This window comes from Pseudomonas sp. MSSRFD41, from assembly GCF_014230245.1.
GTDB lineage: Bacteria > Pseudomonadota > Gammaproteobacteria > Pseudomonadales > Pseudomonadaceae > Aquipseudomonas > Aquipseudomonas piscis.
In genome coordinates this window covers 1-54862 of the sequence record NZ_JACKZK010000033.1, presented here as the reverse complement: position 1 = coordinate 54862, position 54862 = coordinate 1, and the positions used below count along the sequence as shown (strand labels likewise).

Here is a 54862-nt window from a genome sequence, read left to right as displayed (position 1 = left end):
TTGAGGGCCAGCAGGTTGGTCTGCTCGGCGATGGCGCGAATCACCTCCACCACCTTGCTGATGTCCTGGGCCCTGCTGGACAAGGCCTTGACCTGCTCGCCGGTGCTGGCAACGTTGCCGGCCAGGCCTTCGATGGCCTTGAGGGTCTGGGCCACGTTCTCGATGCCGGAACGGGTGAACTCCAGCGACTCGCGGGAAGACTGCGCGGCGGCCTCGGCGTTGCGCGCCACTTCATCCACCGCAGCGCTCATCTGCGTCACGGCGGTGGCGGCCAGGCTGACTTCGTCGTTCTGCCGCACCAGCCCACGGCTGGCGTCTTCGGTCACCGCGGTCATTTCTTCCGAGGCCGAAGCCAGCTGGGTCGAGGAGTCGGCGATATGGGCAATGGTTTCCCGCAGATTGGCCTGCATTTTCGCCAATGCAACCAGCAGCCGGCCGGCTTCGTCGCGGCCACTGACGCCGATGTCCCGGGACAGGTCGCTGCCGGCGATGCGTTCGGCCACCGCCAGGGCATCGCTGATCGGTGCGGTGATGCTGCGGGTCAGCACCGCCGCCAGGGCGACGGTCAGCAGCACGGTGACCGCCAGCAGGCCGACCACCAGGCTGACGCCGCCGCTGTAGATCGAGGTCGCCCGTACCCCGGCGCCCTTGGCCCCCTCCTCATTGAAGTCCGAGAGCTTGTCCATCTTGTCCTGCAGGGAATTGGTCATGGGGCTGATGCGGGTGTTGATCAGGGTGATGGCCGCCGCGTTGTCGCCGCTGCGCAACAGCGGCTCCAGCTCGTCCAGCAGCTTGAAGTAGGCCTGCGCATCCCCAGCCACCGCCTGGTACAACTCCCGCTCCGCCGGGCCGGTGATCAGCGGCTCGTACTGGCTCAGGGTGTCCTGCAGGGTGCTGCGATAACCACTCAACGCAGCGATGCGGGTCTGGCGCTGCTGCTCGTCGGTGGTCACGGTAATGCGCAGGCTTTCCAGGCGCAGGCGCAGGGTGCCGGCCTTCATCTTGCCGATTTCCCGGATGCTCGCCATCCAGTTGTTTTCCACATCCTGCTCGGACTCGCGCAGCTTGCCCATCTGCAACACCGCGACCACTCCCAGGGCAAAGACCACCAGGATAATGAGCGAGAAAAACACGGCAAACCTGGGAGCGAGGTTCATTGTCCTGACGTTCATTGGTTATCTCTCTTTATAGATAGAAGGCTGGCGGTTCGTGGTTGCACGCTGTCGGCGCCAGGGATCGGGACAGGGCACCGATGCCAGGTTGGGCCAAACAGCGATGGCTACAGGCGATTGCACTTTGTCATCACGATAGTTCCAGCCTTGTCACAAAACCATTTTGCTGGCGTGAAATTTTCGTGGTTTGAGGCGTGGAGCGTTCCAGGCACGGCAGCAGCCGCTCCGCCGGTTTTGGCCTTTGATCTTGATCCACCCGCCCCTTTAAACACGATGGCCGAACGCAGGTATTGAGCCGGGAGCGGCCGCCCACGGACCAACCGGAGAGAGAGCATGCCTCGCTATGCGAGGCACCGAGTGAGGGGGCAGAGCGTTTTGCGTACTTTTGTCTGGGCCGGCATTCCGGATTCTCAAACGTCAGCCGCTGTCAGAACGGAACCGCCAGTGGCCACACCCGCAGCAACGGACAGGCACACAGGACCGCATCAAGTCAGGTGAAAAGCATGGACAGGTTGGGCTGGGACAGGCTGGATCTCGACCCCACGCCCTACCCGGGCAAAACCGAAAGGGCCAACGTGGCCTTGCCGGGGCATGAGATCCAGCGCATCGACCGTTTTGGGAGCACGACATCAAGGGCCGCTCGAGCCCCCTGGCCGATGCCGCGCAGGAAAAAACCGGGCGCTGAACCATCACAGCACCCCCGGCGCCTCAGCCCAGGCGCATGCTCAACTCGATATCATCGGCGAACGGCACGGACAGGTAGCCGTTCTCTGGCGCCCGGACATGGGCCAGGTACTCGGGGCAGTAGTCGGTGTTGTCCGCCAGCACCAGCGCGCCAGGCTTCAGGTGCGGTTCCACCAGGCCCAGGACCTCGCCATACAGCGCCTTGGCGCCATCGAGCAGGAGCAGGTCGACGCTGTCTGGAAGGTCGCGGGCCAAGGTCACCAGCGCGTCGCCCTGGCGAATCTGCACCAGGTCGCCGACGCCAGCCTCGAGCATGTGCTCGCGGGCCATGGCGACCTTCGAGGCTTCGAATTCGCTGCCGATCAATAGGCCGCCGCCGTTGTCGCGCAGGGCAGCCGCCAGGTGCAGGGTGGACAGGCCGAACGAGGTGCCGAATTCGACGATGTGCCTGGCCTTGGCATTGCGCGCCAGCAGGTACAGCAACTTGCCGGTATCCCGCGAGACCGGCAGCCACAGGTCCTTGAGCAGCCCGTAGAGCTTCAGGTAGTCGGTCTTGCTGTGCATCAGCCGTTCGCGTTCTTCCCGGGGCACGTCATCGAGGGCCGGGCTGGTGGCGGCATCGGCCAGGGTGTAGAGGCGTTCGATCAAGCCCGCCAAGGGCTCGCTGGTGAGGGTCGTCATGCTGGTCTTCCATCGGATGGGGCTAAGATGTTGAGTCACGACCATGATGGGAGCGATTCGGCCCATCCGCTATTCGCATTTCCAGGCACGTCCGAACTGTCCATGAACAAGCGCCAGAACCCCCGTATTTCCTCACGCAAACAGCCGCAACAGGCGCGCTCCACCGAGCTGGTAGCAGCGATTCTGCAGGCCGCCATTCAGGTTTTGACCCAACAGGGCGCCAAGCGCTTCACCACCGCGCGGGTCGCGGAAAAGGCCGGGGTGAGCATTGGTTCGCTGTACCAGTATTTTCCCAACAAGGCGGCGATCCTGTTCCGCCTGCAAAGCGATGAGTGGCTGCAAACCCGGCAGATGCTGAGCCGGATCCTCGACGACCCGGCACAACCGCCCCTGGCGCGCCTGCGCAGCCTGGTGCATGCCTTCATCCGCTCGGAGTGCGAGGAGGCGCCGTTGCGCAGTGCCTTGAACGAGGCCGCGCCGCTGTATCGCGACGCCCCCGAAGCGGGCGCCGCCCGTGCGGCGGGACGGCAGATTTTCACCGGCTTCATGCTCCAGCTGCTGCCCGATGCCAGCGAGGCGACCCGCGCCGCGGCCTGCGAGCTGATCCTCTGCACCCTCAGTTCGGTGGGCAAGGATTTCTCCAGCAAGCCCCACACGAAGAACGCCATGACCGAGCACGCCGACGGCCTGGCGGACATGTTCAGCGCCTACGTCCTGGCGCTCGCCCACCCCCGGCCGGCGTCCGCGCGCACTCTTGTCCACAGCTGAGGCTTTCAGGCTGCTTGCCTGCCACCGCCTCGGGCCCTCGACCTAGAGCCTTGGACATAAACATTCAAACATTGCCCGGCCAAGCTTCGTTGTGCCGACCTTTGCATCATTTTTATAGTGCGATCTGGCGGCTAAGCCTGCCCTTGCAATTGCTTCTTTAAGGAATGAAGTCCGGCCCTATAGAAGGATAAGCAGCCATGTACGCATACCCTGTGATCATGAACCTGGAAAACGGCCAGCCGCGGATCAGTTGCATTGACGTACCCGGCATGGCCTGTGTCGGCGAGACGCCGGAGCAAGCCATGGCCGATGCGGTGGTCGCCCTGGAGATGGCGCTGTCGTTGTATGTGCTGCAGCGGATGGCCATTCCGCTGCCCTCGCCCTGCCCTGCGGGGCAAAAGCTGGTGCGCCTGCCGGCGCTGAGCGTGGCCAAGGTGGCGCTGTGGAATGCCATGCTCAGGCAGCGGGTGAGCAAGGCGGAGCTGGCCAGGCGCCTGGGGGTGAACCGACCCCAGGTGGACCGGCTGGTGAACCTGCTGCACCGATCGAAGATCGAGAAGGTGGAGCAGGCGTTGCGCGTGCTGGGATGGCGGATCGAGCTAACGGTGGTAAAAAACGCCGTGTAGCCGCGGTCGAGCTGGCGAGGCTGCGCACGGCCCGCAAAACCTGACTCCGCTCAGTCCCTGGCGCACCGCGCCAACCGATCTTGCGGCCGCTACGCGCCCGGACGCAGCCTGCGGCAGCGGCTACACACCGCCAACCAGCCCGTCTCGTGTAGCCGCTGCCGCAGGCTGCGCACGGCCCGGCACGGGCCGCCAAATCGATAGCCACGGTGCTACTGCACCGGCAGGAAATTCATCAGCAACAGGCTTTGCGCATAGTTGAGCCCCACCCGCCGGTAACGCTCGTCGAGGATCTGCGTCAGCAGGTCCAGGCGCGCGACGATCTTGCCGAACTCCACGGCGAAACTCAGGTTGCTGCCCTCCTCCGAGATCTCGTTGGAGAACAGCAGCAATACCCCGCTGGCATCCTGGCGCTGGCCCAGCATCCAGGTGGCTTTCTCGATATTGCGCGCGGCGTTGCTGATGAATTGCGGGTCCAGGGTGTCGGTCATGTAGAACTCGGTGCGCCCACCGTGGGCGGTCACCAGCATGCTGCCGATGGCGTAGATGAAGGCACCGACCCGATCGCCCTGGAACTCCGGGCTCAGGGAATAGCTCAAGGCCGCCAGGTCCCGGCGATCGCCCAGGGCCGGCAACGGCTGGCGCTGTTCGATGGCATTGCGGATCGCCCGCTGCGCCGCGGTGCCATCGGCATACCCGGACTTGCGCCACTGGCTGGGGTTGCGCAGGTAGAGCTTGCCCATCAGCAGGTACAGGCTCTGCAGGTTGTCGCGCATGCCGATGGTGGCCATGCGATCGACGCTGGTCTGGAAGAACTCGTCGGCCTTGCCATTGCGAAACTGGTTGGCGATATCACGCCCCTGCTGCTGGGTGCAGCCAGTGGCGCCGAGCATCAGCAGGCCTGCCAATAACCAGGTGGGAAACGGGGTTTGCATCATGCAAGAAGAGGGAGCGTAGGCCATCGGCACCGGGTCGACATTCACGGGCTGCAGCGGGGATCGGCGCAGCCAGGCCTGCCCATAGAACGCAAAACGGTAAAAAAGTGCGATGGCCGTGGCCGGCCATCGCCAAATCGCCCGCGATCGAGCGCTAGAGCCGACTCGGTGAAACGATGATCTTGACGTTGTGCTCCTTGTTGTTGACCAGTTCCTCGAAGCCCTGGCCGACGATGTCCTCCAGCTGGATGCGCCCGGTCACTAGCGGCGTGATATCCAGGCGGCCATCGGCGATGAAGGCGATCACGTCGGCGAACTCGCCGTTGTAGGCCAGGGCTCCGAGCACCTGCTTCTCGGTGGCCACCAGTTCGAAGAAGTTGAACTCGCTGGGCTCTTCGAAGATCCCCACCAGCACGCACTTGCCGGCCTTGCGCACCAGGTCGATGGCCAGCTTGGCGGTGTGCTTGTTGCCGATGCACTCGAAGCTGACATCGGCCCCCAGGCCACCGGTCAGGCGCTTGACCTCGGCCAGGGCATCGCACGCCTTGGGATCGAGCACCAGGCTGGCGCCCACCTCCAGGGCCTTGGCCTTGCGCGCCCCGGACATTTCCAGGGCGATCACCTGGGCCGCTCCGGCAGCCTTGGCGCACATGATGGTGCACAGGCCGATGGTCCCGGCGCCGACCACCACCACATTCTGCCCCAGCAGGCTGCCGGCCTTTTTCACCGCATGCATGCCCACCGCCAGCGGCTCGATCAGCGCCCCGGCCTCGGCGGGAAAGTTGGCCGGCAAGGCGTACAGCAGGTTGGCCGGCACGTTGACCAGTTCGGCGAAGGCGCCGTTGTTCATCAGCCCGGTGAAGGCCAGGTTCTCGCAGATGTTGTACAGCCCGTGGGTGCAGTAATAACAGGTGCCGCAGTGCTGGCAGGCGTCCGCCGCCACGGGCTGGCCAACACTGAAGCCCTGGACCCCTTCGCCCAGGGCGACGATCTGGCCGCAGAACTCGTGGCCGAGGATGCACTGGCCCTTGATCCCGGTCAGCGGGTGCGGCGCGTCCACCGGAATGAACACCGGGCCTGCCACGTATTCGTGCAGGTCGGAACCGCAGATGCCGCACCAGTCGACGCGGATCTGCACCCAGCCGGCAGGCGGCGCCTCGGGCAGGGGCACGTCTTCGACGCGGATGTCGTGGCGGCCGTGCCAGACCGCGGCGCGCATGCTGGCAACAGGCTTGAGGGAAACGCTCATCGTGGCTTCTCCTGATTGTCGTAGAGCTGCGACGGCCCCCTGGCCGGCGCAGCGAACCTCAGTGCTGCTGGATGAAGTCGAGGATCAGGCGGTTGACCTGCTCCGCGCTTTCCATCTGCACCATGTGCCCCTGTCCCGGCAGCACCTCGATCTGCGCCTTGAGGCCGGCGCTGTGGCTCACCGGAATGATCCGGTCGTCGCTGCCCCAGATCACCAGCACCGGCCGCCCACCGTCCTGCACCACGGGGCGCAGGTCGGCCTGCTGGCGACCGTCGGCAAACAGCGTGCCCGCAAGCTGCCCGAGGGCCGTGTCCACGCCTTCCAGGCGCTTGAACTTGAGCATGTCGTCGAGCATCTGCCGATTCACCAGTTCCGCGTTGGAGAACAGCTGCACCAGCTGCGGCTTGAGGGCGTTGCGATTGCCGGCCTCGATAAAACCGCGCAGGTAATCGCCGTTGATGTCGGCCCCCAGCCCGGCGCTGCCGATCAGGCTCAGGGAACGCACCCGCTGCGGCGCCAGGCGCGCGGCGTTCAAGGCCACCGCGCCGCCCATGGAATGCCCCACCAGGTGCGCCTGGGCAACGTCCAGGTGATCCAGCAGCGCCAGCAGCACTTCGCTCAACTCGTCCAGGTCGCCACGCTGCAAGGCCTTGGCCGACTCGCCGTGGCCCGGCAGGTCCAGGGCGATCACCCGGCGCCCGGCGGCCAGGGCTTCGTGGTTGAACAGCCAGTTGTTGAGGTCGCCGCCGAAACCGTGCACCAGCACCAGCGGCGTGCCGCCTTCACCGCGCTCGAAGTAACGAATCAGCCGGCCGCCGACTTCGGCCTTCTGCGGCGCCGGGCCGCTCTCTTCGGCGGCGCTGTCGCCGGGCACGAAGCTGGCCTGGAAGCGCTCGATCGCCGCGTCGATCTCGGCGTCGCTGGCCTCGCCCTCCACCACGATGCCCAGCAGCGCGCCCACCGCCAGGGTCTGGTCCTGGCGCGCCACCTGCCGGCGCAGCACGCCGGAAAACGGCGCCTCGACACTGCTGGAGATCTTGTCGGTCTCCACATCCAGCACTTCGTCGCCCTTGCTGATGCGCTGGCCTTCTTCCTTGAGCCAGGCATCGACCCGGCCCTCGGTCATCGACAGGCCCCACTTGGGCATGGTCAGGGTATGGATCTGGCTCATCGGCGGCTCCACTCGATCACAGTGAGCACGGCGTTTTCGATCTTCGCCGCGTCGGGGATGTACAGGTCTTCCAGGGCGTCGGAGAACGGCACCGGGGTATGGGGCGCGGTGACCATCTCGATCGGCGCCTTGAGAGAGGCGAAGGCTTTTTGCGCCACCAGCGCCGAGATGTCGGTGGCCATGGAGCAACGTGGGTTGGCTTCGTCGATGACCACCAGGCGCCCGGTCTTCTCCACGCTTTCCAGGATGCTGTCCTCATCCAGCGGGCTGGTGGTGCGCAGGTCGATGACCTCGCAATCGATGCCTCGCCCGGCCAGGTTGCGGGCCGCGTCCAGCGCGGTGTTCACCGTGCGCCCGTAGGACACCAGGGTCACGTCCTTGCCGTCGCGCAGGAAGTTGGCCTCGCCGAAGGGAATCGCGTAGGACTCCTCCGGCACCTCGCCTTGTAGGCTGTAGAGCAGCTTGTGCTCGCAGAAGATCACCGGGTCGTTGTCGCGGATGGCCTGGATCAGCAAGCCCTTGGCGTCGTAGGGCGACGAGGGGCAGACCACCTTCAACCCGGGGATATGGGTCCATAGCGAGGTGAGCATCTGCGAATGCTGGGCCGCGGCGCGCAGGCCGGCGCCGACCATGGTGCGGATCACCAGCGGGGTCTGGGCCTTGCCGCCGAACATGTAGCGGAACTTGGCCGCCTGGTTGAGGATCTGGTCCAGGCAGCAGCCGGCGAAGTCGACGAACATCAACTCGCACACCGGACGCACGCCCCGGGTGGCCGCGCCCACGGCGGCGCCGACGTAGCCGATTTCCGACAATGGGGTATCCAGCACCCGCCCGGGGAATTGATGGTAGAGGCCCTTGGTCACCCCGAGCACGCCGCCCCAGGCGTCGTTGTCGCCGGGTGCGCCGGCACCGCCCGCCACGTCTTCGCCCATGATGAACACGCTGGGGTCGCGGCGCATTTCCTGGGCCAGGGCTTCGTTGATGGCCTGCTGGTAACTGATCTTTCTCGCCATGATGGTGGTCTCTTGTTGTTCTTGGAGAGGGTTTTAGAACCTGTTCACGATCTAGCGAGCGACGCTCAGGCAAGGCAAAAATGGCTGAGAAAGCGCAATTCAGGGCCCTAAATGAGCATTTCGAAGCCAGTTTTAACGCCGCATGAGCTAAGCGCAGCAGATCGTGGGCAGGTTCTTAGGGGTAGGCGACGTACACGTCGCTAAGCAGGTCCGCCGGGCTCGGCTTGGGATCGCTCTTGGCCTTGCGCACCGCGTCCTCGATCAGCGCTTGCACCTCGACATCGATGCCGTCCAGCTGGCTGGCCTGCACCAGGCCCGAGCGGGTGGTGCGCTGGCGAAACTGCATCAGGCAATCGTTGTGCTCGCGGTAATGCTTGACCTCGTCCGGGGCGCGGTAGGTCTGGGCATCGCCCTCGAAGTGGCCGTAGTAACGAGTCAGCTTGACCTCGATCAGCGACGGCCCCTCCCCGGCCCGGGCGCGCTCCACGGCGGCGCCGGCGGCTTCATGCACGGCGAAGAAATCGAAGCCGTCCACCGTCACCCCGGGCATGCCGAAACCCGCGGCACGGTCGGCGATGTGGTCGCAAGCCACCGACCAGTTCGAAGCGGTGGCCTCGGCATAGCCGTTGTTCTCGGCGATGAACAGGCACGGCAGGTTCCACACCGAGGCCATGTTCATGGCTTCGAACACCGCGCCCTCGTTGGAGCCGCCGTCGCCGAAGAACACCACCGACACGCCGTCGCTGCCTTGCAGCCGGGCCGCCAGGGCCGCGCCCACCACCAGCGGCGCCCCGGCACCGACGATGCCGTTGGCGCCGAGCATGCCTTTCTCGAAATCGGCGATGTGCATGGAGCCGCCCTTGCCCTGGCAGACCCCGGTCTTCTTGCCGTAGATCTCGGCCATCATCCCGTAGACATCCACGCCCTTGGCGATGCAATGGCCGTGGCCGCGGTGGTTGGAGGCGATGCAATCGTCATCGCGCAGGTGGGCCATGACCCCGGCGGCCGAGGCCTCCTCGCCGGCGTAGAGGTGGACGAAACCGGGGATCTCGCCCGTGGCGAACTCCACGTGCAGGCGCTCTTCGAAAGCGCGGATGGTGCGCATCACCCGATAGGCGTGCAGCAGTTGGTCAGCGTTCAGGGGTGTCGACATTTTTATTCTCCAGGGGTGTCTTCAGGCTGAAGGTTCATGGGGTGTTGCCGGTGGCTGCGGTCGATGGCCAGCAGGCGCTGGCGCGCCGCGTGTTCCAGGACCGCGTTGACGTCGATGCTCAGCGGGCCGCCGGCATCCAGGGTGACCGTGGGCCGATCGCCGGGGTTGAACTCGATCTCGCGCTCGCCATCCAGGGCCAGGGTGCCGGCGCCCAGGCACAGGGGCTGGGGCTCACCGGGTGGCAGGTAGCCGGCCTCCAGCACCCCGCAGCCTTGCAACAGCCCCGGGGCCAGGGGCACCAGCAGCGCCTCGGGCGAACCTGGTGCCAGGCGCATCCAGGCGCCGTGGGGCTGTTGCCGGGTCACCGGCAGCCACAGCCCGCAGAGCGCGGAAATACCGATGGACTGCGGCTCGGCGAAGGTCACGAAGACCTCGGCCAGGTCGCTGGCGCGGCTGATGGCCCGGGCCCCGATGAAGGCCAGGGGCGACACCGCCACGTCCACCAGGGCCATTTCGCAAAGCCCCCGGGAAGGCTCGCGCACCAGCAGCCGCTTGTTGCGCCGCAGGGCGATCTCGCCACTCACCCGGCCGCTGGCGTAGAGCCCGCCGGCCAGGCCGGCGCTGGTGGCTTCGCGCAGTTCCGGAAAGGCGTTGTTGGTGCCGGTGGACAGGGTCAGCAGCGGGATCTCGCCGACCTCGGCCGCCACCGCCTTGTGGGTGCCGTCGCCACCGAGCACGGCGATCAGCGCCACCTCGCGCCCGGCCATCCAGCGCGCCGCCTGGCGGGTGTCCTCGACGCTCTGGCGCAGGGTCAGGTCGAGGAACTCCAGCTCCGGCCAGTGCTGCTCGCGGGCCTGGCGGCTGCGGCTGTTCTTCTGCACCGCGGCGGCCATGCCGGTCATGTCGGTGGGCATCAGCACCCGCTCGATACCCGTGGCGCCGAAGGCCGCCAGCAGGCGCTGGATCACCCAGACCTTGTCGGTACTGGAGAACAGCCCGGCATTGGCGGTCAGGCGGCGCACATCGCGGCCCGAGGCGGGGTTGGCGATGATGCCGACGGTCAGGGGGCGGCGGCTCATGGGCTCACCGCGGGCGGAGCACAGGCAGGAGAAAGCATCGGGCACCTCGTTCTTATTCTTCGATGGGCCAGTCGGCGCTGGTTGCCAAGAGCCAGAGCAAGGCCGGTGCCAATTGTCGAAAGACCTGTGAAAACGCCTGTCGCAGAGCGGTTGCCGTGCTGTCGCCCGGGTGCCGGGAAAGCCCGTGCATGAGACGTTGCATGTCAGGTTGCACGGGGCAGCGGCGAGACCTTGAGACGTTGCGTCTCAACCCCGCCGCCGGGCCAGCCGGTGCTTGTCCGCGGGCGCGGTTCGGCGCTTAATGCGTCCACAACGCTAAGAAGCTGCAACCGGAGGCCTGTCATGCTTTCCGCTCATTCCCGCGCCCACGTCGACTGCGTCAGCCGGGTCTTGAAGAACGCCGCGCACCTGCCCCAGGCGCCGGTGCCGAACCTGATCCTCGATTCCTGGCGTCGCTCCATGGAGCAGCACCATCTGGACCCCGCCTCGCTGCAGGGGCCGCGCATCCTCTCCGAAGACCTGCTCAAGCAGTGCCGCGAGCGCTCGGAGCTGTTCCTGCGCATCGCCAGCGAAGAAGTGGCGCGCCTGCATGGCCAGGTGCGCGATGCCGACTACTGCGTGCTGCTCACCGACGCCCAGGGCCGCACCATCGACTACCGGGTCGAGTCCGCCATTCGCAACGATTGCCGCAAGGCCGGCCTGTACCTGGGCACCTGCTGGTCGGAGGGCGAGGAAGGCACCTGCGGCGTGGCCGCGGTGCTCACCAGCGGCGCGGCGGTGACGGTGCACAAGCGCGATCACTTTCGCGCCGCCTTCATCGGCCTGACCTGCTCCGCCGCCCCGGTCTTCGACCCCCAGGGCGGGTTGCTGGGGGTGCTGGACGTCTCGGCGGTGCGCTCGCCGGACGATCGCCGTTCCCAGCACCTGATCCGCCAGCTGGTGGTACAGAGCGCGCGGGCGATCGAGCAGGCGTTCTTCATGAGCAGCGCCCAGGGCTACTGGGTCCTGCGGGCCCACGCCAGCCCGGGTTATGTCGACAGCCAGCCGGACTTCCTACTGGCCTGGGACGACGACGGTTGCCTGCAAGCGCTGAACCCCGCCGCCCGGGCCTACTTGCTGCGCCGCCACGGCCAGGTGCCCCGGCACATCGCCCAGGTGTTCGACACCCAGCTGCTGCAGCGCGCCAGGGACCAGGCGCTGTGGCCCCTGGATGGCGAGCTGCACGGTCGCCTGCAAGCGCCGCGCAGGCCGGCCAGCCGGCCACGGCTGCAACGGGCCGGGCAGGCGCTGGACCCCAGGGTGGAGCAGAGCCTGCGCCTGGCGGTGCGGGTCAAGGATCGTCACTTGCCGGTACTGGTCCAGGGCGAAACCGGCAGCGGCAAGGAAGTCTTCGCTCGCCAGTTGCACCAGGCCAGCCAGCGCCGCGAGCGGCCGTTCGTGGCGGTGAACTGCGCGGCGATTCCGGAAAACCTGATCGAAAGCGAACTGTTCGGTTATGTCGCCGGGGCCTTCACCGGAGCCTCCAGCAAGGGCATGCAGGGCCTGCTGCAACAAGCTGACGGCGGCACCCTGTTCCTGGACGAGATCGGCGACATGCCCCTGGCCTTGCAGACCCGCCTGCTGCGGGTGCTGGCCGAGGGCGAAGTGGCGCCGCTGGGCGCCGCGCGGCGCCAGGCGGTGGACATCCAGGTGATCTGCGCCACCCACCGCGACCTGGAGACGCTGGTGGCCGACGGCAGCTTTCGCGAGGACCTGTATTTCCGCCTGGGCGGCGCGCGCTTCCAGCTACCGCCGTTGCGCGAGCGCAGCGACCGCCTGGCGCTGATCACCAAGATCGTCGAGGAAGAGTCCCAGCGTTGCGGCACGCCCCTGCAACTGGGCGACGCGGCCCTGGAGTGCCTGCTGGGCTATCGCTGGCCGGGCAACGTGCGCCAGCTGCGCCATGTGCTGCGTTATGCCTGTGCGGTGTGCGAAGGGCCGGTGATCCAACTGCAGGACCTGCCGGAGCAGTTGCACCGCGCCAGTACCCAGGCAATCGCTACCCAGGCCCCGGACCCGGCGAGCAGCCCGGAACGCCAGGCGCTGCTGGATGCCCTGGTGCGCCATCGCTGGAAGCCCGTGGCCGCCGCCCAGGCCCTGGGCATCTCCCGCGCGACCTTGTACCGCCGGGTCCGGCAGCATGGCATCCAGATGCCTGGGCGCAGTTGCTCCTGAGTATCGGCCCGGAGTATTGGGCACATGGCGGCAAGCGCTCTAGCACGGCGCTTTCACCCCGAAAACGGGCTGTTTCGTCCATTGGTCGCGGATGCTTTTACCCCGGAAATTACCTATGCTGGCGGCTCACAAGGAAGTCCGCTTCCCCCCGACAGGCAAGCCAAAGACCCCACTCATTCCTATGCATGATTCTCGACTCTCCCCATCCCCCACGACAGCAAGCGGCAAATCCGGCAGTCCGGCGCGACGGGGACGCCCGCTCGGCAACCACGAGGAGAAGCGCGCAGAGCTGCTCAAAGCGGTGGTCGCCGTGGTGGCGCAAGAGGGCTATATCGGCACCTCCATGCGCCGCGTCGCCCAACATGCCAACTGCACCACTGGCGCGGTGACCTACTACTTCGCCAACAAGGAAGAGATGCTCGCCGCCGCCGCGCAGGACCTGTTCGACCAGTTCGATGCCGTGCTCGAAGGCGAAGCCGCCAAGCCCCGGGTGGACATCAAGACGATCATTTCCAGCTGGCTGAGCTGGGGCAAGGGCGGCGATACCAACGCCCTGCTCGCCGCCCTCTTCCATCTGCTGACCCACGCCCGCCACGAGCAGGCCCTGGCCGATATCTTCCAGCAACGCTATTGCCGCTTCCGCCAGTCCTTCGCCGCGATGTTGGCCAAGGGCCAGGCCCAGGGCGATATCCGCGACGATATCGACGCCGAGCTGCTGGCCGACCAGATCTGTGCCATGGGCGATGGCTGGAAGATGGTCCAGCCGGTGGAACCGGATCGCTTCGCCCCGCAGCGCCAGGAAGCGCTGCTCGACGCCGTGGTGGTGCTGGTGGCGCCCTATAGGCCCCGTCCCCGGTAAAGAACCGGCCAGGCGGCGCCGCTGGCTAGCCCGGCCCCACGGGCGAGAAACGCGCGCGATAGCGGCCGGGGCTCTCGCCGATCCATTTCTTGAAGGCCCGGTGGAAAGCGCTGGGCTCCTGGAACCCGGTGAGCTCGGCGATCTCGCCGATACTGGCGGACGAGCGGCGCAGCAGGTCCACGGCGACGTTGCGGCGGACCTCGTCCTTGATCTCCTGGTAGGAGCCCCCCTCGCGCTCCAGGCGCCGGCGCAGGGTGCTGGGGCTCATTTGCAGTTCACTGGCGAAGGCTTCCAGGGTCGGCCACTGGCTGTAGTGGCTGCCACGCAGGCGCTGGTGCACCTGGGTGGTGAGGCCATGCTGGTTGCGAAAGCGGATCACCAGCCATTGCGGGGCGCTGCGCAGGAACACCTTCAGCGAAGCCAGGTCCTGGACCACCGGCAGGCGCAACAGGCGGCTGGCGAACTCGATCTCGGTGCGCCCGGCGTTCCAGCTCAGGTTGCCGCCCCACAGCAGCGCGTCGTCGTCGAGGCTGAGGCGAGCGTGGCGAAACTCCGCGCGATCGATGGGAATCCGCCGTCCACCCAACCAGCACAGCAAGCTGATGACCAGCACCAGCAGGGTTTCCTCGGCGTAATGCGCGCGCAGCGGATCGGCGCCCTGGCTCTGGAGGCTGATCACCGCACGCTTGCCGCGCACGCTGAGGCTGGCGCGCAGGTCGCGCAGGAACAGGCCGAAGTTGTTCAGGCACTGGCGCAGGGCCTTTTCCAGGTTCGGTTCCTGGATCAGTCCACGGCAGATCAGGGCAAAGGCCCCGGGCGGCAAGCCGTGGGAATCGAGCTGGAAGAACTCGTCGTGCAATTCACGGATCTGCATCAGCCACAGGGCCGCGAACGCGCTGCCAGGCACCCGCGCCCGGGGCTGCTCGAGCAGCGCGGGGTCGATCCCGACCTCGGTCAGCAGCGCCGCCAGGCGTGCCGGCCGCGATTGCAGGGCGTGGGTCATGACCCGCAGGTAATAAGCGGCGACCGAATCGGTTTCGCGCATCTGGCAGCTGTCCTCCGGCATGGCCGTTGTGGCAAAAAACGCCAGCACGGTTGACCGCTTTCGGCATAGTCCGGCCCCCGTGCGGGGCCCTAGACTCGTGCTCGACAATGGGCCGTGCAAGGCATGGCCGCCATGCTCCGCGAAGGCAACGAACAAAGGAAGAGTCGAAGATGAATCTTGCGAACATCGGTGTGATCGGCGCCGGCACCATGGGCAACGGTATCGCCCAGGTCTGCGCCCAGGCGGGCTTTGCCGTGACCCTGCTGGACATCGCCCAGCCCGCCCTGGAAAAGGCCCTGGCCACTATCGGCAAGAACCTCGACCGGCAGGTGGCCAAGGGCGGGCTGAGCGAGGAGCAGAAGCTCGCGACCCTGGAACGCATCCGCATCAGCACCGACTACGCCACGCTCAAGGATGTCCAGCTGGTGATCGAGGCCGCCACCGAGAACCTCGAGCTCAAGCTCAAGGTGCTGCAGCAGATCGCCGCCCAGGTCGGCCCCGAGTGCGTGATCGCCTCCAACACTTCGTCGCTGTCCATCACCCAGCTGGCGGCCAGCGTCAGCGCCCCGCAGCGCTTCATCGGCCTGCACTTCTTCAACCCGGTGCCGGTCATGGGCCTGATCGAGGTGATTCGCGGGCTGCAGACCAGCGATGCGACCCATGCCCTGGCCCTGGACATGGCCCAGCGCCTGGGCAAGACCGCGATCACCGCCGGCAACCGCCCGGGCTTCGTGGTCAACCGCATCCTGGTGCCGATGATCAATGAGGCGATCCTGGTGTTCCAGGAAGGCCTGGCCAGCGCCGAGGACATCGACGCCGGCATGCGCCTGGGCTGCAACCAGCCGATCGGCCCGCTGGCCCTGGCCGACCTGATCGGCCTGGACACCCTGCTGGCGATCCTCGAAGCCTTCTACGAGGGCTTCAACGACAGCAAGTACCGCCCCGCCCCGCTGCTCAAGGAAATGGTTGCCGCCGGCTACCTGGGCCGCAAGACCGGACGCGGCTTCCATGCCTATGGCTGAACGCTGCTCGCGCTTCGCGCAAAGCCGCGACAAGGCCCTGGAGCTGTTCGCCAGCAAGGGCTTCGGCCAGGTCGGCATGCGCGAGCTGGCCAGCCACCTGGGGCTGACGCCGGGTTCGCTGTACCACCACTACCCGAGCAAGCAGCACCTGTTGCTGGACCTGATCGAGGAGTTCTTCGACGAGCTGCACGGCACCCTCAAGCGCCTGCAGCGGCGCAAGCTCCAGGGCGACTGCCTGGCGGCGCTGATCCGCGCCCACCTGAAATTGCACCGGGAACTGCCCCGGCACTTTCGCCTGGTGGAGCGCGACAGCGGCTGCCTGAACCCCGACCAGCAGTTGCGCGTCGAGCAATTGCGCACAGGCTACGAACAGCAGTTGCTGCAACTGCTGGGCACGCCGGTCGGGCAAGGGGAAGCCGCGCGCCGGGCCACCGCCCATGCGGTGGCCAACCTGCTCAATACCGCCCCCAGCTGGTTCCAGGAACAGCCCCTGGACGAGCGCGAGCGCGAAGTCTTGCTGGAGAGCCTGCTCAGCGGCGCCATCGAACGCCTGCTGGGCACAGGCCCGAGCCACAGCGCCGTGGCCTGAGGCCTGGCCTCAGCGCAATTGCAGCGGGTCCACCAGGCCGGCGGCGATGGCCATGCCCACCAACGCCGGCAGATGCTCGGCCTGCATGCGCTTCATCACCCGCGAGCGGTACAGGTCGATGGTCTTGATGCTGACCCCCAGCTGCTCGGCGATCTCGCGATTGGTGTAGCCCCGCACCAGCGGCAGCAGCACATCCTTTTCCCGTGGCGTCAGGCTCTCCAGGCGCTCCAGCACCCGGGCCTGCCCGGCGCCCTGGCGCTGGCGGCTGCCGGCGCGGTTCAGCGCCTGCTGCACGCTATCGAGCAGCAGTTGCTCGTTGTAGGGTTTCTCGATGAAGTCCACCGCCCCGGCCTTGAACGCGCGGACCACGATGGGCACGTCGGCATGGCCACTGACGAAGATCAGCGGCAGGTCGATTTCCCGCTGGCGCAGCTCTTCCTGGACGTTCAGCCCGCCCATGCCGGGCATGCGCACATCCAGCAGCACACAGGCGTTGCGGCTCGGGTCGCAATGCTCGAGGAACTCGCGGCCACTGGTGAAGGGCACGGCCGCCAGGCCCACCGACTCCAGCAACCAGACCGTGGAGCCGAGCATGGCCGGGTCATCGTCGACCACGTACACCAGCTGCTGCGTCGCACTCGTCATGGCCTTGCTCCTGTATTCGGGGAAATGGATGGGTCGGCCTCGAGCGGGGCCGTGGCCGGCAGCCAGCAGTCCATGCGCAGGCCCCGGGCCTGGGGCCGGGCCTGCAAGTCGCCACCGAAACCCTCGACGATGCTGCGGCTCATGGACAGCCCCAGGCCCAGGCCATTGGCCTTGCTGGTGTAGAACGGGGTGAACAACTGCGCCAGCTGCTGGGTAGAAACCCCGGGGCCCTGGTCGCTGACACTGATGCAGACCCCACCCTCGGCGCCGGCCACGGCCTGGAGCAGGATCTGCGAGGCCTGTTGCGCATGGACCTCGCGATTGGCCTCGATGGCGTTGCGCAAGAGGTTGAGCAGCACCTGCTCCAGCAGCACCCGGTCGGCGTAGACCGGCGGCAGATTATCCGCCAGGCGCAGCTCGATCACCACCTGGCACGCCTGGGCTTCCCAGGCGCACAGGCGCACGGTTTCCCGGGCCACCTCGGCGCTGTCCAGGGCCTGGAGCCGCCGCCCGCCCTTGCGCAGGAACGCCCGCAGGCGCTTGATCACCTCGGCGGCGTGGGTCGCCTGCTCGGCGATGCGCTCCAGGCCCTGGGCCACCTTCCGCGCGGCCTGGGGCTGGGTGTCCAGCGCCTGCAAGTAGCGCTGGCTGGCATTGGCGTAGTTGACCACCGCCGCCAGCGGCTGGTTGATCTCGTGGGCGATGCCCGAGGCCAGCTCACCCAGGGTCACCAAACGCGCGGTATGGGCCAGCTCGTCCTGGTGATGACGTTGCTGGGCTTCGCGCAATTCGCGCTCGCTCTGGTCATGGGCCACCAGGGAATAGAAGCGCTCGCCGCTGGCCGCCCGGTGCGCCAGGAGCATCAGCGACACCGCCACCGAGTCACCGCCCGAGGGCGGCTGCAAGCGAGTCTCGATGCTCCAGCGCCCGGTGCGCTCGGCGCATTCCCAGCCCTCTCGCTGCAGGCTTTGCAGCACCGCCGGACTGAGGATCGCCGCCAGTTCGGGCATCGCCTGCCCGGGCTCCAGGCCCAGGGCGCGCCGGGCGGCCGGGTTGAGGTAGGTGACGCTGCCACCCGGCTGGACGAACAGCACCGGATCGGGGTTGGCCTCCACCACCTCGGCCAGGCGCCGCTTGTTCTCCTCGGCCTGGACCCGGGCGGTGATGTCCCGGGAGACCGCCACCACCTCCACCACCGCTCCGGTGTAGGTCTCGCGGATCGCCCGGCAAGCGGTCTCGAACCACAGGTAGTGGCCGTCACGATGGCGGATGCGATAGGTCATGGTGTGGTAGCCGTCCTGCTCCAGGGCATCCCCGGTACGCTGCATCAGCCCGGCCAGCCCGCGGCTGTGCAACAGGCTGCGGGCGGGCATGCCGCGCAGCTCCTCGGGCCAGTAGCCGAGCAGGGTCCAGGACGCAGGCGAAGCGTCGAGGAAGCAGCCATCGGGGGTGTGCCGGGAAATCAGGTCGGTGGTGTTCTCGGTGATCAGCCGGTACAGGCGCCGGGCCCTGGCCGACTCGCGCTCGGCCTGCACCTGGGCGGTGGCCTCGCGGCACCGGGCCAGGACCCGCTGGCGATACGGGTCGGGGATGAAGGTCCAGAGCAGGATCCGCTCGCCGCACGGGGCCTCGACGTCCTCGATCGGCCGTTGCTGGTCGAGGCAGGCCCGCACCAGGGCCGGGTGGTTGACCGGCAGCCAGGCCGCCAAGCCATCCCCTGCCGCGCCCTCCAGCCACTGGCGCAGCGCCGGGTTCAGGTCCAGCGCCCGGGCGTCGGCATCCAGCAGCGCACTGGGCTGCGGGTCATGGCCCAGCCAGGGCGAATCCGGCAGGTGGCCTTCGCGCTGCTGGCGCAGCCAATGGCTCAAGTGAGCGGAGCGTTGCATCATCGTTGGACCTTCAGGGATCATCGGTGATAAATATAGTATTAATACCATACAACTCAGGTATTACTTCCATATCAATCCGCAAACAGTATATAAAAGCCTCCGGATAAGTCACCGAGGCGCCAGCGAGCGCCTCGGTCAATAGAGCTAACAATCAGCCACCGGGTGCCCGAACCATGTCCATCTACGAGCAAGGCCTTGCGCCGTCTGCCGTCAACCACATCGCCCTTTCGCCCCTGAGCTTCATCGAGCGTACCGCCGCGGTCTATCCGGACTATCCGGCGGTGATCCATGGTTCGATCCGTCGCACCTGGGCCCAGACCTACAGTCGCTGCCGGCGCCTGGCCTCGGCCCTGGCCGGGCGCGGGATCGGCAAGAACGACACGGTGGCGGTGATGCTGCCCAACATTCCGGCGATGCTGGAGGCGCATTTCGGCGTGCCGATGATCGGTGCCGTGCTCAACGCCCTCAACGTGCGCCTGGACGCCGAGGCCATCGCCTTCATGCTGGCCCACGGCGAGGCCAAGGTGCTGATCGCCGATCGCGAGTTCCATGCAGTGATCCAGGCCGCCGTGGCCCTGCTCGACCAGCCGCCGCTGGTGATCGACCTCGACGACCCGGAGTACGGCGAGGGCCAGCCGGTCAGCGACCTGGACTACGAGGCGTTCCTCGCCGAGGGCGACCCGGAGTTCGCCTGGCAGTGGCCGGATGACGAGTGGCAGGCCATCGCCCTGAACTACACCTCCGGCACCACCGGCAATCCCAAGGGCGTGGTCTATCACCACCGCGGCGCCTACCTCAACGCCCTGGGCAACCAGATGACCTGGGCCATGGGCAACCACCCGGTGTACCTGTGGACCCTGCCGATGTTCCACTGCAACGGCTGGTGCTACCCCTGGACCGTCACCGCCCTGGCCGGGGTCCACGTGTTCCTGCGCCGGGTCGACCCGCAGAAGATCCTCAACCTGATCCGCGAGCACCAGGTCAGCCACCTGTGCGGCGCGCCCATCGTGCTCAATGCCCTGGTGAACATGCCGGAGTCGGCCAAGGCGGCCATCGACCACCCGGTCAAGGCCATGGTGGCCGGGGCCGCGCCACCGGCCAAGGTGATCGGCGCCGTGGAAGAGATGGGCATCCAGGTCACCCACGTCTACGGCCTGACCGAGGTCTACGGCCCGGTGACCCTGTGCGCCTGGCACGCCGCCTGGGACCCGTTGCCCCTGGAAGAGCGGGCGCAGATCAAGGCGCGCCAGGGCGTGCGCTACCCGACCCTGGAAGGGGTGATGGTGGCCGACCCGAAGACCCTGGAACCCACGCCCCGGGACGGCCAGACCATCGGCGAGATCTTCATGCGCGGCAACACGGTGATGAAGGGCTACCTGAAGAACCCCACCGCCACCGCCGAAGCCTTCGAAGGCGGCTGGTTCCACACCGGCGACCTGGGCGTGACCCACCCGGACGGCTACGTGGAGATCCGCGACCGGCTCAAGGACATCATCATTTCCGGAGGCGAGAACATCTCCACCATCGAACTCGAAGGCGTGCTCTATCGCCATCCGGCGGTACTGGAAGCGGCGGTGGTGGCCCGGCCGGACGAAAAATGGGGCGAGACACCCTGCGCCTTCATCACCCTCAAGGCCGACCACCAGGACGTGCGCGAAGCCCAGATCATCGCCTTCTGCCGCGAGCACCTGGCGGGGTTCAAGGTGCCGCGCACCGTGGTCTTCAGCCAGTTGCCCAAGACCTCCACCGGCAAGATCCAGAAGTTCGTCCTGCGCGACATGGCGAAAAACCTCTAGCCTGAATACACCCTCCCCGCGCATGCTGGCCCCGGCATGTTCGCGGGGCCAGCCCCTTGCGAATCACGCGGCCACGGCCGTGCAACCTCCACCCTTGCACGAGGTTTCCTGCAATGCCCGAATTCAACGCTCCCCTGCGCGACATGCGCTTCGTCCTGCATGAAGTGTTCAACGCCCCCAGGCTCTGGGCCCGGCTGCCGGCCCTGGCGGACACCGTGGACGGCGACATCGCCGATGCGATCCTCGAGGAAGCGGCCAAGGTCACGGCCACCCTGGTGGCCCCGCTCAATCGCAGCGGCGACGAAGAAGGCGCCACCTGGGACGCCGGCCAGGTGCGCACCCCCACAGGCTTCAAGGAGGCCTACGCGACCTACATCCAGGGCGGCTGGGTCGGCCTGGGCGGCAACCCGGCCTACGGCGGCATGGGCATGCCGAAGATGCTCGCGGTGCAGTTCGAGGAGATGCTCTACGGCGCCAACTCCAGCTTCGCCCTGTACTCGACCCTGAGCTCCGGCGCCTGCCTGGCCATCGACGCCCACGCCAGCGAGGAACTCAAGGCGCGCTACCTGCCGGCGATGTACGAAGGCCGCTGGGCCGGTTCCATGTGCCTGACCGAGGCCCACGCCGGCACTGACCTGGGGATCATCCGCACCCGCGCCGAACCCCAGGCCGACGGCAGCTACCGCATCAGCGGCAGCAAGATGTTCATCACCGGCGGCGAGCAGGACCTGACCGAGAACATCATCCACCTGGTGCTGGCCAAGCTACCGGATGCCCCAGCCGGGCCCAAGGGCATCTCGCTGTTCCTGGTGCCCAAGATCCATGTCGACGCCAACGGCAAGCTGGGCCAGGCCAACGCCGTGAGCTGCGGTTCCATCGAGCACAAGATGGGGATCAAGGGCTCGGCCACCTGCGTGCTGAACTTCGACGGCGCCAGCGGCTACCTGGTGGGCGAGGCCAACAAGGGCCTGGCGGCGATGTTCACCATGATGAACTACGAGCGCCTGTCCATCGGCATCCAGGGCATCGGCTGCGCCGAGAACTCCTACCAGAACGCCCGTACCTATGCCCGCGAGCGCCTGCAGAGCCGGGCCCCGTCGGGGCCGGTGGCCAAGGACAAGGTCGCCGACCCGATCATCAACCACCCGGACGTGCGGCGCATGCTGCTGTCGATGAAGGCCATGACCGAGGGTGGCCGGGCCTTCGCCAGCTACGTCGGCCAGCAGCTGGACTTGGCCAAGTTCGCCGACCAGCCCCACGAGCGGCACAACGCCGAAGCCCTGGTGGCGCTGCTGACCCCGGTGGCCAAGGCGTTCTTCACCGACAACGGCCTGGACAGCTGCGTACTGGGCCAGCAGGTATTCGGTGGCCACGGCTACATCCGCGAATGGGGCCAGGAGCAACTGGTGCGCGACGTGCGCATTGCGCAGATCTACGAAGGCACCAACGGTATCCAGGCCCTGGACCTCCTGGGGCGCAAGGTGGTGGCCAACGGCGGCGTGGCCCTGCGCCTGTTCACCAGCGAGATCCGCGACTACGCCTACCTGCCCGGCGCGGCCTATTCGGCGCAGTTGCTCGATGCCGTGCAGCGCCTGGAGGAGCTCAGCGACTGGTTGTGCCAACAGGCCGTGCAGAACCCCAACGCCGTGGGCAGCGCCTGCGTCGAGTACCTGCAGTTGTTCGGCTATGTGGCCTACGCCTACCTGTGGGCGCGCATGGCCCAGGTGGCCGGGCACAAGCGCGCCGAGGACGAACGCTTCTACGGCGCCAAGCTGGGCACCGCGGACTTCTATTTCAGCCGCCTGCTGCCGCGCATCCTTGGCCTGGAGCAGAGCATCCGTGCCGGTAGCTCGCCGCTGTTCAGCCTCGCCGACGAGCAGTTCTGAAGCACCGGGCCGGGCGTGCGGCGCCCTGCCCGGTCCCTTGCACAAGCAGGTGCAAAACCCCGGGCGCCCCGGCATACTCGGCGCCCCTGCCCACCACCCAAGGATGAACCGTGTCGGCACCTGCCCTGCTCATCGCCGGCTCAGCCATCGTGCTGCTGCTCGGTACCCTGCACCTGATCTACACCTTCGCCACCGACAAGTTCCAGCCCCGCGACCCGGCCCTGGCCGAACGCATGCGCGCGGTCGCCCCGGTGATCAGCGCCCAGACCAGCCTGTGGCGCGCCTGGATCGGTTTCAACGCCAGCCATAGCCTGGGCGCCATGCTCTTCGGCCTGGTCTATGGCTACCTGGCCTGGCTGCATCCCGAGCTGCTGCAACAGGCCCCGGGGCTTTTGTACCTGGGCCTGGCCTTCCTCGCCGGGCTGTGGGTCCTGGCGGTGCGCTACTGGTTTCGCATCCCGCTGCTGGGCATCAGCCTGGCCTTGCTGCTGTTTGCCGTCGGCAGTGCACTGGCACTCGCCTGAACTTGCACCGCAACCACCCTTCACCTTCATCGAGTTTGCCCATGCCCCGCCTGTTCGCCTTCTGGTCCTGGCTCTACCACCCCCTGTGCTGGGTCGCCGTCGCGGCGCCGCTGGCGCTGATGGTGTTTTGCGACGTGCAATTGATTGTCCCGCGGGATGTCGGCGGCACCCTGTTCGGCGGCTCGATGGGCTTCATCCTGTACCTCGGCATCTGGCTGGCGTGTGCCCTGGGCCTGGGCCTGGCCTTGCTGACCCGGGTGCCCGGGGCTCGCCTGGCCTGGATCGGCGCGGGCGTGGCGCCTTTACTGCTGGGCGCCTGGTGGCGGATCAACTACCCGGACGATGCCGACGGCAACCTGATGTTCAGCCCCATGGCCCGGGAGCTGGACTACGCCATGGCCATGGGCTGCGCCTTCATCTACAGCGGCGTGCAACTGTTGCGTCGGCGACGCCTGGCACCACGCCCTGCGGCCACCAGCGCCGATGTGCTGTTCCTGCGCACCGTCTGGGCACTGATCCTCGCGGCACTGTTCATCCTTCCTCCCTTGAACGCCATGCGCCAGCGGGCCCTGCCCTATTGCGCCTTCAACAAGGCGGGCGAGCAGTTGAGCGTATGCCTGGGCGGTGGTCCGGAGGAGCGGGTGATCGTCGACTGACGCCTGTCAGCGGCCCGGTCGAAACCGCTGTGCGGCGCAGCGTCCCTGCGTCGTCGCCCGGTCCGATTGAGTATTCAATTTGGCCCCAGGCCGGTGATCGGGCAGTCCCGCCCTATTCGAAGCCGGCCTCGGGCCCCTGCGCCTGCAGCTCGTCGAACACCCCGGGGCCCGAGCGAGCCTAGCCGCGCGGTTCGCGAAAGGCGCTGGCGATGACTCGCAGGGACTCACGGGTGCGGGTGTCCGACAACTTGGAATGCACCACCAGCTTCGACGATGGCAGGCCGGGCAGGTCGAAACGCTGCGAGACCTCCACCAGTTCCGCCGGAGCCAGGCGGCAAGGCAAGACGCCCACCGCCAGCCCGGCGCAGATCGCCGCGATGACGGTGGACACCCCGCCACCGACGAACACCTCGATCCAAGGGATGGCGGCACGATCGAGCGACAGCGCAGCAAGATCCCGCACGCCGCATTGCGGACTCAGGTTGGCGATGCGCAAGGGCTCGTCCCGGTTGAATTCGAAGTCTGCGGCGGCGAACCAGCCGAAGGTTTCGACGCACAACAAAGTGCCGTCACGGCGGTCCTCGCAGTCGCGGATGATCACCGCATCCAGGGCCCCGGCATCGTAGTCAGCGAGCAACGGCCCGACGCTGTCGAGCCGTACCTCGATGGACAAGCCCGGGTCCATGGATTTCAACCGAGCCAGCAGCGTGGTGATCTCCGGCCCCACGACATGGCAGGCCATGCCGAGCTTCAGGTGCTTGCGCTGGGTCGCGAGGTTGGCCAGCGCCCGCTCGTGAGCCGCGAGAAAGTCCCGGGCCGACTCGATGAACAACTCGCCCTTGGTGGACAGCCGGACGTGGCGCGGGGTGCGCTCGATCAGGCGATGCCCGAGCTTGTCCTCCAGGCGCTTGAGCTTGACGCTGAGCGCCCCCTGGGTAGTGCCCAGGAATTGCGCGGCACGAGTGAAACTCTGCGAGTCAGCGATGACCACGAAAGCCCGGACCGAGTCCACGTCCAGGGTGAAGTTGGCGACCATGGAACCATCCCAGATTGTTGTCATAGATATGGCGAGCCATTCTATTTCGTTGCGCTTAGGATCACTAGCGCTTGCTCAGCGCTGCCCAGGCGTCCTGGGGGTTCCTTCACCCGCGCTGAGTCGATAGGAGTGAAACGCACAATGATCGCAATCGCATCATCCAGAAACCGCATCGCCCTGCTGGCGGTCTGCTTGTCCGCCACGATGCTCGGTTTGGAAATCACCAGCATCCCCGCCATCCTGCCCACGCTTGAACACACATTGGCCGCCGACTTCCGGCAACTGCAATGGATCATGAACGCCTACACCATCGCGATGTGCGCCATGCTCATCGCCATGGGCGCCTTGGCCGACCGCTATGGCCGCAAGCGCCTGTTCCTGCTCAACGTCGTGGCCTTCGGCGTGGCATCGCTGATCTGCGGCCTGGCCAGCAATGCCCCGCTGCTGATTGCCGCGCGCTTCGGCCAGGGCGTCAGTGCCGCCGGAATGCTGGCCTGCCAGGTGGCGATCCTCTCCCAACAGTTTCGCCAAGGCCCCGAACGGGGCGTGGCGTTCTCCTGCTGGGGCGTGGTCTTCGGCTTGGGCCTGGGCATCGGCCCGGTCGTTGGCGGGGCGATCCTGGCGATTTCGAGCTGGCAGTGGGTGTTCCTGATCCATGGGGTCCTGGCGGTGCTGACCGTCGTCCTGGCCCAACGCGGGGTGCAAGAGTCGGCCGACCCCCAGGCCACCGGTATCGACCTCGGCGGCATGATCACCTTGCCACTGGCGGTGTTCGGTTTCGTCTACCTGATCACCCAGGATCAGGAGCTCGGCCTCGGGAGTGCCGGTGCAATGGGCGTGCTGGCAGCCAGCCTCGCCTGCCTGCTGCTGTTCGTCGTGATCGAGCGCCGGGTCGAACGGCCCATCTTCGATTTCAAGGCCTTTGGTATCCGCAACTTCTCCGGGGCGCTGCTGGGGGCCTGCGCCATGAACTTCAGCTTCTGGCCCTTCATCGTCTACTTTCCCCTCTACCTGCAATCGGCCCTGGGTTATGACGGTGTGCAGTCCGGGCTGATCGTCCTCACCTACACCCTGCCGATCTGCCTCGTGCCGCCCTTGGCGGAGAAGATGCTGGCCAAGCGCGGCCCTGGCTGGGTGATCCCCCTGGGGATGTTCGCCATCGCCCTGGGATTTGGGCTGCTGGGCCTTGTCGCCACCACGTCCTACGCCGGCTGGACCAGCCTGCTGCCCGGCTGCCTGCTGGCAGGCGCGGGAGTCGGCCTGACCACCACCTGCGTCACCAACACCGCCACCGGGGCCCTCCCAGCGGAGCGCGCAGGCATGGCCTCTGGCATGGAGTTCAGTGCGCGGATGATTTCGCTGTCCATCAACATCGCCGTAATGGGATCGATCCTGGGCCTGGGAGTCTCCTGGTCGCTGGAGCAAAGCCTGGCCCCTCTCGGGATCCAGGCGGGTCGTGCCCTGGTGGACGCCATCTGCGCAGGCAATCTGACGGCCGGTGAAACACTGGGGGTTCCCACCGACGTGGCGCGTAGCGCACTGATGCAGGGCATCGGCTGGGTCCTGGGCTACGGCGCCAGCGCCACCCTGGCCCTGGCATTGCTGGCGCGGGTGGTCTTTGGCAAGTATCGCCGGGCCAGCCTCTTGCCAGTGGCCGGGCTCGACTAGCGGGGGTCACCGATCACCGTCGGCGCTCCCCGACGAAAAGCCCCGGACGAACCGTCATGCCGATCAGTTAAACGAGGTGATCTGCTGCAGGAGCAGCCGGGCAACGCTCGATTGCTCGCGATGGACGTTGGTAGCGCATGTTTACGGGGTAAACGCAGCGCCCTGAAGTCCATCGCGGGCAAGCCTCGCTCCTACAAATTCCGCAACTGATCGGCATCACTTCTCGTTGCCAGTCAGCTACCGTGCGGTGGGCCTGGGCCGGTCCTTGCGCACCGGCAAGGCAGCGGCGAAGGCCAAAGCCTCTTCGCGGGTGCCGAAGGTGGCAAGCCGGTCGCCCGGGGTGCAGACCTTCCAGGGTCCGTTATTGACGCTCAGTACCTGATAGCCATTGATCTGCATCTTGTTCAGCAGTGGCGTACTCATACACACCTCCCTCTCGTCAGTCAGCCTGGGGCTGGCCGGTCCACCTTACACCCGCCCAACGCCGTGGCGACCGCCACATGTCGGCGCGACGGCTCACTTCTTCAGGTTGGCCAGGGGATCGTAGGCCCGGGAGCGCTTGCGCTCGTGCTCGGGGCGTGGCCGGTCCAGCGGTGCCCTGGCCGGGCCCACGGGGTCGACCTGGGGGTCCTCGAGATCCGGCGAATCCGGGTCGAAACCCAGGTCATGGCGGTCGGTGGCGTGCTCGGACGAACGGGGTCCGGTGGGTGGCTTGGTGCTCATGGGACTCCTCCTGCTCGGGGCGCCTGGGCGGCGGTTAAAGACATAGATCGTCATCAGCCGCGAGGGTGCCGTCGACCGGACCAATGGCGTGGCGGCATTGCAACACACCAGCCGGCACCGCAGGATGACGCCCTGGCCCCCCAACCGCTTCAGGACATGTTCATGACGATTCGTGCTGTGGTTTTCGACTTCGGTGGCGTGCTGTTCGACTGGAGTCCCCATCATCTGTACCGGCAACTGATCCCCGACGACCAGCGTCGCCAGTGGTTCCTCGACACCATCTGCACCCAGGCCTGGAACACCCGGCAAGACGCCGGCCGCAGCCTGGCCGAGGGCACTCGCAGCCTGCTGGCCGAACACCCCGAACAGGCATCGCTGATCCAAGCCTATTACGGGCGCTGGACGGAAATGCTGCGCGGCCAGCTGGACGACGGCGTGGCCCTGCTGGAGGAGCTGCACCAGGCGCGGATGCCGCTGTTCGGTTTGACCAACTGGTCCCACGAGACCTTCCCCCATGCCTGGGACAACTACCCCTTCCTGCGGCGCTTCGATGACATCGTGGTCTCCGGCCAGGAGCACCAGCTCAAGCCCGAGCCGCCGATCTACCACACCACGCTGCAACGCATCCGCGCCCACCTGCCGGACATCGCCCCCGGTGAACTGGCGTTCATCGACGACCACCAACCGAACATCGTCGCGGCCCGGGCACTGGGCTGGAATGCCATCCACCACCTCAGCGCGCAGCAGACCCGAGCACAACTGCAGGCGCTGGGCGTGACGCTGTAGCGGCTGGGTGAGGCTGCGCACCGGGGCCTGATGCACCGTGTCGTGATATATCGAGGCTGCTGCATGCCCGGGCGCGGCCTGCAGCAGCGGTTTCAGGGATCTCTTCCGGCCTGCTGGCTACCCTGATCGACTCAGCGCAATGTGCCGGCACTTCCAGCCAGTTTATCGATACCTGAAATGCGGGAGGCCAGCGAAACACCGTCCAGAAAGCGTGAAACCAATTCTGCTGTCGTCGAGACCTCTAGCTTTAGGTAGGCATTCTTGCGATGGCTCTTGACGGTTTCAGCACTGATTTTGAGCTTTTCCGAGATGTCCCTTGAGCTGAAGCCCTTGATGATCAGCCCCACGACCTGGGCCTCTCGTGGCGATAGCAGCTGTTGCAGATCGCTCATTCCCGCACGATGCAATCCTTCGCGTGAGGCGCCCGCACGTCGGGCCAGCCAAGTCTTGAGGTAGCGCTTGAACAGCGACTCCAGCAACGGGTAGAGACTGTTGAGCCTGGCCACTTCCGTCAGGCTGAACGAGGCCCGTTGCTGACGGTACAAGCCCACTTGCAAAGTCTGTCCGTGCCCTAGGTCAATGGTGATATCCAGTTCCTTGAGTGAATCTGGAAACCCCTTGGTGATGTAACCGATCTCCTCATCGCTCTTGAAGCGGATGTGGTCGCACTCGCGCTCCGGCCGGAGTAGGAAATCTGACTGGCTCAGGTCCTTGAGGAAGTGGATACCGTTTGCGATGCCCTTCAGGTGGTGCTGAAAGAATGGGTGATAACGGAAGGTTCGACCGGAAAACCTGTGCAGCGACAGCTCTTTCACGCCTGCTGGAAAGTTGCTGCACAGATAAGTCGGGGCGGCTGCCTGGTCGTAGAGGAACAAAGCGAACAAATCAAAGGAGACGGTGCGTTCCAGGTAACTGAGCAGCAACGCCGGGAAGCCCTCGTGGTCCAGTGCGTCTACCAACTGACTTATTTGCGCAATCGAAATCGCAGCAGGCATTCGGGACCTCCAGCGGGCAATGGCATACAGGCCCGAAGAGCATGCCAAATCGCCATGAGGGCAGCAACGACGAACCCGCCAAGTTCCAAGGCTATTCGTCGCCTGCTGTACCGCTGGCTGCGACAGTACGCTGTTGCTGTTCGCCAAGCCCTTGAATGCCCAGGTGTATTCGCTGGCCCGGGCGCAAATACACCGGTTCGGGCTTTTGTCCCATGCCGACACCAGGGGGCGTGCCAGTGGAAATGATATCGCCGGATTGCAGGCTCATGAATCGGCTGACATAGCTGATCAGGTAGGGCACGGAAAAGATCATGGTTCGCGTATTACCGTCCTGGTAGCGTCGCCCATCGACTTCCAGCCAGAGGTCGAGTTCGTGGGGATCGGCAACCTCATCTGCAGTGACCAACCAGGGACCGATGGGGCCAAAGGTGTCGCAACCTTTGCCCTTGTCCCAGGTGCCGCCACGCTCGATCTGGAACTCCCGCTCGGATACATCGTTGATAACACAGTAACCAGCCACATGCTCCAGAGCGGCTTGCTCGCTGATGTAGCGACCGGGCTTGCCGATGACCACTCCCAACTCCACCTCCCAATCGGTTTTTTGCGACCCGAGGGGAATCTGCACCTCATCGTTGGGCCCGACGATGGCGCTGGTCCACTTGCCGAAGATAACCGGCTCCGCGGGAATGGTGGCTCCCGTCTCCCTAGCATGATCGGCATAGTTCAAACCGATGCAGATGAACTTGCCCACGGCGCCGACACAGGGCCCCAGGCGCACGGTGTCAGCCACCAGCGGCAGGGATTCGGGTTCCAATGCTCGCAAGCGGGCAAGACCTTCGGGAGTCAATGTCTGCCCAGCTACATCAGGGACAACCGCACCGAGGTCGCGAATGCGCCCCTGGGCATCGAGAATTCCCGGCTGCTCGAAGCCCTTCTCACCAAAACGAACCAGTTTCATAACCTGTACTCCTTACTGTTCAGTTGCTCCAACCACCATCGATGATCTGGGTCGTACCGGTGACGAAGGCGCTGGCATCGCTGGCCAGATACAGCGCCAGCTGGGCGATCTCCGCAGCACTGCCGAGCCGGCCCAGGGGCTGCCTGGCGACAAACTCGTCATACACCTGCTCCGTGGACCGTCCTGACTGCTCGGCCTGCATCCGGATCCGCTCGCGCAGCGAAGGTGAGTCGACCGTTCCGGGGCAGATGGCATTGCAACGGATGCCCTGCTTGACGTAATCAGCGGCAATGGAGCGGGTCAGGCCGATCACTGCCGCCTTGCTGGCGCTATAAGCGAATCGCCCACTGACCCCCTTGATGCTCGAGGCCACCGACGACATGTTGATCAGGTTGCCGTAGCCCGCCTCGACCATCGAAGGCAGGAACGCCCGAATCAAGCGGAACATTGAGGTGACGTTGAGGGCAAAAGCCTGCTCCCAGTCCTGCTCGCTGCACTGCAGTACCGTTCCACCATGGACGATCCCGGCACAGTTGAAGAGCACGTCGACATGCCCCACCTCGGCCACCAGGCGCTGGATTTGCAAACGCGAGGTCAAGTCGCATTGCACTGCACAAACGCCATCGAAAGCCGATAACGCAACGGCGTCGATGTCGACCGCAATCACCTCAGCACCTGCCTGCTCGAAGGCCAGCGCCGTGGCCCGTCCGATGCCCTGCCCCGCAGCGGTTACCAGGGCTCGTTTACCTGTCAGATCCATATTCATCTTCCTCACCTTGTCCGCCGGACGTGCAGCACGCCGGCACCAGCGCCGGCTACGTTGCAGCAACTTAGGGCGAGTCCCCGGGGTTCCACCATCCCCCCGCGGGGGGATTACGAGCATCCCCGGAGCGTTGCTAGCTTGGCATCACCCAACCAATCGCCAGCTTCTGGAGAACAACAATGAACAAGATCCGGATCGTGCCCTTGACTGCCCTGGTTATCACCTTTTGCTCTCTGACCTGCCACGCCGCCAGCCTCCAGGTGGCGGTCAACCAAGCCAACCCGCCCTATGAGTTCGAAGACAGCAGCGGCGTGCTGACCGGGTTTGAAGTGGAAGTGGTCGAGGCCTTGGCCCAACGCTTGAACAAGAACGTCGAGTTTTCCTCGATGCCGTTCAATATGCTCTTCGCCTCCGTGCAGTCCGGTCGGGTGGATATTGCCATCGGCGGCATCACCATCACTGCCAAGCGCCTGGAAAACGTCACCTTCACCCAACCCTTCATCGACTCCAACCAGTGCGTGACAACACTTGCCAAGGGCACTATCCGGGACGTCAGCCAACTCGCAGGAAAGGATGTGGGTGTAATTACCGGCACTGTCGGGGAAATCTGGGCGAGCAAGGCCCAGAAGGAGCAGGGTTTTAATGAGATCCGCCGCTACGACGGCAATATCGATCCGATGATGGACCTGGCCTCGGGGCGTACCAGCGCCACCGTCAACGACTGCCCTATCACCGCTTGGTACATCAAGGACAAACCGCAGTTCACGATCATTCACCAGGTCGCCACCGGCGACAAGAACGCCCTGATGCTACCCAGGAACAGCCCGTTGCTGAGCCAGTTGAATCAGGAAATCAGCCGCATGAAGACCGATGGCAGCCTGGCAGGCATCTATCGCAAATGGTTCAACACCCAAGCCCAAGCGCACTCCAGCACGGCCAAGATCGAACCCATTCCGGGCCACTGACGAACCCCATTGCACGCCTGCCAAAGCCAAGTCGTCGTCTGGCGGCCAGGACAATGCGGACACGGAACCGGGCAAGGAGAACCCCCATGGGCTTGATCGAAACCTTCTTCAATTCACACATACTGGCCAGCTCCATCGAGTCGCTGTTGAGCGGCTTCAAGTTGACCATCCTGCTGGGCTTCACCAGCCTGCTGCTGGCCTCGCTGCTGGGCCTGATACTGGTGGTGATGCGCCTGTATGCGGTGCGGCCAATCCGATATGTGGCCATCATCCTGATCGACCTGCTACGGGCAATACCGTTGCTGGTCCTGCTGGTGATCATCTACTACGCCTTGCCGTTCATCGGTCTGCGCCTTTCACCCTTCTGGGCCGCGACCACGGCTTTGTCGCTAGTGGCCTGCGCCTACATCGCCGAGACCTTGCGCGCCGGTATAGAGGCCGTGCCAGCTGGACAGGTCGAAGCCGCCAAGGCTCTGGGCTTTTCCTGGTGGCGAATGATGGCCGACATCGTCCTGCCCCAGGCCATCAAGGTCACCATTCCTCCGGGCACGGGCATCGCCATCAGCCTGGTCAAGGACACCGCCCTGGCTTCCGTCGTAGCCATGCCCGACCTACTCAAGCAAGCGACCCAGGCCCAGGCCTACTTTGCCAACCCCTCGCCCCTGATCGGCGCCGCACTCTTGTACCTGCTGCTACTGCTGCCGCTGGTACGGATAGTCAGCGTCATCGAGGCGAAACAGAAACACAACGGAGAACGCTGATGGACACTCGCACCCCAACACCAGCCGAGCCACCGTTGATTTGCATCCGACACTTGCAAAAGCACTATGGGCAGTTCAAGGCCCTGGACGACATCAATCTGGAGGTCCGGCGTGGCGAAGTGATCGCCCTGATCGGACCTTCCGGCTCCGGCAAATCCACCTTGGTACGCTGCATCAACCTGCTTGAGGAATATGACGCAGGAACTATCGAGGTAGACGGCATCAGGGTTGCTAGCGCCGGTAACCTGGCCCGGGTACGTGCCGAAGTCGGCATGGTGTTCCAACAGTTCAACCTGTTCCCGCACATGAGCGCATTGCGCAATGTGGCCCTGGCCCCGGTGCGGGTTCGCGGATTGTCATGGGCCGATGCCACGGCTCGCGCCGAAGCGTTGCTCGAACGGGTGGGGCTCAAGGAGCACCAGCACAAGCGACCCAGCCAGCTCTCTGGCGGACAACAACAGCGCGTAGCCATCGCGCGCGCCCTGGCCATGAAACCGAACCTGCTGTTGTTCGACGAACCGACCTCGGCCCTGGACCCGGAAATGGTCGAGGAAGTCCTGGAAGTCATCCAGGACATCGCCAAGACCGGAGTCACCCTGTTGATCGTCACCCACGAGATGTCCTTCGCCCACCAGGTAGCAGACCGCGTGGTCTTCATGGAGCACGGGCGCATCGTCGAGGTGGCGCCGCCCCAGACCTTCTTCCACTGCCCGACATCAGATCGGGCTCGGGTCTTCATCGGCACCTCACCACGTCCTGCACGACGCCAACCCGCCTGAACCCTGAAGAGGAGCTCCATCATGTCCTTTGATACCCGGAATCGTTCGCCCCATGCTCGGCAACTGCTTCCCCGCCATACCGTCCAGGCGCTGACGGCATCGCCCATCAGAGAGCTGGCAAACGCGGCCATGGGCCGCGAGGACGTACTGCCGTTCTGGTTCGGCGAGTCCGACCAACCCACCGCACGTTTTATCCGGCATGCCGCCATGGAGTCGATCAGCCACGGGGAAACCCGCTACACCCAGAACCTTGGGCGGCCTTACCTGCGCCATGGCATAGCCGAGTACCTGAGCCAGTTACACGACACGCCGATCGGGATGGACCGCGTGGCGGTGACGCCCTCCGGGGTCTCCGGGGTCATGCTGGCGGCACAGTTGCTGCTGGAGCCGGGCGACCATGTGGTCGCGATTACTCCGCTATGGCCCAACCTGACCGAGATCCCGGCGATTCTTGGCGCAAGGGTCAGTCGCTTTGCACTATCGGTGATCGATGGCAAGTGGAGCCTGGATGTGGAGCGGTTGCTACAAACGCTGTCGAGCGATACCCGGATGCTTCTGCTCAACTCACCGAACAATCCAACAGGCTGGACCATCCGCGAGGACGAGATCGCGTCGATCCTGCACCACTGCCGCCAGCATGGGATCTGGATCCTCTGTGACGATGTCTATGAGCGCCTGCTCTACGATCTCTCGAACACATCGGCACCGTCTTTTCTCAGGCATTACGTTGCGGGAGACCGCATCCTCTCGATCAATAGCTTCTCCAAGGCTTGGTCGATGACCGGCTGGCGCATCGGCTGGCTGGTAGCCCCCCCGGAGCTGATGGACGATCTGGCCAAATTGATCGAATTCAATAGTTCCTGCGTGTTGGAGCCGATCCAAAGAGCCGCTATGACCGCCCTGCTCGACGGAGAGAACGAAGTGGCGGTGTTGCGTCAGCGGCTGGCTCGCACCCGAACGTTGCTGGTGGACCAGCTCAAGTCCATCGACGCGATAGAGTTGCCCGATGCCGGCGGTGCCATGTATGTGTTCTTTCGCATCGAGGGACATCCGGACTCCATGGTTCTGGCCCGTCAGTTGGTGAACCGGGTTGGCCTCGGCCTGGCACCCGGCAACGCCTTCGGTCCGGAAGCAAACGGCTGGCTGCGCTGGTGCCACGCCATAGATCCACAACGCCTGCAAGACGGTGTACAACGACTCCGGCAGTTCCTCGACCACCCGCCCCTTTAGGCTGCGCACGGCTCGGCACCAGTGGCAACGACTGGCGCCCGGTTCGGCCTGACACACCGCGCCGTCCGCCTCTGGGCCGCTGCACGCTCGTGCGCAGGCTCGACAGCGGCTACAAAACACCCGCGCTATCGCCCCGGGCAATCGTTTCTATCGCTCTTTGGAATCACCAGCCCGCTCAGTGAATAACCGTTCATCCCCCATGATTCCACCGGTCGGAAACCCCTGGAATCCGTGTGACATTAGCCGGCCTTTTCCAACGGCGCTGCTTAACTGCAAAAGCTGCCGAGTACCGCAGCATTTCCCCTGATCACCACGGAAGGCACACGTCATGAGCAATGCACCACACCATGTGATTCCCCCCTATGGGGTAGCGATCCAATCGGCGATCTCCGAAGGCAAGCTGCCGCAGATGAAAGCCCTGCTGGCCAAGCGCGACAACAACCAGGCCGAACCTGCGGAACTGCGTGCCGCCTACGAACAACTGGCCAAGGAAGTCGCCCGCCTGGAACGGCACTGACCGCTGTTCCCCTGTCACCGAATGGAGGCAAAGCAAATGTCCGGTTCCAACGCACAAGACAGCCTGTTCCCGCTGAGCTATCGCATCGGCACCTCGCAACCCGGGGCACCGAACCTGCAACTCAACCTGCTGGCCTATACCGCCGAGCAAAGTCTGCGTGGCAGCTCGTCGATCACCCAGGCGGGCAGTCCGCCGCTGGACCTGCAAACCGACGACTGGGGCCAGTACACCTACCTGACCGTGACGTCCAGCACCAAGATCCTCCTCAGCGTCGCCGGCAACCAGGGTGGTCCGGGCGCAAACTCGATCATCACCTTCAAGCTGCAACTGGTGGTCGACGACGACTGGAAGCAAGGCGTCGCCAACTACCAGTTCTACAACGGCCATGGCTGGTCGACGGTGAACAACGTACCGGCCTACCTGGAGAACAACATCCAGTCCAGCAGCCTGTCCCGGCCCCAGCCCCACGGCCATGCCCAGCATCCGCTGCCCCCAATGGCGGCGCTGTACGCGGCCCCGATCCACGGCGCCATCGCCAGCGGCGACCTGGCGCAGATGAAGAGCCTGCACCGGTTGGCGACCCAGCAACTGGAGCAGCTGCCGCTGATCCGTACCGCGCTGGACGCCGCCAAGTCCGAGATCGCCAGGCAGGAGCGACGCTGAGCTCCGGGCCCGGCGCACTTCGACGCATCCATCACGCCAAGGAGTAGCAGCATGACAACTGGACTGTTCCATACCCGCCTGATCATCACCAACCCCGTGGTCGGCGCACCGATCCTGACCCTCGACCTGCTGGTCAACACCGTGCAGAAAACCGTCTCCGGCCTGGCCCAGGTGACCCAGAGCACGTCGCCGCCGGTGCGCTTCAGCGCCGACGTCTGGGGCAACTACTCGCAGATCAAGCTCGACCAATCCAGCGAGGGACACCTGGTGCTCAACCTCGCGGGCAACCCCAGCGGCCCGGGTAGCCAGACCGCCGAAACCTTCCACCTGCAGGGCATTCTCGGCCTGGACTGGGCCAGTGGTTTCGCCAGCTATCGCTACAACTACCTGGGCCACTGGCATGTGGTGCAACACGCCGCCGTCAGCCCGGCCCCGGTGGAACAGGCAGCGCAGGTCGAGCCCCAGGGCCGGACAGGCAATGCCGCCGAGCATGCGCACCTGCACCCCCATCCGCTGTATGCCGTGGCGTTGCAGCAGGCCCAGGCCAGCGGCGACCTGGCCCGGCTCAAGGCCCTGGTGGTCCAGGCCGAGCAGCAGGTGGCCAACGGTGAGCGGCTGAGCAAGGCCGTGCAGCAGTTGCAGGTAGAGATCAACCGCCTGGAACAACGCTGAACCCGGCTTCCGGGACCGGTCCAGCACGGCCGGCCCCGGGCCGCGGGACAACCGACCGCGCCATCGTCGCTCAAGGAAGGCGCGCCTATTTCCACGGGTTGGTGCAGCGCACCGCTGGGTGCGCAAGGATCTTTCATGTCAGACCGTCTCCCCGCCCGCTACCTCAGCGAAAGCGATATCAAGCGCTACGTGCCCGTACACGTGGTCTGGGAAATCACCCTCGCCTGCGACCTCAAGTGCCTGCACTGTGGCTCCCGGGCCGGCCACCGGCGCCCCGGCGAGTTGAACACCGGCGAGTGCCTGGAAGTGATCGACGCCCTGGCCGCCCTGGGCACCCGGGAAGTCACCCTGATCGGTGGCGAAGCCTATTTGCGCAAGGACTGGACCCGACTGATCCAGGCCATCCACGACCATGGCATGTACGTGGCGATCCAGACCGGCGGGCGCAACCTGACCCCGGCCAAGATGCAGGCGGCGATAGACGCCGGGCTCGATGGCGTCGGCGTATCCCTGGACGGGCTGGCGCCGCTGCATGACGCGGTGCGCAACGTTCCCGGCTCCTTCGCCAAGGCCCTGGACACCCTGCACCGGGCCAGGCAGGCCGGGCTCAAGGTCAGCGTCAACACCCAGATCGGCGCCGCCACCCTGCCCGATCTGCCGGCCCTGATGGAGCTGATCATCGAGGCCGGCGCCAGCCACTGGCAGATCCAGCTGACCGTGGCCATGGGCAACGCCGTGGATCACCCCGAGCTGCTGTTGCAGCCCTACCAGTTGCTGGACGTCATGCCGCTGCTGGCCCGGCTGTACCGCGAAGGCAGCGAACGCGGGCTGCTGATGAACGTCGGCAACAACATCGGCTACTACGGCCCCTACGAACACCTGTGGCGCGGCTTCGGCGACGAGCGCGTGCACTGGAGCGGTTGCGCCGCCGGGCAGACGGTGCTGGCCCTGGAGGCCGACGGCACGGTCAAGGGCTGCCCGTCCCTGGCCACCGTGGGCTTCTCCGGCGGCAACGTGCGCACCATGAACCTGCACGACATCTGGCACTACAGCGAAGGCATCCATTTCGGCCGGCTGCGCTCGGTGGACGATCTCTGGGGCTACTGCCGCACCTGCTACTACAACGATGTCTGCCGGGGTGGTTGCACCTGGACCTCGCACTCGCTGCTGGGCAAGCCGGGCAACAACCCCTACTGCCACTACCGGACCCTGGACCTGGAGAAAAAGGGCCTGCGCGAACGCATCGTCAAGCTTGAGGACGCAGGTCCGGCCTCGTTCTCCGTGGGTCGCTTCGACCTGATCACCGAACGCATCGACAGCGGCGAAACGGTCTCCAGCGTCAGCGACAGTGGCCAGGTGATCAAGCTGGCCTGGGCCAACCAGGGCCACGCGTCCCCCGAGGAAGGACGCGTCCCGCCGCGCCTGGCCCTGTGCCGCGCCTGCTTGCAGTACATCCATGCCCATGAGACCACCTGCCCGCATTGCCAGGCCGATGTCGCCAGCGCCGAGGCCCGGCACCAGGAAGACCGCCTGCGCCAGCAGGCGCTGATCAATACCCTGCACCAGTTGCTCGGCCTGCCCCAGGAACAGCCCCGCCTGTAGTGAGGCCGGCCGTCCTCGGACGGCCGGCTATAAGTCCTGGGCGAACCATAGGAAAAGCGTCTAAAAAAACCGCTCGCGCCTGCTCGTTCGACGCTTTGCTATGCAGTGTCCACCGATGCCGACAAGGCTGTCGGTTTCTCCAGGGTCCGCCCTGGCCGCACAAGGAAAGTACGCGATGAAGATCAATCCCTACCTGGTATTCAACGGCGATTGCCGGGCCGCCTTCACCTTCTATGCCCAGTGCCTGAACGGCACCCTGGAAATGATGCTGACCTTCGGCGAGAGCCCGGCCCGCGACCAATTGCCGGCCAACTGCCACGCCCTCATCATGCATACCCGGCTCAATGTCGGCGACCAGGTGCTGATGGCCTCGGACAGCACCCCGGACCTGCCCTACGCCGGCATCCGGGGTTGCTCGATCGCGCTGAACATCGACAACGCCGCCGAAGCCGAACGGGTATTCAATGCCCTGCTCCAGCAAGGCAGCGTCCGCATGCCCCTGGAGGAAACCTTCTGGGCCGAGCGTTTCGGCATGCTCGAAGATAAATTCGGCGTGTCATGGATGATCAACTGCGAGAAAAAAACCCACTAGCCCGCCCCCCAATCGACGGCGGCACAGCCTCGCGCTCCAGGCGCTGGCGCGGTAGCGCCAGCAGCGCACTCATCGGCTGATCCCGTGAGGGTCATCAAGCCGGCCAGCCTCGCCAGCGGACGTGGCTGACAAAACGCCAGGACGAGCACGACTCTTGTGCCGGCAAGGCCCGATCGAAAAAAATTTTACCCCGGCAAAAAGCCGCGATCCGCCCGCCAGCCGGCGCCTTGCTGGCAGTGCGGCGCTCTAGATCGCAGATTTTTGCGCAACTTCATCAAACAGCCACTTAATCCCTGTACTAGGATACGAAGCGCCCTTTGGTCGATCTGCATGAAACAGGAGTTAAACAGGCAGTCGACCAAACCCGTTGCTATAAGGCAACCTTTCCACACTTCACATTCATGGATGAAATGATGAACTCACAAGCACTGTTCCCCCATATCGGCAAGGTCATCGCCAGTACCGGCAGCCGGCGTTTTCCACGCATGCTGCACGACCTGATCCTCACCCAGTTGCCGGTGGACGCCACCCACATCACCCAGCTGCGGGCAGATCCGGAACAGGCCAGCGAAGGTCATCGGCGCAGTGCCGTGCACCACCGCCACCCCCTGCACGACAAGCCGGCCAACGACGATCCGCTGCTGCGCGCGGCCTTTCCCGAGCAGAGCGCCGAGTCCGGCCCCGCCCTCCTGCGGCGCCGTGGCCCCGGCAAGGACCCGGCGCAGCTGCACCTGACCGTCCGCAAGGATGCCTACCAGTACGTGCTCTCGGTGTACCGCAGCAACCAGGCCCGCAGCTTCTCGCCCCAGGAACGCCTGCTGCTCGAAGACTTCTCGCCACTGCTGCTGCCCATGGTGGAAAAGCACATCAGTGCCCTGCAGCCCCGCGGCCAGGACGGCGAGCAGGACAACACCGCCATCGAGGGCCTGCAGACCCTGCGCCTGCGCTTCGCCGACCGCCTGGCGCAGTCCGGCCTGAGCCTGTCCAACCGCGAGATGGAAGTCTGCGTCGGCCTGCTGGCCGGGCGCACCGCGCCACAGCTGGCCGAGCAGTGCCAGCTCAAGGTCAACACCGTCGAGAGCTACCTCAAGCGCGCGGCGATCAAGCTGGGCATCAGCGGCCGGCACTCGCTGCTGCGCTGGATGTACTCGCCCCAGGAAGCCGCCGCGCCGGTCGCCGCCAACGCCGAGTAAAGGCCCGCGCGGCACCGGTCTTGTGCACCGGCGCCGCGTCGCCTGGCGTCAATCGCGGACCAGGGCCTGGATCGGCCCCAAGTGCGCCGGGACGGCCCTGAAAACCACCCCCGATCAGCGTCGAACAGGCGAGCGCGGTCATGAAGAGCGAGTCGCCACGGCTGAGCTGGTCGAGCCAGAGCTCCCGTTGTCCGGCGGTCAGCGGCGTTCATGACGGCCTGCGGCGAGCGAGATTCAAGCGCCAGCCCCTGGGCGGCATGTCACCCCGAACCCGGACAGCCCACCGGCTGCCGACCGCCGGGGCGCGGCCCTGGCGGCTGTCGAGAGGTTGGCGATGGTTTACGGATCAGCTGAATTAGCTGTAGGAAATTGACCATCCGTACCTGAGGTTCCTGACGCGCCAGTCCAGCCCCGAACTCTTTGCAAAACCTGTCGCCGAAGTCCGTTGCAACTTGCTGCAGTCCCGTGTCCACGGGTCTGCGGAGCACTGGCCAGGGACCGGCGCCGGGGCTTGGCGAGCCCGGCCCGGGGTTTCCTGTCCCGGTTTACCCTTACAGACGCGAAGCAAATGCTTAGGCTTAAATCAGACGCATCTGACCGGATCGGGTTCATGGAGGACCTGCTGCGGTGTGCCGTCGTAATAAGGTTTCAAGGCTTCGATCAGCGATTTGCCTTGATCAAGGATGATAGGGATATGAGTCTGACCAGCAGTATCGCCAACCTGGAAACACCGAATTTCTACTTGGAACTGGGGCAGTTGATCTCCAACACCGGCCAGGGCCAGTTCGCTGCGAACATGCTCGAGCTGGTGAACAAACTGGTGCCGGCCGATCACCTGGTGCTCAGTGAATGGACCCTCGACGAGCGCCAGACCCGCGCCGAGGAAATCACCCTGCTGGGACGTGCCGGACAGCCGGAACAACTGCCGGAAGCCGCCCGGCGCCAAGAACCGCTGCTGCACAAAATGCTGGAAATGGACGATTCGCTGCTGATCCAGATCAACGCCCAGGTCCATGCCCGGCAAGCGCGCAATACCCCGCACCAGTGCCACCTGGTGTCACGCAAGGCCAACCGCCGCTGCGTGATCGCGCTCTACCGCGAATCGACCCAGAGTGGATTTTCCCTGGCCGAGCTGTCGTTCCTCAAGAGCCTGTCCTCGACCCTGCTGCCGCTGCTGGAACGCCATGCCCAGATGCATCGCCAGCAGGCCCTGAAGAACCTGCGCAGTTGGACCAGCCGCCCCCGGGACAACCAGGAGCAGTCGCCATTGCAGCGCGAGTTCGACGAACGCCTGTCGCTGGGCGACATCACCCTCTCGGCCCGGGAAAAAGAAGTCTGCCTGGGGCTGCTCACCGGCGGCACCGTGCCTGAGATGGCCCAGCGCCTGAGCGTGAAGAACAGCTCCATCGAGACCTACCTCAAGCGCGCCGCCGCCAAGCTCGGGGTCAGTGGCCGCCACGGCCTGGCCAAGTGGATGGTGGGCGCCTGAACCGGCACGGCCCGGACTCCCGGGAGGATATCCCCGGCCCGGGCCGCGCCCGCCTGTACCGCTGAGCCGTCAGATCTCGCAATCGGGGTGGATCACCCGCCACTGGCCGAACAGCTCCAGCCCCGCGGCCCGAGCCAGCGCCACCGAGGCCAGGTTGTCGACCTGGCAGCGGTACTGCGGCTCCTGGCCCTGCGCCAGGGCATGCCGACAGATCGCCCGCACCAGCCTGCGGGCATGGCCCCGGCCGCGAAACGCCTCCAGGGTCAGCACGCCCAGATCGGCCAGTGGCGACCCGTCCCAGGCATACATGCTCGCCGCCGCCACCAGCCGGTCCTGCTCGAAAGCGCCGAACACCGCCCAGTGATCCAGTTCGACATAGGCATTGTCCAGGTCCTCTGCGCTGGCACTGGACTGGAAGCGGGCGAACCGCTGCTCGTCCGCTGCCGACAATGCCCGGGTATCGCCCAGGGCCGTATCGCGCAACAGCTCGGCGTGACGTTGCCGGGGGTAATAGAACACATGGTCGGCGCCGTTGAGGCGGATACCGGCCTGCTCCAGGCGGGCCAGGAAGGCGGCCTCGGTATCCACCGGCCCCTCGGCCAGGCCGAGGATCTGCGCCAAGCCCGGGGTCAACACTGCCTGGCTGCCGCCGGGAGTGCGCAGCAGCATCAGGCGCGATGGGTCTGCCAGCCCGGGATCGACCCGCACGCTGAAGCCGCCGTCCTCGCGCAAGCCTTCAGGGGCGCGCAAGCAGGATTGCCAGTAGTGGTCAATAGTCGTTGCAAACAGGCTCATCAGGGTCATCCATCGGGGTTGTCATTGCGTGACCACACTCCTCTCCTGGCTGGTGGCCTGCGAGTGTCCAGGCTAGCGCGGTGCTGTTCCGGCCGCTGTAAATCTGTGTGAAAAACAGTGCAGGAACACTACGCCAGCCGCGCCATGCCCTGGTCTCTTCCCGTCCTCGAGCCTTCGTTCATGGCGTGCCAGCTTCAGCTGACAGCCCGCGCTGCACCTGCCAGGACAGGGGCAACGTCAGCAGCAGGAGCGCCGCCAGGACCATCACCGCCGGCGCCACGCCGGCGACATCGCTGAGCAGTCCGGCCAACATCGGGGCCAACGCGCCGCCGCCGATGGTGCCGGTGTAGAACAGCGAGAATGCCTGCTCGCGCTTGCCGGCCCGCGCCAGGTCCGGCACTGCGCCATACAGCACCGACGACGTGCCGTTGAGTACCAGGCCCAGCAGCGGCAGCGCCACCATCAGGGCGCCATAGGGCAGGAACACCGCCAGGACGATCAGGCACGCCGTGCTGGATTCGGTCAGCCAGACGGTCTGCATCATGCCGATGCGTGCCCCCAGGTAACCGCAGAACAGCTTGCCGAACGCGCCGCCGATGAACAGCAGGGTCAGGGCCAGGCCGATTCCGGCGCTGCCGGCCCCCTTGGCCTTGAGCAGGAACGGCAGGAAGGTCAAGAAGCCCATGCGCACCGCACTGTCCAGGGTGCCGGTGACGATCAGCGCCCACAGGCCAGCGGCCGAACCCTGGCCGCTGAGGACCGTGGGCGCCTTGTCGCGCAGGGCCCAAGTGCTGGCCCGGGACGGGAGCAACCACCACAGCAGCAACGCCGCGGCCAACCCCAGCAGGCCCACCAGGGTCACGCTGGCGCGCCAGCTGACCAGCGCCAGCAACAGGCCCACCACGCCGGGGACCAGGGTCTTGCCGATATCGCCGGCGAAGTTGTATTGCGCCAGGGCCTCCTTGACCCCGCCGCCGGCCTCATGGGTATCGGTGATCAGCGAGGAGGCCAGCGGGTGCTGGGTACTGGCCCCCAGGCCGCCCAGCAACAGCGCCAGGAACAGCACGCCCAGGCCGGTCGCCTGCCCGGCCAGCAGATAGGCCAGGCCGGCCAGCGCGGTTCCTGCCACCAGCAGGCGCTCGCGCCCCCAGCGCCCGGCCGCGCGGCTGGCCAACAGTTGGACGCCGGCCATCATCCCGGCATAGACCCCGCGCAAGAGGCCGACCTGGGCATAGCTCATGGCGAACTGGGCCTGCCACACCGGCAACAGGACATAGATCACATCGGTGAGGCCATCGTGCACGGCATGGGCGCTGCAACCGGCCAGCAGCGAGCGGCGCCGCACCTGGGCAGCGCTGGCGGAGGCTACAGCGGGAATCGCGGGGTTCTGGTCATTCATGGGGGTGGCCGGATGGGTTGGGGGAAGAGTCAGCGGACAATGCCCGGGCGCGATCGAACATGGCCCGGGAGCGGCGCTGCAGGTACCGGGCGAACAGGTTGCGGGCGGCGGGCTCGTCGGAGGCGATCGCCATGGCCTCGGTGCAGGCGTCGACGGCTGCCAGCCCCAGCCCCGGGTATTCGACCAGCTTCAAGCAGGCATCCTCGATGGCCAGCAGGCCGCGCCGCTGGTTCCAGAATCCCTCGAACAGCGCATGCTTGCAGGCACTGGCGGGCATGTCGTTGAGCAACGGCTCGACGAATTTCAACACTTGGCTCTGGCGCAGCGGCCAATCGCTCAGGCTCATCTCAGGTAGTCCTTGGAGGGGCCAGTTGCTGGCGTGGCCGCGGCGCGCGCCAACCGTGCCAGCCGATCAGCGGGGCCAGCACCTGGGACACCAGGATCAACGCCACGCAGCCCGGCCAGCCCCAGCGGTTCCAGAGTGCTGCCGGAAGCACGGCGCCAGCGCTGCCGCCCAGGTAGTAGCAGGTCAGGTACAGCCCCACCGCCCTGGCCTTGTCCGGCCCGGCGCTGGCGCTGATGAAGGCATTGGCCGCCGCCTGGGCCAGGAACACCCCGGTGGAGCTCAGGGCCAGGCCCAGCACCATCAGCCACAATGACGACAACAGGCTCAGGGCCGAGCCGCAGACACCCAGCGACGCCGCCACCAGCAACAGCTCGGCCTGGGGCCGGGACTTGCTCAGGCGCCCGGCGAGCGGGATCACCACCAGCGCCAGCAGGAACACACCATAGAGCGCGCCCAGGGCCGCCGGTCCCAACTCGAATGGCGGCAGCCCAAGGTAGAGCCCGGCGTAGGTGAAGGTGGCGACTTGCGCGAACAACACGCAGAACCCCACGGCATAGGACGCCAGCAAGGGCTTGCCGCAGAGTGGGCGCCAGCTGCCACGGCGCTCGGCAAGATGGCGCTCGGCCGCCGGCGGATTGGCCGGCAACAGCCAGTGGATGGCCAGGCCGAGCAGCAGGCTCAGGCCCGCCAACAGCGCGAAGGCCTCGCGCCAGCCCAGGTACTGGGTCGCGACACCGGTGAGCAAGCGCCCGGCGAACCCGCCGAGCACGGTGCCGGCCACATACAGGCTGGTGACCTCGGTGACCAGGCCGCCGCGCCAGCGGTCGCCGATGTAGGCAACGCTGGTGGCGAAGACCAGGGGAATCAGCAGGCCTTCGACGAAACGCCACAGCAGCAACTGGGCCAGGTTGCCAGCGCAGGTCACCAACCCAGCCGGCAGCGCCAGGGCCAGCGCCGCCAGCACTATCACCCGGCGTTGATCCCAGGCACTGGTCAGGCGGCTGGTGAATGGCGCCCCGAGAGCCACCGCCAGGGTGGTGACGGTGATGCTCCAGCCCGCTTCCCTGACGCTCACGGCAAAATCCGCGGCGAACACCGGGAGGATGCCCTGGGTCGCATACAGGTTGAGGAAGGCGGCGCAGCCACATAGAAACAGGGCCAGGCGGGCATGGCGTGCAAGCGGGGACATGAAACCTCTCGTTTTGTGCCGAAAGGCTTTTATAAAATACGCCGCTGGAGCAGGACCAATACCGATTTCCGACCGATCAATACCCAGGGAACAGGATGCTCGATCTACGCAGGCTGCGTTACTTTCTGACCGTCGCCGAAGAACTGCACTTCGGCCGCGCCGCGTTGCGCCTGCACCTGGCGCAACCTCCTCTGACCCGGCAGATCTCGGCGCTGGAGAGCGAGCTGGGGTTTCGCTTGTTCGATCGCACCAGCCGCAGCGTGACCCTCACGGCCCAGGGCCAGCATTTTTTGCCCTATGCCCGGGCGGTGCTGGAGCAAATGGCGCTGGCCGAGGCCATGGCCGCCAAGCTGGCCGCCGGCAGCGCTGGGCAACTGGCCCTGGGATATGCCAGCTCGATCGCCTTGTCGGAGTTGTTCAGCGAGGCGATCCAGGCCTTCGCCCAGCGCTTTCCCGAGGTGCAGTTGACGCTGGTGGAAGGCGCCTCGGCCAGCCAGTGGGCGCAGATCGTCGATGGGCGGATCGACATCGGCCTGAGCCGGATGCGGCCGCCGGACGAGTTGGCCGAGATCCATACCCTGTCCCTGGGGGACGAGCCGCTGGTGGCGGCGCTGGCCAGCGACAGCCCGCTGGCGGCCCAGGCCGAGGTGACCCTGGCCGAACTCAGCGAAGCGCCGCTGATCCTGTTTCCGGCCGGCTATGGCTCGGGGCTCAACGAAGCCATCGAGCAGCTGTACCGTCGTAACGACCTGCCCCTGCGGCCGGGGCCCAGCGGGCGCCAGATCACCTCGATCATCGCCCTGGTCGCCGCCGGCCAGGGTATCGCCCTGGTGCCCAGCTGCACCCGGACCCTGGCGAAAAAAGGCGTGAGCTACCGACCGGTGGTGGACCTGGGCGCTACCGCTCCGTTGCTGGTCCTGACCCACAGCCAGAAGCGCAGCCCCCTGGCGCAGGCCTTCATCGGCGTCCTGGAAAACCTGCACCAGGCCAGGCGGGCCTGAGTCAGAGGACCGTCAGGCCCAGGCCGGCCAGGAGCATGCCGGCCTGGCTACGGGAGATGATCGCGCCCTTGAACAGCTTCGCGTCCACCAGCCGCAGGCCCTGCAGGCTGGCTTCACGCAGGTCGGCGTCGTCGAAACGGGCATTGTTCACCCTGGCCAGGGACAGGCTGCCCCCCTCGATGAACACGGCCTTGCGAAAGTCGCAATAGGTCAGGTCCGCTTCGCTGAAATCGATGCGATACAGCTGCGCCTTGTAGAACGAGATACCGGACAGCATGGCGCTGTTAAGCAAGCAGTCGGAGAAGCCCAGGCCCAGGGCCGAGACATCGGCGAAGTTGGCGCCGGTGAGCTTGCAGCCCTCGAACTGCACATGGGCGACCTTGCTGCGTTGCCACAGGGTGTTGTTCAGGTCGCAGCGTTCGAAGCGGGCATCGGTGAGCACCGCCGAGCGCAGGGTCGCCTGGCCGGCCCGGCAGCTGGTCCAGCGGCTGTTGGCCAGGTTGGCGGCGGTGAGGTTGCTACCAGTGAAGCTGCAGCGTTCGAAATGGGCACCGGCCAGGTCGCTGCGGGACAGGTCCTGGCCGCTCAGGTCCAGGCCCACGCCATGCACGGGCAGCGGTTGGCTGGCGGCCAGTTGCGCCAGGGAGCGCTCTTGCAGATCCTCGGGGGTGATTTCGAAGTAGCCGTCTTGCGCCTGCATGCCCTCTCCTGAGCCTGGGATTGAAGGTAGGCATCTTCTGGATAGCGGACCGGCAGGTCAAGGTTGGGAGTGGACACACAACTGCCTGAACGATCGCCCCAGCAGATGGGTACCTCCTTCAATATCGTGAATCTGTTAGGCTGCGCGGCCGGCCAACGTAACCACAACATCGAAACGAGGAACCGTACCCTATGGACGTCTACGCAATCTGTGGAGCTGGAGGTTTTGGTCGCGAGGTAATGCCTCTGGCGATCAAACAGCTGCACAAGGTAGACAACCCAGAACAGCCACGCCTGGTATTCGTCGATGACCAGCTGGCCGGCTCCACCGTCAACGGTTTCAGCGTATTGACCTTCGACGAGTTCCTGGCCCTGGATGCTCGGCGCTACTTCAACATCGCCATCGCCTCCAGCAAGGTTCGTGAAACTCTGGCTAACCGGCTGATCAGTGCAGGTGCCTCGCCATTTGCCATCTCGGCGGAAAATGCCCAGGACCTGGCCGGCAATGAAATTGGCGAAGGCGCCATCATGTGCCCCTTCTCCATAGTGACGGCGAACGCCAAGATCGGGCGTTTCTTCCACGCCAACATCTACAGCTATGTCGCCCATGACTGCATCATCGGTGACTTTGTCACCTTCGCTCCCAACGTCCATTGCAATGGTGCCGTGGTGATCGAAGACCACGCCTACATCGGCTCAGGGGCGATCATCAAGCAAGGCACTCCGGAGCGCCCCATCGTCATTGGTCAGGGCGCCGTGGTCGGCATGGGGGCTGTGGTGACCAAGAGCGTAGCGCCCTACACCACCGTCTGCGGCAACCCTGCCCGCCCTTTGCATAAGGAGTGACCTGGCCGGCCAGCTAGCTGGATGTAGATCTCGCTAGCCGATCACGTTGATCCCCAGGCGCGCGGCGAGGTGGCTCATCTGATCGCGATCGAGCTTGACTCCGTCCAGGTTGACCAGCCGGATATCCAGGTCGCCCAACTGCGAGTTGGTCAGGTCGCAGCCGGTGAAATCGGCGGATCGCCAGTCCAGGAGGCTGAACTCGCCACCGGACAAGTCCGACCCAGCAAAGCTGGCGCCGGTGACATTGGCACCGGTCCAGCGGTTGTCCCACAGCTCGCACTTCTCGAGGTTGACCTTGGAGAAGTTGGCGTAGGCCAGGTTGCTCTTGTTGATATAGGCATTGCAGAACCAGGACTTGCTGGAAATCACGTTCATGAAGCTGGCGCTGCTGAAGTCGGCGCCCTGGGCCTTGCACTCGGTAATCTCCAACCCCAGGGCGCTGGCGAAGTTGAATAGGCAGACCGTCAGGTCACAGCGCTTGAACGAGGCGCCCTTGAGCTTGGCGCTGCGAAAGTTGCAGCCGACCTGACGCTCGGGGTCATAGAAACTGCAATCGATGAACTGGGTTTCCGACAGGTCGACCCGGGAAAAATCGCAATCCAGGAAGGTCATACCCGTGACCACCTGACCGGTAAACTCCTCCGCGCCAATGCGCTTGTTCTCAAAAACTTGGGATTCCATGGCGCTTTCCTACACAATCCGTGACCGATAACGCGACAAACCTAGCATCCCGGGCAGAGCCATTTGAAGCCTTTGTGTCTCAAGCCGCTCACCCGGGAACGAGCGCTACTGGCGGCGAAGCTGAACAGCTGAGCCCGTTCTTTTCATAAAACAGCGACGAGGCCAGGGCGTGGCTCCCCGGCCTCAGGGGGAAACTGTTCGATAAGGAACTCCACGAAGCTGCGCAGCCTGGCCGAGTGATAGCGATCCGGCAGGTAAACCGCATGCACCGGGCGGCCCGGCAGGCTCTGCTCGGGAAACAGCTGCACCAGGCGGCCCGCCTGGACATCCGCCTGCAACAAGAACGCAGGTTGCAGGACGATCCCCAGGCCATGCAGGGCAGCGACACGCAGCGCCTGGCCGTTGTTGACCTGCAGCCGCGCCGATGGCGCTCGGTGGGCCAGCTCTTCCCGGGCGCCGGGCCAGTCGTTGAATGCTGTCGGACTGAACGACAGGCATTCGTGATGCAGCAAGTCCTCCATTCTTCGCGGCATGCCCCGACGCGCCAGGTAGCCCGGAGAGGCGCACATCATCAGCCGGTAGGGGGCCAGGGGCCTGGCCACCAGCGGCGCATCCTCCGGCAGCGCGCCAATGCGAATGGCTACCTCGAAGCCCTCCTCCGCCAGGTCCGTGACCCGGTCGCAGAGCACCACCTCGAGCCGGACCTCGGGATAACGATCCATGTAGCTCGACAAGACCGGCATCAACGCGTCTGTTGCGAAGGTCACCGGCGCCGTGACCCGCAGCTTGCCCACGGGCGCCAGATGCTGGTGCTGGGCTTGCTCGTCGGTCTCGGCCACCAACCGCAGGATTTCCTTGCAGCGCAGATAGTAGTCCTCACCGAAGCTCGTCAGATGCTGGCGCCGCGTCGTCCGCTTGAGCAGTTGCATGGCCAGGCGTGCCTCGAGGGAGCGCAGGTGCTTGCCAGCCATGGCCGCGGAGATACCCAGGGCAACGGCGGCGGCACTCAGGCTGCCCTTCTCTACCGTCAAGACGTACACCCGCATGCTGTCCAATAAATCCATTCGAAACTCCTGGTTCCAAGTCATGCAACTGGATGCAAGTTTATCTCCTTGAGGTAATCAATAAACTCTCCGCAAGCGCTCAGCCGATCGGATAGAGGCCACCCGGCCACAGAAGCGGCTGAACGCTCTCACAGGAGAAAATCATGGATTTGAATCTGGCAGGCCGTACGGCCCTGATTTCTGGAGCCAGCAACGGCATCGGGGCTGGCGTTGCGCGGGTGCTCGCCCGGGAGGGGGTACGCATCGCCCTCACCGCGCGCCAGTCTGATCGCTTGCAAGAGGTTGCCGCCCATATCGAAGCCGCGGGGGCTGCCGCGCCGATTGTCCTCAGCGCAGATGTGACGAATGCAAGCGATGTCGCCCATGTCGCTGCCGAAACCGCCAGGGTCTTGGGTGGCATCGACATCCTGGTCAATTGCGCTGGCGGCGCCCGCCCCACCGGGCTTTATGCTTGCGATGACGACTGGGAGGAAGCCTTTGCCCTCAACTTCTCCGCGGCGCGACGACTGACTCAGGCTGTACTGCCAACAATGCGGGCACGCCAATGGGGCCGCATCATCAACCTCAGCGGCTCGATGGAACCCCGATCGCTGAACGCCGCTACCGCCGCCAAAGGCGCCCTGCATCTCTGGGCCAAGGGGTTGTCATGCGAGGTGGCCTCCGAGGGGGTCACGGTCAACTGTATCGCCCCCGGCCGAATCAACAGCGCCCAGGTGCTGGAAAGGTTGCACCCAACGCAAGACAGCCGGCAGGCATTCATTGCCCGTCATATCCCCATCGGTTACTTCGGCGAACCGCAAGATGTTGCCCCGGTGGTCGCATTCCTCGCCTCGCCCCTGGCTCGCTATATCACCGGGGCGGTGATACCCGTCGATGGCGGCATGCATTTTCATGCGCATTGAGTGGCGTCACGCACCTGCTCCCTGCTTGCGCCCATCAGGAGCCAAGGTATTGAGAGCTCGACCCAAGCCAAGCCCAGTGAGCTGTGCACCTGCGCCGATTGGGCTCGTGGAGTGGCTCGTGCCCAATGGGGTCAACCGCTATCAAGGAGAGATGGCCAGGCCTGGGGATGTGAATGGCAAGCCGGCGCTCGAGGCTACGTGGCAATCCCAAGGGATTGAGCCAGGAGGGCCGCCATAGCCCCATCCCTCTTGCTACCCCGCACAGGATCTTGCGCGCCTGACCAGGTAGTAAGCGATGCCCAGGGCGAACAAGGCAGGCGCTGCATTGTCGAGGTCAGTGAAACCGCCCGCCAGATGCCGCCCCGCCTGTACGACCATGGCGCCAGCACCGACGTACAGGATCACTACCTTAAAACGCTTGTACTTCATCGGGTCCTCCCACTTTGGGAGCGAACCTACCAGAGGGGCATGGTCTTTCCAAACGAGCAACTGGATTGTCACCCGCACGGCGATGGCGCAGATCTGGAGCAACATCATGAGCCAACCGGCGCCGCCTTTTATCAATGCATTCCAACGAGCTAGTGCAGGGAGATCCGCAGCGCCGACGAGCTGGGTATAATCCGCCGATTTTTCGAGGCATCAGCCCCATGCACGGACGCTTGTATCTCTGCGCGCTATTCATCGCCCCAACCCTGGCTGCGCAGCCATCCCCTTACAACTACGACCAGGCACCAACGGACGGCTACATGTACGCCGTTAGATATCAGCAAGCCAAGCTGGCTTGTAAAGCGCTGCCCGATGACCTCGAAACTGACTACGCCAAGGCGATGCAACTGGCCAAGGCGGCCAGCCCTGAGTTTGAAAAGACCTATGCGAAAGGTCTTTCCGCTACCCCTCGCTGGCATAGACCTGCAACGACTGAAGAGCAGGAAGCACAGTGCAATGAAGCTCAGGTTGCACTGCGAGTGACAGTCAAGCTCGCTCGCCAGTGGTTTCCAGGGGGTTGGTGACAGCCAGTCACAGGCGAAGGTCGTCGAACCTTGGACAAACCTGGAGAAACCGGCCGTCTAATGCAGCTTGCTGTTACCCGGACGAGTGCGGCGTTTACCCTTGGTCGCCTCGATGGATCTCCTCGTTGATGTCTGCCACCCGCCCACCGTTATCGCCACAGCAAGGGCGCGACAACCTCCGTCTCTACGGCCACCCGCAGACTCGCTGGATAGTCGGTCGTAACGATCAGGAGATCGTTGGCTTTCCTGCGCAAGGAGGAATGTCGGGGCGGTTACTTGTTTCGGGCATGCATGCTGGTCAATCCCTGAATAAAGCGGCAACGCCGTTGCCACTTTGTAAAGAATGCGCGGAAAACCATTGCCGCTTTTCTGCATTTGCCACAGCCCTCCTTTCCGGGAGGCCTTGATTTACGGAACTCTCAGGCTTGGCACACAGGTTGCTAAGTCTCAGCCCGCAAAGAGTCTGGTCTCCTATAGCTTCCCGACTTAAGCGTCAGCCTCGATAGAGCCCCCGGTATCCAAGCATATGAACCGGGACGGTCAATCGCTGCCGTAACCGACACACAAGGAGCGGAATATGTCTTTCAACATCGGCCTTAGCGGTCTCTACGCTGCCAACAAGCAATTGGACGTGACCGGCAACAACATCGCCAACGTCGCCACCACCGGCTTCAAGTCTTCCCGTGCCGAGTTCGCCGACGTGTACTCGGCCACCAAGCTGGGCAGCGGCACCCAGGTGGTGGGCAATGGCGTGCGCCTGGCCAATGTGTCCCAGCAGTTCACCAATGGCGATATCAACAACACCGGCAACGTGCTGGACATGGGCATCCAGGGCCAAGGTTTCTTCGTGCTGAACAACAATGGCTCGCTGAGCTATACCCGCGCCGGTGCCTTCAAGACCGACAAGCAAGGCTACATCACCACCAGCGACGGCACTGCCCGCCTGCAAGGTTATGCCGTGGATGCCAACGGCAAGATCGTCAATGGCGTGTTGACCGACCTGCGGATCGATGTGTCGAACCTTCCACCCAAGCCGACCGATTCGATTTCCTCGACCATCAACCTGAACTCCAGCGCCGATCCGATCAACGTCAACCCGACGGCTCCGGCCCCGGCGTATGTGTTCGATCCGACCAAAAGCGAAACCTATACCAAGCAGTTCAGCACCCCGGTGTATGACTCCCAGGGCAACAAGCACGTCCTGGATCAGTACATGATCAAGACGTCCAATCCCAACGAGTGGCAGACCTATACCCTGATCGATGGCCGCAACCCCGATGGCATGCCTTTCACCATGGCCAACCAGGCGCCGATCACCATCAAGTTCGACTCCTCCGGCAAGCTCCAGTCCCTGACGCCGCCAGCCGCGCCGGCCACCAGCCCGTTCACGGTAAGTGGCAACAGTATCGTCATGGGCAGCTGGACGCCGGGCAACGTGGTCAATGGCAACTTCACCCCCAACGGTTCGGTGGCAGCGGCAGGCGGGGTGAAGATCGACATGACCAAGACCGGTTCGGTATTGGGTGATACCGCTCGCTCGGTGCCTATGCAGAACGGCTACTCCACTGGCCAGATCACCAACCTGACCATCGACGGCAGCGGCGTGATGCTGGCCAACTTCAGCAACGAGCAGACCAAGCCGATCGGCCAGATCTCCCTGGCCAGTTTCACCAACGAGCAAGGCTTGCAGCCGATCGGCGGCACCCAGTGGAAAGAAACCTACGCCTCGGGTATCCCGGGTTATGACGCACCGAGGACGGGCACCTTGGGCTCGATCCAATCCAACGCCCTGGAAGAGTCCAACGTCAACCTGACCAACGAGCTGGTGAACCTGATCAAGGCCCAGAGCAACTACCAGGCGAACGCCAAGACCATCTCCACCCAGAGCACTATCATGCAGACCATCATCCAGATGGGCCGATGATTCGCTGATGCCGATAAGCAAGAAGCCCCTGCCCCAAGGGGCTTTTTGAAAGCCGGGGGTGGCAGGTACAGTCTCGGCTCCAGCGTCCCTCCCTCTTAAGGGCCTCATCGAACCTCGAGCACAGGGCTGAATTGATCGCAACAACCACTCCGCGGACGGTGTGCTCAGACGGTCTGAACCACGATGCTGAGCCTGGAAAGCTCTGGTAATCACGCTCTTGGCGTCGACCCGTGCTCAAGTTGCGGCATATGCAATCAACGACCCAGTGGCAAGGACCTGGGTAGTTACGACACTGACTCCGAGCGTCCTCATTCTCGGAACCACGGGACTCACCTCACTTGCGTCACAGCGCTTCAAGCCCGCCAAGGCTGAGGCACTTGCCTTCGTCGGCGCAGGCGGCGAGATCCGTGGAGCTCAATTTGAGCAAGCCGTTCAGCATGACCATTCGATCGATGATGAGCCGTACATGACTGACGAGCAGCTGGCGCTGGCAATCGCGACTTCTTTCTGAGACAGCCCGCAATAGCGTTGTGGCCCAGGCTGTGCTTTTTGATTCCCGCCTCCCTGCCTTGATCCCCCTGACTCCTGATCTACACTCCCCCGGACCGGCAGTAGGCTCGTATCGGTGTTTTCCCAAGCACCCGGTTTCACTGGCAAATAGGAGTAGGGATGCTCGGAAAACCATTCAGGAAATGGATTCCGGAAACCATTCAATAGACGGGGCGCATTCCGAAAAGCCAGACGAGTAGGAATTTAAATATGGAGATTTAATTCATGACTGCTCAAGAACATCTTGTTGGTGGATGGACTCCTTACCATCCATTGACCCCAAAGGATAAGGAAGTCTTCAAAGAAGCCTTGGCCGGATTCGTAGGTGTGAACTACACCCCCGAGGAGGTTTCTAGCCAAGTCGTCAACGGCACCAACTATCGCTACCTGTCGAAAGCATCGCTGCCAGGCTCATCGGCTAGCTGGCAGGCCATCGTAGAAATCTACGCGCCGATTAACGGTAAGCCGCACATCACTCAGATCCACCGCATCTGAGCAGGCTCCAAGCCCTTCGGGTCCGCAGCAGCTGCGAGGCCCGAAGACTATCCGTAGCTCCCTCTTCGCCCCTCCTTCCAGCCATCGACACTCCTCCAGGCCGGCAGCTCCCACTGTAGTGGTCAACTAATCCCGGACACGACGTTAAATTTTTTCTCGGCCTGAGCTGGCGCCAGCCCACCGTTGAACTGGTGCGGTCGAATCCAGCTATAGCGATGCATCAGGTAATGACTGATATCTCGGTGCGCTTCTTGAGCCGTCTGTAGCCCAGGCTCGGTATCCATTCAGTTTTCAAACTGCAAAATACGCGCTCCATCGGCGCGTTATCCCAACAGTTTCCAAGACGGCTCATGCTCTGGCGCATGCATAACGCCCCAGAGCCGTTGGCGAAACTGACGGCTGCCATATGGCGATCCCTGATCCGAGTGGAACAGCCCCCCTTGAGGCCTGCCACGCTGTTGATAAGCCATGTCCAACACCTTGATCACCAACTCGGCATCGGGTTTGTTTGACAGCGCCCAGCCCACAATTCGGCGTGCGTAGAGATCCAGAGCGACCGCCAAGTGAGCCATCTTCCCTGCGCCCAGATGAACTGCCAGCACCTTCAGCGCACGCTCGTACAGGGCCAGGCGATCAGCTTCACCATTCGGCACCCGACCAGGCACCCCGGTGTTGATCAGGCCTTCGCCGACGGCGCGGTAGTTGTTGCGCCCGGTAACCTGCTGTAGGCCACGGCCATGGAATCGCCAGCCGCACCCGTCGATTCGGGGCCGTTGCCCATGCGCCCCGCATAGACGAAGTTCGCGATCATCTCTGGGTGCCCGGCGTAGAGAGCCGCAGATTGTGGTGTGAACCGCTTCGGCCATACCCTCAGTAACGCTTTGGCGCTGTAGTTCAGGTTCTCGACCAGGCTGCGC

Annotated in this window: 55 protein-coding genes and 2 pseudogenes; 30 read left to right on the top strand and 27 right to left on the bottom strand. The window is 65.0% G+C overall.

Features of this window, described 5'->3' with window-relative positions; genetic code table 11:
* Window positions 1-1172 (bottom strand): methyl-accepting chemotaxis protein (locus tag H7A76_RS29550; RefSeq protein WP_185701775.1); only part of this gene is annotated, 1172 nt, incomplete at its 3' end.
* A 708-nt stretch (window positions 1173-1880) separates the two neighbouring features.
* The gene (locus H7A76_RS29545; RefSeq protein WP_185701774.1) at window positions 1881-2537 is read right to left on the bottom strand and encodes an O-methyltransferase; all 657 of its coding nucleotides are present in this window, start codon (window positions 2535-2537) and stop codon (window positions 1881-1883) included.
* Window positions 2538-2639: 102 nt separating this feature from the next.
* Between H7A76_RS29545 and H7A76_RS29540 the strand changes: the two genes are divergently transcribed.
* On the top strand, window positions 2640-3305 hold the full coding sequence (locus H7A76_RS29540; protein ID WP_185701773.1) for a TetR family transcriptional regulator: 666 nt from the start codon (window positions 2640-2642) through the stop codon (window positions 3303-3305).
* A gap of 197 nt (window positions 3306-3502) precedes the next feature.
* A complete protein-coding gene (locus tag H7A76_RS29535; protein WP_185701772.1) occupies window positions 3503-3931 on the top strand; it encodes a type II toxin-antitoxin system HicB family antitoxin in 429 nt (142 codons plus the stop codon).
* A gap of 209 nt (window positions 3932-4140) precedes the next feature.
* Here H7A76_RS29535 and H7A76_RS29530 read toward each other — a convergent pair whose 3' ends face one another.
* The 6 genes from H7A76_RS29530 to H7A76_RS29505 form a co-directional block, all read right to left on the bottom strand.
* Entirely contained in the window at window positions 4141-4866 is a 726-nt protein-coding gene (locus H7A76_RS29530) for a hypothetical protein (RefSeq protein ID WP_409299895.1), read from the bottom strand.
* A gap of 151 nt (window positions 4867-5017) precedes the next feature.
* A complete protein-coding gene (locus H7A76_RS29525) occupies window positions 5018-6082 on the bottom strand; it encodes a 2,3-butanediol dehydrogenase (RefSeq protein ID WP_260498110.1) in 1065 nt (354 codons plus the stop codon).
* 88 nt (window positions 6083-6170) lie between these two features.
* Complete coding sequence (locus H7A76_RS29520) at window positions 6171-7283, bottom strand: acetoin dehydrogenase dihydrolipoyllysine-residue acetyltransferase subunit (protein WP_185701770.1); 1113 nt, start codon at window positions 7281-7283, stop codon at window positions 6171-6173.
* Window positions 7280-8296 carry an alpha-ketoacid dehydrogenase subunit beta gene (locus H7A76_RS29515; protein ID WP_185701769.1) on the bottom strand — a complete coding sequence of 339 codons (1017 nt, stop codon included), beginning with the start codon at window positions 8294-8296 and terminating at the stop codon, window positions 7280-7282. The genes H7A76_RS29520 and H7A76_RS29515 overlap by 4 nt, the downstream gene beginning before the upstream one ends.
* Window positions 8297-8471: 175 nt before the next feature.
* Window positions 8472-9449 (bottom strand): thiamine pyrophosphate-dependent dehydrogenase E1 component subunit alpha, encoded by a 978-nt coding sequence (locus H7A76_RS29510; protein ID WP_185701768.1) that lies wholly within the window; start codon window positions 9447-9449, stop codon window positions 8472-8474.
* Between the two features lie 2 nt (window positions 9450-9451).
* A complete protein-coding gene (locus tag H7A76_RS29505; RefSeq protein ID WP_185701767.1) occupies window positions 9452-10528 on the bottom strand; it encodes an ATP-NAD kinase family protein in 1077 nt (358 codons plus the stop codon).
* Window positions 10529-10870: 342 nt separating this feature from the next.
* Here H7A76_RS29505 and H7A76_RS29500 point away from each other — a divergent pair, with 342 nt between their 5' ends.
* Entirely contained in the window at window positions 10871-12742 is a 1872-nt protein-coding gene (locus H7A76_RS29500; RefSeq protein ID WP_185701766.1) for a sigma-54-dependent Fis family transcriptional regulator, read from the top strand.
* Between the two features lie 181 nt (window positions 12743-12923).
* On the top strand, window positions 12924-13601 hold the full coding sequence (locus tag H7A76_RS29495) for a TetR/AcrR family transcriptional regulator (RefSeq protein WP_185701765.1): 678 nt from the start codon (window positions 12924-12926) through the stop codon (window positions 13599-13601).
* Window positions 13602-13626: 25 nt separating this feature from the next.
* Here H7A76_RS29495 and H7A76_RS29490 read toward each other — a convergent pair whose 3' ends face one another.
* A complete protein-coding gene (locus tag H7A76_RS29490) occupies window positions 13627-14646 on the bottom strand; it encodes an AraC family transcriptional regulator (RefSeq protein WP_185701764.1) in 1020 nt (339 codons plus the stop codon).
* A 170-nt stretch (window positions 14647-14816) separates the two neighbouring features.
* Here H7A76_RS29490 and H7A76_RS29485 point away from each other — a divergent pair, with 170 nt between their 5' ends.
* Complete coding sequence (locus H7A76_RS29485) at window positions 14817-15668, top strand: 3-hydroxybutyryl-CoA dehydrogenase (RefSeq protein ID WP_185701763.1); 852 nt, start codon at window positions 14817-14819, stop codon at window positions 15666-15668.
* Window positions 15661-16257, top strand: a complete 597-nt coding sequence (locus tag H7A76_RS29480) for a TetR/AcrR family transcriptional regulator (protein WP_185701780.1) — start codon at window positions 15661-15663, stop codon at window positions 16255-16257. Before H7A76_RS29485 ends, H7A76_RS29480 begins: the two co-directional genes overlap by 8 nt.
* A gap of 9 nt (window positions 16258-16266) precedes the next feature.
* Here H7A76_RS29480 and H7A76_RS29475 read toward each other — a convergent pair whose 3' ends face one another.
* Entirely contained in the window at window positions 16267-16902 is a 636-nt protein-coding gene (locus tag H7A76_RS29475) for a response regulator transcription factor (protein ID WP_185701762.1), read from the bottom strand.
* On the bottom strand, window positions 16899-18788 hold the full coding sequence (locus H7A76_RS29470; RefSeq protein ID WP_185701761.1) for a PAS domain S-box protein: 1890 nt from the start codon (window positions 18786-18788) through the stop codon (window positions 16899-16901). Before H7A76_RS29470 ends, H7A76_RS29475 begins: the two co-directional genes overlap by 4 nt.
* Before the next feature lie 176 nt (window positions 18789-18964).
* On the opposite strand from H7A76_RS29470, the gene H7A76_RS29465 reads away from it, so the two are divergent.
* From H7A76_RS29465 to H7A76_RS29450, 4 genes are all read left to right on the top strand, one after another.
* Entirely contained in the window at window positions 18965-20587 is a 1623-nt protein-coding gene (locus tag H7A76_RS29465; protein ID WP_185701760.1) for an acyl-CoA synthetase, read from the top strand.
* 113 nt (window positions 20588-20700) lie between these two features.
* Window positions 20701-22473 (top strand): acyl-CoA dehydrogenase C-terminal domain-containing protein, encoded by a 1773-nt coding sequence (locus H7A76_RS29460; RefSeq protein WP_185701759.1) that lies wholly within the window; start codon window positions 20701-20703, stop codon window positions 22471-22473.
* Window positions 22474-22583: 110 nt separating this feature from the next.
* Window positions 22584-22997: an LIC_13387 family protein gene (locus H7A76_RS29455; RefSeq protein ID WP_185701758.1), complete on the top strand. Its 414-nt coding sequence runs from the start codon at window positions 22584-22586 to the stop codon at window positions 22995-22997.
* A gap of 41 nt (window positions 22998-23038) precedes the next feature.
* Entirely contained in the window at window positions 23039-23653 is a 615-nt protein-coding gene (locus H7A76_RS29450) for a hypothetical protein (RefSeq protein ID WP_185701757.1), read from the top strand.
* A 178-nt stretch (window positions 23654-23831) separates the two neighbouring features.
* On the opposite strand, the gene H7A76_RS29445 is transcribed toward H7A76_RS29450, so the two are convergent.
* Window positions 23832-24713 carry a LysR family transcriptional regulator gene (locus H7A76_RS29445; RefSeq protein WP_260498109.1) on the bottom strand — a complete coding sequence of 294 codons (882 nt, stop codon included), beginning with the start codon at window positions 24711-24713 and terminating at the stop codon, window positions 23832-23834.
* Window positions 24714-24830: 117 nt separating this feature from the next.
* Between H7A76_RS29445 and H7A76_RS29440 the strand changes: the two genes are divergently transcribed.
* The gene (locus H7A76_RS29440; protein WP_221775412.1) at window positions 24831-26357 is read left to right on the top strand and encodes an MFS transporter; all 1527 of its coding nucleotides are present in this window, start codon (window positions 24831-24833) and stop codon (window positions 26355-26357) included.
* Between the two features lie 237 nt (window positions 26358-26594).
* Here the strand turns inward: H7A76_RS29440 and H7A76_RS29435 are convergent, their stop codons facing one another.
* The gene (locus H7A76_RS29435) at window positions 26595-26780 is read right to left on the bottom strand and encodes a DUF2188 domain-containing protein (protein ID WP_068584415.1); all 186 of its coding nucleotides are present in this window, start codon (window positions 26778-26780) and stop codon (window positions 26595-26597) included.
* Between the two features lie 93 nt (window positions 26781-26873).
* Window positions 26874-27080, bottom strand: a complete 207-nt coding sequence (locus H7A76_RS29430; RefSeq protein WP_185701756.1) for a DUF6021 family protein — start codon at window positions 27078-27080, stop codon at window positions 26874-26876.
* A 162-nt stretch (window positions 27081-27242) separates the two neighbouring features.
* Here H7A76_RS29430 and H7A76_RS29425 point away from each other — a divergent pair, with 162 nt between their 5' ends.
* Window positions 27243-27866, top strand: coding sequence for an HAD family hydrolase (locus H7A76_RS29425; RefSeq protein WP_185701755.1), 624 nt, complete (start codon window positions 27243-27245; stop codon window positions 27864-27866).
* A gap of 131 nt (window positions 27867-27997) precedes the next feature.
* Here the strand turns inward: H7A76_RS29425 and H7A76_RS29420 are convergent, their stop codons facing one another.
* The 3 genes from H7A76_RS29420 to H7A76_RS29410 all read right to left on the bottom strand — a co-directional run bounded on the left by H7A76_RS29420 (window position 27998) and on the right by H7A76_RS29410 (window position 30579).
* Complete coding sequence (locus tag H7A76_RS29420; protein ID WP_185701754.1) at window positions 27998-28861, bottom strand: response regulator transcription factor; 864 nt, start codon at window positions 28859-28861, stop codon at window positions 27998-28000.
* 91 nt (window positions 28862-28952) lie between these two features.
* Window positions 28953-29819 (bottom strand): fumarylacetoacetate hydrolase family protein, encoded by an 867-nt coding sequence (locus tag H7A76_RS29415; RefSeq protein ID WP_185701753.1) that lies wholly within the window; start codon window positions 29817-29819, stop codon window positions 28953-28955.
* Window positions 29820-29838: 19 nt separating this feature from the next.
* Entirely contained in the window at window positions 29839-30579 is a 741-nt protein-coding gene (locus H7A76_RS29410; RefSeq protein ID WP_185701777.1) for an SDR family oxidoreductase, read from the bottom strand.
* Window positions 30580-30761: 182 nt separating this feature from the next.
* On the opposite strand from H7A76_RS29410, the gene H7A76_RS29405 reads away from it, so the two are divergent.
* The 11 genes from H7A76_RS29405 to H7A76_RS29355 all read left to right on the top strand — a co-directional run bounded on the left by H7A76_RS29405 (window position 30762) and on the right by H7A76_RS29355 (window position 41045).
* Window positions 30762-31547 carry a transporter substrate-binding domain-containing protein gene (locus H7A76_RS29405; RefSeq protein WP_185701752.1) on the top strand — a complete coding sequence of 262 codons (786 nt, stop codon included), beginning with the start codon at window positions 30762-30764 and terminating at the stop codon, window positions 31545-31547.
* 86 nt (window positions 31548-31633) lie between these two features.
* Window positions 31634-32308 carry an amino acid ABC transporter permease gene (locus tag H7A76_RS29400; RefSeq protein ID WP_185701751.1) on the top strand — a complete coding sequence of 225 codons (675 nt, stop codon included), beginning with the start codon at window positions 31634-31636 and terminating at the stop codon, window positions 32306-32308.
* Window positions 32308-33087: an amino acid ABC transporter ATP-binding protein gene (locus H7A76_RS29395; RefSeq protein ID WP_185701750.1), complete on the top strand. Its 780-nt coding sequence runs from the start codon at window positions 32308-32310 to the stop codon at window positions 33085-33087. The genes H7A76_RS29400 and H7A76_RS29395 overlap by 1 nt, the downstream gene beginning before the upstream one ends.
* Window positions 33088-33108: 21 nt before the next feature.
* A complete protein-coding gene (locus H7A76_RS29390) occupies window positions 33109-34317 on the top strand; it encodes a pyridoxal phosphate-dependent aminotransferase (RefSeq protein WP_185701749.1) in 1209 nt (402 codons plus the stop codon).
* 328 nt (window positions 34318-34645) lie between these two features.
* Window positions 34646-34834 (top strand): DUF1843 domain-containing protein, encoded by a 189-nt coding sequence (locus H7A76_RS29385; RefSeq protein ID WP_185701748.1) that lies wholly within the window; start codon window positions 34646-34648, stop codon window positions 34832-34834.
* Between the two features lie 36 nt (window positions 34835-34870).
* Entirely contained in the window at window positions 34871-35497 is a 627-nt protein-coding gene (locus tag H7A76_RS29380; protein ID WP_185701747.1) for a DUF1842 domain-containing protein, read from the top strand.
* A 51-nt stretch (window positions 35498-35548) separates the two neighbouring features.
* Window positions 35549-36169 carry a DUF1842 domain-containing protein gene (locus tag H7A76_RS29375; protein WP_185701746.1) on the top strand — a complete coding sequence of 207 codons (621 nt, stop codon included), beginning with the start codon at window positions 35549-35551 and terminating at the stop codon, window positions 36167-36169.
* A 135-nt stretch (window positions 36170-36304) separates the two neighbouring features.
* Window positions 36305-37771 carry a GDL motif peptide-associated radical SAM/SPASM maturase gene (locus H7A76_RS29370; RefSeq protein ID WP_185701745.1) on the top strand — a complete coding sequence of 489 codons (1467 nt, stop codon included), beginning with the start codon at window positions 36305-36307 and terminating at the stop codon, window positions 37769-37771.
* 175 nt (window positions 37772-37946) lie between these two features.
* A complete protein-coding gene (locus tag H7A76_RS29365; protein WP_185701744.1) occupies window positions 37947-38363 on the top strand; it encodes a VOC family protein in 417 nt (138 codons plus the stop codon).
* Window positions 38364-38776: 413 nt separating this feature from the next.
* Window positions 38777-39556, top strand: a complete 780-nt coding sequence (locus H7A76_RS29360) for a helix-turn-helix transcriptional regulator (protein ID WP_185701743.1) — start codon at window positions 38777-38779, stop codon at window positions 39554-39556.
* Between the two features lie 694 nt (window positions 39557-40250).
* Window positions 40251-41045 (top strand): helix-turn-helix transcriptional regulator, encoded by a 795-nt coding sequence (locus H7A76_RS29355; protein ID WP_185701742.1) that lies wholly within the window; start codon window positions 40251-40253, stop codon window positions 41043-41045.
* Window positions 41046-41114: 69 nt separating this feature from the next.
* Here the strand turns inward: H7A76_RS29355 and H7A76_RS29350 are convergent, their stop codons facing one another.
* The 4 genes from H7A76_RS29350 to H7A76_RS29335 form a co-directional block, all read right to left on the bottom strand.
* A complete protein-coding gene (locus H7A76_RS29350; RefSeq protein ID WP_185701741.1) occupies window positions 41115-41840 on the bottom strand; it encodes a GNAT family N-acetyltransferase in 726 nt (241 codons plus the stop codon).
* 178 nt (window positions 41841-42018) lie between these two features.
* Window positions 42019-43239 (bottom strand): MFS transporter, encoded by a 1221-nt coding sequence (locus H7A76_RS29345; RefSeq protein ID WP_185701740.1) that lies wholly within the window; start codon window positions 43237-43239, stop codon window positions 42019-42021.
* Window positions 43232-43585 (bottom strand): hypothetical protein, encoded by a 354-nt coding sequence (locus H7A76_RS29340; RefSeq protein WP_185701739.1) that lies wholly within the window; start codon window positions 43583-43585, stop codon window positions 43232-43234. Before H7A76_RS29340 ends, H7A76_RS29345 begins: the two co-directional genes overlap by 8 nt.
* 1 nt (window position 43586) lies before the next feature.
* Window positions 43587-44774 (bottom strand): MFS transporter, encoded by a 1188-nt coding sequence (locus H7A76_RS29335; RefSeq protein ID WP_185701738.1) that lies wholly within the window; start codon window positions 44772-44774, stop codon window positions 43587-43589.
* Between the two features lie 95 nt (window positions 44775-44869).
* On the opposite strand from H7A76_RS29335, the gene H7A76_RS29330 reads away from it, so the two are divergent.
* Window positions 44870-45775, top strand: coding sequence for a LysR family transcriptional regulator (locus H7A76_RS29330; protein WP_185701737.1), 906 nt, complete (start codon window positions 44870-44872; stop codon window positions 45773-45775).
* Window position 45776: 1 nt separating this feature from the next.
* Here H7A76_RS29330 and H7A76_RS29325 read toward each other — a convergent pair whose 3' ends face one another.
* Window positions 45777-46475, bottom strand: a complete 699-nt coding sequence (locus tag H7A76_RS29325) for a pentapeptide repeat-containing protein (protein ID WP_185701736.1) — start codon at window positions 46473-46475, stop codon at window positions 45777-45779.
* A gap of 191 nt (window positions 46476-46666) precedes the next feature.
* Between H7A76_RS29325 and H7A76_RS29320 the strand changes: the two genes are divergently transcribed.
* Window positions 46667-47320 (top strand): acetyltransferase, encoded by a 654-nt coding sequence (locus tag H7A76_RS29320; RefSeq protein ID WP_185701735.1) that lies wholly within the window; start codon window positions 46667-46669, stop codon window positions 47318-47320.
* A 33-nt stretch (window positions 47321-47353) separates the two neighbouring features.
* Here H7A76_RS29320 and H7A76_RS29315 read toward each other — a convergent pair whose 3' ends face one another.
* Together H7A76_RS29315 and H7A76_RS29310 are read right to left on the bottom strand one after the other, a co-directional pair.
* On the bottom strand, window positions 47354-48001 hold the full coding sequence (locus H7A76_RS29315) for a Qnr family pentapeptide repeat protein (RefSeq protein ID WP_185701734.1): 648 nt from the start codon (window positions 47999-48001) through the stop codon (window positions 47354-47356).
* 143 nt (window positions 48002-48144) lie between these two features.
* Window positions 48145-49065, bottom strand: a complete 921-nt coding sequence (locus H7A76_RS29310) for a LysR family transcriptional regulator (RefSeq protein WP_185701733.1) — start codon at window positions 49063-49065, stop codon at window positions 48145-48147.
* 143 nt (window positions 49066-49208) lie between these two features.
* Here H7A76_RS29310 and H7A76_RS29305 point away from each other — a divergent pair, with 143 nt between their 5' ends.
* Complete coding sequence (locus H7A76_RS29305) at window positions 49209-49967, top strand: SDR family NAD(P)-dependent oxidoreductase (RefSeq protein ID WP_185701732.1); 759 nt, start codon at window positions 49209-49211, stop codon at window positions 49965-49967.
* Between the two features lie 252 nt (window positions 49968-50219).
* On the opposite strand, the gene H7A76_RS29300 is transcribed toward H7A76_RS29305, so the two are convergent.
* Window positions 50220-50396: a hypothetical protein gene (locus tag H7A76_RS29300; RefSeq protein ID WP_185701731.1), complete on the bottom strand. Its 177-nt coding sequence runs from the start codon at window positions 50394-50396 to the stop codon at window positions 50220-50222.
* A 218-nt stretch (window positions 50397-50614) separates the two neighbouring features.
* Between H7A76_RS29300 and H7A76_RS29295 the strand changes: the two genes are divergently transcribed.
* The 4 genes from H7A76_RS29295 (at window position 50615) to H7A76_RS29280 (ending at window position 53945) form a co-directional block, all read left to right on the top strand.
* Entirely contained in the window at window positions 50615-50977 is a 363-nt protein-coding gene (locus tag H7A76_RS29295; RefSeq protein ID WP_185701730.1) for a hypothetical protein, read from the top strand.
* A 577-nt stretch (window positions 50978-51554) separates the two neighbouring features.
* Window positions 51555-52901 (top strand): flagellar hook protein FlgE, encoded by a 1347-nt coding sequence (flgE, locus tag H7A76_RS29290; RefSeq protein ID WP_185701729.1) that lies wholly within the window; start codon window positions 51555-51557, stop codon window positions 52899-52901.
* Between the two features lie 265 nt (window positions 52902-53166).
* Window positions 53167-53412, top strand: coding sequence for a DUF2388 domain-containing protein (locus tag H7A76_RS29285; protein ID WP_312026274.1), 246 nt, complete (start codon window positions 53167-53169; stop codon window positions 53410-53412).
* A gap of 263 nt (window positions 53413-53675) precedes the next feature.
* Entirely contained in the window at window positions 53676-53945 is a 270-nt protein-coding gene (locus H7A76_RS29280) for a hypothetical protein (protein WP_185701728.1), read from the top strand.
* Window positions 53946-54067: 122 nt separating this feature from the next.
* Here H7A76_RS29280 and H7A76_RS29275 read toward each other — a convergent pair.
* Window positions 54068-54537, bottom strand: a pseudogene (locus tag H7A76_RS29275) (DDE-type integrase/transposase/recombinase); the annotation flags it as partial.
* An 84-nt stretch (window positions 54538-54621) separates the two neighbouring features.
* Window positions 54622-54862: pseudogene (locus tag H7A76_RS32235) on the bottom strand (hypothetical protein); the annotation flags it as partial.

Bases quoted from the DNA above. Each gene is read 5' to 3' on its own strand.
- H7A76_RS29360 (WP_185701743.1), top strand. From the start codon at position 38,777: ATGAACTCACAAGCACTGTTCCCCCATATCGGCAAGGTCATCGCCAGT.
- H7A76_RS29490 (WP_185701764.1), bottom strand. From the start codon at position 14,646: ATGCGCGAAACCGATTCGGTCGCCGCTTATTACCTGCGGGTCATGACC.
- H7A76_RS29380 (WP_185701747.1), top strand. From the start codon at position 34,871: ATGTCCGGTTCCAACGCACAAGACAGCCTGTTCCCGCTGAGCTATCGC.
- H7A76_RS29460 (WP_185701759.1), top strand. From the start codon at position 20,701: ATGCCCGAATTCAACGCTCCCCTGCGCGACATGCGCTTCGTCCTGCAT.
- H7A76_RS29450 (WP_185701757.1), top strand. From the start codon at position 23,039: ATGCCCCGCCTGTTCGCCTTCTGGTCCTGGCTCTACCACCCCCTGTGC.
- H7A76_RS29320 (WP_185701735.1), top strand. From the start codon at position 46,667: ATGGACGTCTACGCAATCTGTGGAGCTGGAGGTTTTGGTCGCGAGGTA.
- H7A76_RS29295 (WP_185701730.1), top strand. From the start codon at position 50,615: ATGCACGGACGCTTGTATCTCTGCGCGCTATTCATCGCCCCAACCCTG.
- H7A76_RS29485 (WP_185701763.1), top strand. From the start codon at position 14,817: ATGAATCTTGCGAACATCGGTGTGATCGGCGCCGGCACCATGGGCAAC.
- H7A76_RS29530 (WP_409299895.1), bottom strand. From the start codon at position 4,866: ATGATGCAAACCCCGTTTCCCACCTGGTTATTGGCAGGCCTGCTGATG.
- H7A76_RS29405 (WP_185701752.1), top strand. From the start codon at position 30,762: ATGAACAAGATCCGGATCGTGCCCTTGACTGCCCTGGTTATCACCTTT.
- H7A76_RS29345 (WP_185701740.1), bottom strand. From the start codon at position 43,239: ATGAATGACCAGAACCCCGCGATTCCCGCTGTAGCCTCCGCCAGCGCT.
- H7A76_RS29465 (WP_185701760.1), top strand. From the start codon at position 18,965: ATGTCCATCTACGAGCAAGGCCTTGCGCCGTCTGCCGTCAACCACATC.
- H7A76_RS29280 (WP_185701728.1), top strand. From the start codon at position 53,676: ATGACTGCTCAAGAACATCTTGTTGGTGGATGGACTCCTTACCATCCA.
- H7A76_RS29325 (WP_185701736.1), bottom strand. From the start codon at position 46,475: ATGCAGGCGCAAGACGGCTACTTCGAAATCACCCCCGAGGATCTGCAA.
- H7A76_RS29510 (WP_185701768.1), bottom strand. From the start codon at position 9,449: ATGTCGACACCCCTGAACGCTGACCAACTGCTGCACGCCTATCGGGTG.
- H7A76_RS29500 (WP_185701766.1), top strand. From the start codon at position 10,871: ATGCTTTCCGCTCATTCCCGCGCCCACGTCGACTGCGTCAGCCGGGTC.
- H7A76_RS29505 (WP_185701767.1), bottom strand. From the start codon at position 10,528: ATGAGCCGCCGCCCCCTGACCGTCGGCATCATCGCCAACCCCGCCTCG.
- H7A76_RS29480 (WP_185701780.1), top strand. From the start codon at position 15,661: ATGGCTGAACGCTGCTCGCGCTTCGCGCAAAGCCGCGACAAGGCCCTG.
- H7A76_RS29545 (WP_185701774.1), bottom strand. From the start codon at position 2,537: ATGACGACCCTCACCAGCGAGCCCTTGGCGGGCTTGATCGAACGCCTC.
- H7A76_RS29365 (WP_185701744.1), top strand. From the start codon at position 37,947: ATGAAGATCAATCCCTACCTGGTATTCAACGGCGATTGCCGGGCCGCC.
- H7A76_RS29515 (WP_185701769.1), bottom strand. From the start codon at position 8,296: ATGGCGAGAAAGATCAGTTACCAGCAGGCCATCAACGAAGCCCTGGCC.
- H7A76_RS29340 (WP_185701739.1), bottom strand. From the start codon at position 43,585: ATGAGCCTGAGCGATTGGCCGCTGCGCCAGAGCCAAGTGTTGAAATTC.
- H7A76_RS29425 (WP_185701755.1), top strand. From the start codon at position 27,243: ATGACGATTCGTGCTGTGGTTTTCGACTTCGGTGGCGTGCTGTTCGAC.
- H7A76_RS29420 (WP_185701754.1), bottom strand. From the start codon at position 28,861: ATGCCTGCTGCGATTTCGATTGCGCAAATAAGTCAGTTGGTAGACGCA.
- H7A76_RS29305 (WP_185701732.1), top strand. From the start codon at position 49,209: ATGGATTTGAATCTGGCAGGCCGTACGGCCCTGATTTCTGGAGCCAGC.
- H7A76_RS29310 (WP_185701733.1), bottom strand. From the start codon at position 49,065: ATGGATTTATTGGACAGCATGCGGGTGTACGTCTTGACGGTAGAGAAG.
- H7A76_RS29400 (WP_185701751.1), top strand. From the start codon at position 31,634: ATGGGCTTGATCGAAACCTTCTTCAATTCACACATACTGGCCAGCTCC.
- H7A76_RS29390 (WP_185701749.1), top strand. From the start codon at position 33,109: ATGTCCTTTGATACCCGGAATCGTTCGCCCCATGCTCGGCAACTGCTT.
- H7A76_RS29520 (WP_185701770.1), bottom strand. From the start codon at position 7,283: ATGAGCCAGATCCATACCCTGACCATGCCCAAGTGGGGCCTGTCGATG.
- H7A76_RS29350 (WP_185701741.1), bottom strand. From the start codon at position 41,840: ATGAGCCTGTTTGCAACGACTATTGACCACTACTGGCAATCCTGCTTG.
- H7A76_RS29385 (WP_185701748.1), top strand. From the start codon at position 34,646: ATGAGCAATGCACCACACCATGTGATTCCCCCCTATGGGGTAGCGATC.
- H7A76_RS29540 (WP_185701773.1), top strand. From the start codon at position 2,640: ATGAACAAGCGCCAGAACCCCCGTATTTCCTCACGCAAACAGCCGCAA.
- H7A76_RS29355 (WP_185701742.1), top strand. From the start codon at position 40,251: ATGAGTCTGACCAGCAGTATCGCCAACCTGGAAACACCGAATTTCTAC.
- H7A76_RS29475 (WP_185701762.1), bottom strand. From the start codon at position 16,902: ATGACGAGTGCGACGCAGCAGCTGGTGTACGTGGTCGACGATGACCCG.
- H7A76_RS29435 (WP_068584415.1), bottom strand. From the start codon at position 26,780: ATGAGTACGCCACTGCTGAACAAGATGCAGATCAATGGCTATCAGGTA.
- H7A76_RS29445 (WP_260498109.1), bottom strand. From the start codon at position 24,713: ATGACAACAATCTGGGATGGTTCCATGGTCGCCAACTTCACCCTGGAC.
- H7A76_RS29415 (WP_185701753.1), bottom strand. From the start codon at position 29,819: ATGAAACTGGTTCGTTTTGGTGAGAAGGGCTTCGAGCAGCCGGGAATT.
- H7A76_RS29430 (WP_185701756.1), bottom strand. From the start codon at position 27,080: ATGAGCACCAAGCCACCCACCGGACCCCGTTCGTCCGAGCACGCCACC.
- H7A76_RS29410 (WP_185701777.1), bottom strand. From the start codon at position 30,579: ATGGATCTGACAGGTAAACGAGCCCTGGTAACCGCTGCGGGGCAGGGC.
- H7A76_RS29300 (WP_185701731.1), bottom strand. From the start codon at position 50,396: ATGAAGTACAAGCGTTTTAAGGTAGTGATCCTGTACGTCGGTGCTGGC.
- H7A76_RS29495 (WP_185701765.1), top strand. From the start codon at position 12,924: ATGCATGATTCTCGACTCTCCCCATCCCCCACGACAGCAAGCGGCAAA.
- flgE (WP_185701729.1), top strand. From the start codon at position 51,555: ATGTCTTTCAACATCGGCCTTAGCGGTCTCTACGCTGCCAACAAGCAA.
- H7A76_RS29535 (WP_185701772.1), top strand. From the start codon at position 3,503: ATGTACGCATACCCTGTGATCATGAACCTGGAAAACGGCCAGCCGCGG.
- H7A76_RS29330 (WP_185701737.1), top strand. From the start codon at position 44,870: ATGCTCGATCTACGCAGGCTGCGTTACTTTCTGACCGTCGCCGAAGAA.
- H7A76_RS29440 (WP_221775412.1), top strand. From the start codon at position 24,831: ATGATCGCAATCGCATCATCCAGAAACCGCATCGCCCTGCTGGCGGTC.
- H7A76_RS29470 (WP_185701761.1), bottom strand. From the start codon at position 18,788: ATGCAACGCTCCGCTCACTTGAGCCATTGGCTGCGCCAGCAGCGCGAA.
- H7A76_RS29370 (WP_185701745.1), top strand. From the start codon at position 36,305: ATGTCAGACCGTCTCCCCGCCCGCTACCTCAGCGAAAGCGATATCAAG.
- H7A76_RS29375 (WP_185701746.1), top strand. From the start codon at position 35,549: ATGACAACTGGACTGTTCCATACCCGCCTGATCATCACCAACCCCGTG.
- H7A76_RS29335 (WP_185701738.1), bottom strand. From the start codon at position 44,774: ATGTCCCCGCTTGCACGCCATGCCCGCCTGGCCCTGTTTCTATGTGGC.
- H7A76_RS29525 (WP_260498110.1), bottom strand. From the start codon at position 6,082: ATGCGCGCCGCGGTCTGGCACGGCCGCCACGACATCCGCGTCGAAGAC.
- H7A76_RS29315 (WP_185701734.1), bottom strand. From the start codon at position 48,001: ATGGAATCCCAAGTTTTTGAGAACAAGCGCATTGGCGCGGAGGAGTTT.
- H7A76_RS29395 (WP_185701750.1), top strand. From the start codon at position 32,308: ATGGACACTCGCACCCCAACACCAGCCGAGCCACCGTTGATTTGCATC.